This window comes from Celerinatantimonas sediminis, from assembly GCF_046054195.1.
Taxonomy (GTDB): Bacteria; Pseudomonadota; Gammaproteobacteria; order Enterobacterales; family Celerinatantimonadaceae; genus Celerinatantimonas.
Map to the genome: position 1 here is coordinate 57,672 of NZ_JBEQCS010000012.1, position 57,671 is coordinate 115,342.

Sequence of the window (57,671 nt, forward strand, 5' to 3'; positions counted from 1 at the left end):
CTATCTTGTAGTTATTCCATAGTTAAACACTAGATATAGTGTTTTTCTTCATCCAACATACGTATACTCCGATCCTGATAAGGTGGCTTATAACTATGAATACTAATCTTCTGGTGACCAAACGCAGTGGTAAAAAAGAACCGATTGATCTTGATAAAATTCACCGCGTCATAACTTGGGCAGCGGAAGGGCTTGAAAACGTTTCTGTTTCACAAGTCGAATTACGTTCTCACATTCAGTTTTATGATGGCATTCGCACCAACGACATCCATGAAACAATCATTAAAGCAGCTGCAGATTTAATCAGTGCTGATGCACCAGATTATCAATATTTAGCAGCGCGCTTGGCTATTTTCCATCTGCGTAAAAAAGCATATGGTCAATTTGAGCCACCGACGTTATATGACCAGGTCGTCAAACAGTGCGAACTCGGCCACTATGATCGCCACCTTTTAGAAGACTATACACCTGAAGAATTTGCCCAGATGGATGAGATGATCGATCACTGGCGTGATATGAACTTCTCATATGCGGCGGTCAAGCAACTTGAAGGCAAATATCTGGTACAAAACCGGGTAACAGGTGAAATTTTTGAAAGCGCTCAGTTTCTTTATATTCTGGTTGCCGCGTGTTTGTTTAGCCATTATGACAAAGCGCAGCGTATGGATTACATCAAGCGCTTTTATGATGCAATTTCTACCTTTAAAATTTCACTGCCAACGCCAATCATGTCTGGCGTACGTACCCCAACTCGTCAGTTCAGCTCATGTGTCTTGATTGAGTGTGATGATAGCCTTGCATCAATTAATGCAACCGCTTCAAGCATTGTAACTTACGTATCGCAGCGTGCCGGGATTGGTATTAACGCTGGGCGGATTCGTGCTCTGGGTAGCACCATTCGTGGTGGTGAAGCCTTCCACACTGGCTGTATCCCATTTTATAAATATTTCCAAACCGCAGTTAAATGCTGTTCTCAAGGTGGCGTGCGCGGTGGTGCTGCAACGATGTTCTACCCGTTCTGGCATCTTGAAGTTGAATCGCTATTGGTTTTGAAAAACAACCGTGGGGTTGAGGAAAACCGTGTCCGCCATATGGACTACGGCGTGCAGCTGAACAAAACCATGTACCAACGCTTGATTAAAGGTCAGAACATTACTTTATTCTCGCCAAGTGATGTCCCAGGCCTTTACGAATCATTCTTTGATGATCAAGACGAATTTGACCGCTTGTATCAACAATACGAGCAGGATTCGAGCATTCGCCAAAAATCAATCAAAGCATCGGAACTGTTCTCGCTATTAATGCAAGAGAGAGCATCAACTGGCCGAATTTATATTCAAAACGTTGATCACTGTAATACCCACAGCCCGTTTGATCCTAAAGTGGCTCCAGTTCGTCAATCGAACTTGTGCATGGAAATCGCGCTGCCAACTAAACCGCTAGAACATGTTTACGATGAAAACGGCGAAATTGCGCTTTGTACACTCTCAGCGTTTAACTTAGGTGCACTGGAAAGCCTTGATGAGCTTGAAGACTTAGCCGACTTAGCTGTTCGCGCATTAGATAGTCTGTTGGATTATCAGGATTACCCACTGCCAGCGGCGAAAAGAAGTAGTATGAATCGCCGTACACTGGGCATTGGCGTAATTAACTATGCTTATTACTTGGCGAAAAATGGCGTTCGTTATTCAGATGGCAGTGCCAATGGTCTGACGCATAAAACCTTTGAAGCGATTCAGTACTGGATGCTTAAAGCATCACTAAACCTTGCTAAAGAGCACGGGGCATGTCCGGCATTTAACGAAACTAAATATGCCGAAGGTATTTTACCGATTGATACCTATAAGAAAGATTTGGACGGGATCTGTCAGGAACCACTGCATTACGATTGGGAAACGCTGCGCGAAGAGATAAAAACGCATGGTCTGCGTAACTCAACGCTGTCAGCACTAATGCCTTCAGAAACCTCTAGTCAAATTTCAAATGCGACCAATGGTATTGAACCACCACGCGGTTATGTCAGTGTCAAAGCGAGCAAAAATGGGATCTTAAAACAGGTGGTTCCAGATCTGATTTCGCTAAAAGATAACTACGAACTGCTGTGGGACATGCCGTCTAACGATGGTTATCTGCAGCTAGTTGGGATTATGCAAAAATTCATCGATCAGTCGATTTCAGCTAATACCAACTATGACCCTGCGCGCTTTGATGGTGGCCGCGTGCCAATGAAAGTATTGCTAAAAGATTTATTAACAGCTTATAAACTCGGCGTTAAGACCCTTTATTATCATAACACCCGTGATGGGGCCGCTGATGAACAACAAGATATGGGTGCAGACGATTGTGCCGGTGGGGCATGTAAGATTTAAGCTAGGATAACTACAATGAGCTATTCTATTTTTCCGCAGCATCAGTTAGATGCGACGAAGCAAAATATGTTTTTTGGCGAGCCGGTTAACGTGGCTCGTTACGACCAACAGCGTCATCCTATTTTTGAACGCCTAATTGAAAAACAACTAAGTTTTTTCTGGCGTCCAGAAGAGGTAGACGTTACACAAGACCGAATTGATTTTCAGAAATTGCCGGCTCATGAGCAGCATATCTTTTTAAGTAATCTGAAATATCAGACATTGCTGGACAGTATTCAGGGGCGTTCACCCAACGTTGCCCTGTTGCCACTGGTGTCAATTCCAGAGCTTGAAACATGGATTGAGACGTGGTCATTTAGTGAAACGATTCACTCGCGCTCTTACACTCACATTATCCGTAATGTGGTCAAAGACCCTGGTGAAGTGTTTGATGAAATCATGGTAAACGAGCACATTCTGCATCGCGCCGAAGATATTGCTCTTTATTACGATGAATTAATCGAAAGCTCGCAGCGCTACAATTTATATGGTGAAGGTGTCCATAATATTCAGGGCAAAGAGATAACCATTAGTTTGCGCGAGCTGAAGAAAAAACTCTATCTGTGTCTCATGGCTGTTAACGCGCTCGAAGCGATTCGTTTTTACGTAAGCTTTGCCTGCTCTTTTGCCTTTGCAGAGCGAGAGCTAATGGAAGGCAATGCGAAGATCATTCGCCTCATTGCTCGAGATGAAGCGCTGCATTTAACAGGCACCCAGCACATGCTTAACCTGATGCGCGATGGTAAAGATGACCCTGAAATGGCAGAAATTGCCCAAGAGTGCCAACAAGAGTCATTTGATCTGTTTAAAAAAGCCGCTGAACAGGAAAAAGAGTGGGCAGCGTATCTGTTTAAAGATGGCTCAATGATTGGTCTGAATAAAGACATTCTGTGTCAATATGTTGAATACATCAGCAATGTGCGCATGCAAGCGTTAGGCTTACCGAATGTGTATGAAACGAAATCGAATCCGATTCCATGGATCAACACATGGCTGGTTTCAGATAACGTTCAGGTCGCACCTCAAGAGGCTGAAATTAGCTCGTACTTGGTCGGTCAGATTGATTCATCGTTAGACAGTGATGACTTAGGAGATTTCGAGCTGTAATGGCCATTTTAAAAATTGGTCAGCGTCAAATCCCTGTTCGCCGTGGACAGAGTCTTCTGGAAGCGGCAGAACAGGCTGAGATCCCCGTTGAATATCAGTGCCGTAATGGATTTTGCGGCGCTTGTCGGCAAAAACTCAAATCTGGATCAGTGAAATACCCGAACCCACCGCTGGCTTATTGCGAAGATGATGAAGTGCTGTTGTGTTGTGCCTATCTTGATGAAGATGGTAAAGCCACTGTCAGCCTTAGTGAATCAGAGTCAACAGCCAAACAGCCTGAATAGGCTGCCTGGCTGATAACCAATTAATTGCCAAAAGTTTTAGCAAGAGATGTCAGTTTATCCGCCCGAGTATCTAACTCAGAGCTAATATCTTCAACACTGCCAATCTGCTGCATATTAATCTCTGCTGCTTGATTGATATTCGTAATATTGCGATTAACCTCTTGAGCAACCGCATTTTGCTGTTCTGCAGCAGTTGATATTTGAGCCGCTAAACTTGCGATTTCACTGACCATTTCCAAAACCGTCCCAACTGCTTCCTCGGTTTCTTGAGTATGGCTAACGCATTCGGCGGCCGACTTGTTACTGTCTTGCATGGTCTGCGTCCATGAATTGACCATGGTTTTCATCTGTTGAATCGATGACTCAATCTGCTCAGTCGCTTTATGGGTACGCTGCGAGAGCGCTCGCACTTCATCGGCGACCACTGCAAAACCGCGCCCTTGTTCACCGGCCCGAGCCGCCTCAATGGCTGCATTTAGCGCCAATAAATTGGTTTGTTCAGCAATACCCTGGATCTCCTGCATGATATTACCAATGCTTTCAGTCTCGCGAGTAAGCTCAACGGCCGCTTCTGCCGAGTTAGCGACCTCTTTTGCCAACGATGAAATAAGCCCATTGGCTTTATTCATCCTAGAACTTGCCTGCTCACAAAATTGCCGAGCTTGATCGACTCGCTCAGTTGTATTGAGCGTATTGCCGGCAATATCATGAATGGTCTGAGCCATCTCATCCATCGCGGTGGAAACTTGATGGAGTTCTTTATTTTGTCCAGAAACCGCATCACGGGCCTGACGAACGGTCTGCAACAATCGCTGACTAGCTTGATGCAAAGGTCGCGTGCTGTCTAACACTCGCCCAATTGCTGTTCTTAACCGCCCTTTATAAATAAGGGTATGGAAATCACTGATAGACTCTTTCGCCTTACCGCAATAAACCCAACGTGAGGGGCTATCATAATGATCGCGTAGCGCTTTGAAGTAGCGGGATGATTTAATGAGCTCTGGATAGTAAATAATAAACGGCAGGATCACTTCACCCAACGCATACAGATGATGTTCAGCCGTTCCCAGCAGTAAACCGACGGAACAAACAACAAACAACAAGTGTCGCCACATTGGGTTTTCATACCATTTTTCAATCGATTTATCACGATTGAGCTGGCTATAAATATGTTCCGCGCGATTACGATAATCAGCTTTTAAGCGAGTTCTGACTGACTGATAGCCAATCAATTGGTCATTTTCATAAATGGGGGTTACAAATGCATCCACCCAATAATAGCGACCATCTTTACAGCGGTTTTTAACTGCACCTCGCCAGTGTTGACCTGACTTTAATTTTTCCCACATATCCTTAAATGCGGCTTTAGGCATATCAGGATGGCGCACAATATTGTGATTTTTGCCTACTAACTCCTCCATTGTGTATCCAGCCACTCGGCAAAAAGCTTCATTGGCATAGGTCACTACACCACGTAAGTCAGTCGTTGAAACAAGTTCTTCGTTCTCGCCAAACGTCACTTCTTCATCGATAATCGTTTGATTTCTGCGTCCCATTCCTTTGACCTTCTATTAGAGATCTTTATGATAGAAAGCGCTTAAAGAGCTGCTTTCATATGTCATTAGAGTTTAGACGCTAGCTCGCTGAACGCATATTTTTTATACTATTAAATGTATTTAACGTTTAAGGCTTCGCTAAAAGATAGAAAAAGAATGCTGTTGGATGTTTCTGCTTAGAGTAAATTACCCATAAGAATGAAGTTTGCTTATACTTAATGTACATTAAGTGTGCCAAGCGAATAACAGTAGTAGAGTGAGATTTAAATATGGTTACCAATGGTGAAGGCTATATCCAGCTGATTCAGTATCTTACTGAGAACCTTTCGGTATTTGAACATCCCGGGCCAGCCTGTATGAACGATACTATCGGTGAATATACTACTGATAAAGTTGCAGAGAGCGTGATGGCCGTTTGCCAGCAACACCCTCAATTAAGTAGTGAAGCTCGCTTTAAGGTCATTCGTGAAAGTGACTCAGTTGTAAACGATCTGCAAGAAGTACTCTCAAGCGTCTGGAACAGTGCTCCAACAAAGGAGCAATCTGAATTTTTGGATGAATTTATTAGCCTTATTAAAAATCTATTTGATTCGGCAATTTACGCAGTCGATCCGATTAAGTAATCTGAACTTGCCGGAATATCGGCATGTTCATCTGGCGGGCGAATCCCATTTAAATGTTCAAAGCAGCTCTGCCGAGCAATTTGAATAAAAGCCCGCAGATGGCTTGCTTGGCGGTCTTTGTCGCGCATAGCGATGTAAAGATTTTGCCATAGTTCACCATTTCCTAATGTCCTGGCAACTACAAAGCCTTTATCAACATATTCATTTAACGCCCAGTTGGGTAAAACAGCCACGCCTAAGTCACTGGCGACCAATTGCATCATCATCATCGTCATATCGACTTGGCGAATCGCTTTAGGTGTCACTCCCGCAGGTTGCAAAAACAGATTAAACAAATCGAGCCGAGAGCTCTCAACCGGATAGCTAATCAATGTCTGGTCACTAAAATCCGCTGGCTCTATCACCTCTTTATGCGCCAGAGGATGATCCACCGATACCGCCAACATCGGCTGATAGGCAAAGAGCGCTTTGTAATGGATCCCTGGCACATCTAATGGATCTGTGGTTAACACCAAATCGAGATCGCCATGCGCAAGATCTGGTAGTGGCTCAAAACTAAAACCCGATGAAAAATCAAGCTCCACATCGGGCCATAGGCCGCGATAGATATCAATAGCTGGCATCAGCCAGTTAAAGCAGCTATGACATTCAATCGCCAAATGCAATCGCCCCGATTGCCCTGCCACTAAACGAGTTAAATCGCGCTCAGCTTGTTCAAATTGCGGCAAAACAGAATCCGCTAATTCAATAAGGCGCAAACCGGCAATGGTAAAACGCAGCGGTTTGCTCTTACGAATAAATAGCTGAGCACCAATCTGCTTTTCTAATAATTTGAGCTGATGAGACAAAGCCGATTGCGTTAAACATAACCGGGCTGCCGCATCCACCAATGTCTGTGATTCACGTAACGCGAGCAGCGTTTTTAAGTGTTTAAGTTCTAACATCGAATAAATTAACCCCACCCCAACATTATAATATTCTGTAATTCTTTATTTTTTATTTAAAGATTCTGCAAGTGTAGAATTTAATACTAAAACTTAGTGGGATACTTGCAAGCACCACTAAATAGCGCCTTAATATGGCTTACATTTACAACTATATTAACATTTGATTCACTCATGCAGCTAATTGAAAAATCAACCAAACTCGATTCCGTCTGCTACGATATTCGCGGTCCAGTACTGGAACAAGCCAAACGATTAGAAGACGAAGGACAACGGATCCTTAAATTAAATATCGGCAACCCGGCTCCATTTGGATTTGAAGCCCCAGAAGAAATATTAGTCGATGTCATTCGTAACCTACCAACAGCGCAAGGTTACAGCGACTCAAAAGGGCTTTATTCAGCGCGTAAAGCGGTGATGCAACATTATCAAGCGATGGGATTACGCAGTGTAACGGTCGATGATATTTATCTGGGCAATGGCGTGAGCGAGATGATCGTGATGTCTGTTCAGGGGCTGCTTAATAATGGTGATGAAATGCTGGTTCCATCACCGGATTATCCGCTGTGGACAGCAGCTGTGACCTTAGCTGGCGGCAGAGCCGTGCATTATCTTTGTGATGAGCAATCCGATTGGTTCCCTGATATCGACGATATCAAATCAAAAATAACCTCGCGTACCAAAGGGATTGTCGTCATTAACCCGAACAACCCAACTGGCGCGGTGTATAGCCGTGAGCTACTGGAACAAATTGTACAGGTCGCAAGAGAAAATAACTTAGTTATTTTTGCCGATGAGATCTACTCGAAAATCATCTACGACCAAGCGCAGCATATTCCACTGTCAACCTTAAGCGATGACCTTTTGACGCTAACGTTTAATGGGTTGTCTAAAGCGTACCGCATTTGTGGTTTTCGCTCTGGCTGGATGATGGTTAGCGGCGCTAAAAATAAAGCCAAAGATTTTATCGCGGGCCTAGATATTCTCGCCTCAATGCGTTTGTGCGCAAACGTTCCAATGCAACATGCGATACAAACCGCATTAGGGGGTTATCAAACTATCAATGATTTGGTCGCACCGGGCGGTCGCTTGTACGAGCAGCGCAACCTCGCCTGGGAAATGCTCAATGCAATCGATGGCGTTAGCTGCGTTAAACCTCAAGGCGCAATGTATCTATTTCCAAAACTGGATGCGAAAAAATTCAATATCCACGATGACCAACAGTTCGCCTTGGATTTGTTGATGAAAGAGAAGATACTGATTGTTCAGGGAACTGGCTTTAATTGGCATCAACCTGATCACTTCCGGGTTGTATTCTTACCCAGACAAAGAGATCTAAAAGATGCAATTGGCCGGTTAGAACACTTTTTATCGAGCTATCGCCAAGCATAATTATTGATGATGAGTCCTAATGAATCTGTAACAAGCCACTTTCTGGCCCAACTGGCCAGAATGAGGCTCATCGAACGATGGCCATTAATGCGTAGTCAGTTTCGCGAAAATGTCGCAGAACATAGCTTAATGGTCGCTCTTGTCACCCATATCTTAGTCATAGTCGAGAATAAATTATTCTCTGGCGCATTGGACCCAGGTCAAGCGGCACTGATGGCGCTCTATCATGACAGCAGTGAAGTTTTTACCGGTGACCTACCGACACCGGTAAAATACGCCAGTGTGGCTCTTCGCGATGCGTACAAAGAGCTGGAGTCAAAAGCCGAGCAACGCCTTCTTGAAATGTTGCCTGATGAGCTTAAAGACGAATTTTCGCCCTTGCTACTAACGCCTGAGAAAAACGAAGAATATGAACGCATCGTCAAAGATGCAGATGTTGTTTGTGCGTATATAAAATGTTTAGAAGAACTGGCTGGTGGTAATCAGGAATTTGCCAGCGCCCGCAAAAAGCTCGAACAAACGCTAACAGAGCGCTCTCGGCCACCATTAGACTATTTTATTAAAACATTCATTCCAAGTATGCAATTGCCACTGGATGAACTGCGCTAATGACACTGTGCTAAAAATCGGGCTTTAAGCATTAGTTAGCATTGATAATGTTTAGAGCCTTTATGGCGTTAAATCATCTCCCAACGCAAGCACTCACCCGCTTTGACATCCTCGCGTAGAGCACGCCCTAATAGACTCTCAAAATGACGAGGCGCTATCTCACCACCTGGGCGCGCCGTACGGATATTTTCCCGCGATAAAACAGTGCCTGCGCACAGGTCGTATTTGGCATAAATGGCACGTTGCATCTGGCTTGTGGATGGATAATCAACCTGACCAATGGCGGCTGATGCCTGATGAACAGCTTGAACCATCTGTTTAAACTCGCTTGGGTCAAGAGAGAAAGCCTTGTCAGCGGTATCATGGGATTTATCCAGCATAAAATGCTTTTCAATCACACTAGCGCCAAGAGCCACTGATGTCACTGGCACACTAATGCCAAGTGTATGATCCGACAACCCCACCGGACAGCCGCTCCATTTAGCTAAATGAGGGATCGTTTTTAGATTCATCGAGTCATAGGGGGCAGGATAAGCACTCGTACACTTTAATAAACATAAATTAGGGTTGTTGTGCGCCTGCATGATATTCATCACTCGCTGAATATCGCCAACTGTTGCCCCACCTGTAGAGACGATAACAGGCTTGCCAGTGGCGGCAACTGCTTCAATAAGTGCCAGCTCAATAATTTCAGCCGAAGCAATTTTATAAGCAGGGAAATCAAGCTCTTCTAAAAGCTCAACAGCAGACACATCAAATGGTGATGAAAACAAAGTGATATTGGCTTTTTTAGCCTCTTCAGCAAGCACTTGATGCCAATCCCATGGCATGGCAACCTTTTCATAAAGCTCATAAAGCGACTGCCCTGCCCATAGACCCTCATTAAGCTGAAAATGTGGCAGAGAGCTATTGATTGTTAATGTGTCAGCCGTATAGGTCTGCAGCTTTATGGCATCCGCACCACATTCAGCAGCGGCATGAATAATCTCTTTTGCCCGATTTAAAGAACCACCATGATTGGTCGACATCTCGGCAATGATATACACCGGACTCTGCGCTCCAATCGTTTTGCCATCAAGAGTCATCTGCTGGTTCAGTAAATTCATGTTTTAACCCTGAGCTAAAATTAAATCATAACAAAAAGAGCGCCTTATCTGCGCTCTTTGTAAGTATCGGCTTAAATGCAATTTACATAAGCCATTTCCACCAAATAAATAGCAGTAAAAAAGCAAATAGATAAATTAGCCCAGCATAATTGATAAGCTGTCCGGCAAAACTAGGACGCAGTTGCTGCGGGACTTTATCACTATTTAACAAGCGGTGATTTAACCACGCAAACATAGGTGTTGTCATAAACGCTAACGTCATCGCAAATCCTAACATCACCAACAATGCCGAATGGAAAAACAAGACAATCGCATAACCACTTAAACCAATAAAAATAACCCAATAGCTGCTGTAGCGCTCGTAACGTTGGCTAGAGCGCTCATCATCGGTATCTTTATCCACAACCAGACGAATGGACTCATTTAACATTCGAGCATAACCATCCATCACCGTGATGACTGAGCCAAAAATACAGAAAAAAGCGATCATGGCAATTAAATAGCGCGACCATGAACCAATGGTTTGAGCGTAGATACTCACTAATTGGTGAGTAAAGCCAACCCCACCATTGGCAAAGTCAGTGCCACTACCGCGCAAAACAAGCGCCCCGAGCGATAAAAACACCAGAGCTAAAATAGCCGTGGAAACATACCCCAAATTAAAATCAAACAGAGCACTAGCGCGAGTGACAACCTGCGTCCGACGCTGTTTCACCAACCATAGTGAACTGATGCACGACATCTCAATGGGCATCGGCATCCACCCCATCGTTATCACCAAAAAGCCAATCGTTGCCAATTGCCAAGGCGATGGCGAGTGATAACCAGCAGGAGCCACAGGGCCATTGATAATAGCAATTATTAAAGCTCCAACGGTGGCAACACTTAATGCCAACATAATAAATTTAGAAACTTTATTAAGTAGCGAAAATTGCCCAGCAACAACAATTGCCAACGACATCACTAAAACAATTCCACTTAGCACAATCAGTGAAAGTTTTACTGGTAGAAAATAACCTAACAGACTGGCAGCAAACATAATTAATGCTGCAGTGTTAACCATGGAAGAGAAAAAATTAATGACCCAGCTTAAATATAAATAACCTTTTCCCATGCGCAGATAACCTTTTAAAAGGCTTTCATCCGTTGCCATTGTGTAAGCAATTCCAGCGCGGAAAAATGGATATTTAAAAGCATTTGCAGCGATGATTAAAATAGCCAGTTGCCAACCAAATCGTGCCCCGGCCTGAGTTGATGCGACCAGATGGCTTCCCCCAATTGCTGCGGTTGCCATTAAAATGCCAGGCCCTAGAGCCTTGAGTGCTGTGATAAAACGCGCAGTTGATGTTGCTCTTCCCTGCGCAATGGTGTTCTCCATGGTATACCCTACGTTAATAACAAACTAAATAGTTATTTCAAAATAAATAAATTATTTAAACAAGGTTGCTATGATATCAGTTAATTTAAAAAATATACTTTAAAAAAGTGATATTTTTCTACTTATTTAATTACCGAAACTAAGTTATTCATACTGATAAAAAAAGCCAGCAAAGCTGGCTTAAAGTACTTCTTGGACAATGAACTGGTTAATTATGCATATAACGACTGCTTTAGTTTAATTAAGCGGGCAATTTAATCCCTTCTTCACGCATTCGAGCTAATTTATAGCGTAAGGTCCTTGGGCTAATACCTAAACGCTCGGCAACTTCTTTTCGCTTACCGCGGCAACTTTTAAGCATTTCAATAATAATCTGGTTTTCTTGCTGTTTAAGCTCACTTCCTAACGCCGGAGCTTCTTGCTCTTCGTTAATCGGTGAATGAGTCTCCATTGCGACCATATTGATGACCGATGAGACACTGGGTAAATCCCCTTCGATCAGAAGATGGCTCTCATCAACCTGATCGGCTGCCAAAATAATGGCTCGCTGAATAACGTTATCTAACTCACGGACATTACCCGGCCAGCTATAACTTAATAATTTTTGCTGAGCAGCCAGAGTGAAATCGAGATCTGCCCGGCCCGCCTGCTGCGCATGTTTCATCAACAGATGCCGTGCGAGCGGTAAAATATCTCCGGGACGCTGTGCTAACGGTTTCCAAGTCAGTGGAAACACGTTGAGCCGATAATATAAATCTTCACGAAAATCACCTTTAGCAACATACTCTTTTAAATTACGGTTACTTGTGGCCAAAACTCGAACATTTAATGAAATCATCTTACGACTGCCGAGACGCTCAACTTCACGCTCTTGCAAGACTCGCAATAACTTAGCTTGTAGAGCTAAATCCATCTCACTGATTTCATCTAACAAAATAGTGCCATTCTGGGCTTGTTCAAATTTACCAGGACAGCCTTGGACAGCCCCGGTGAAAGCCCCTTTTTCATAGCCGAAGAGAGTTGCCTCTAGCATGTTTTCTGGTATCGCCGCACAGTTAATCGCCACAAAAGGCTGATCGCTACGCTGTGAATTATCGTGAATATAACGGGCTAACACCTCTTTACCTGCACCACTTGGGCCACAGATCATCACAGATGCATCGGTTTGAGCCACTTTATCAGCCAGTAACAAAAGCTGTTCGGTGCTTGGATCTCCATAAATGGGCTGGCACGTCTCAACTTTTTGCGCCGGAGCATAACGGCCAACCTGATTAAGCAGAACCTCTGGCGAAAAGGGTTTAGCGATATAATCAATCGCACCTTGGCGCATCGCTTGAACCGCTGAGTCAATACGAGCATACGCAGTCATCAGCAGTACTGGCAATTTGGGATATTTTGCCTTAATACTCTGCAATAGATCTAAGCCGCTGATGCCGTCCATCTGGACGTCACTCACCACTAGATCAATGTCCTTTTCACTCAACAAAATCAACGCTTGTTCGCCACTTTCAGCTTCTTCACACTGATAACCAGCAATTAAGAGCGTATCTATCAGGGCTTCTCGCAACCCTGAATCATCTTCAACGACTAAAATTCGTGACTGACTCATTCGCTTAAGCCTCCTACGACTTGAGATTGTTGACAGATTTGATGCACAGGTAATGTCGCGGTAAAACAACACCCTTCACCGGGGCGCGAATCCACTGCAATTTCACCGTTATGAGCTTTGATGACTGACTTAACAACGGCCAACCCTAAGCCCGTACCATTTTGTTTGGTCGTGACAAAAGGCTCGAACAGTTGCTCTTGTACATGAGCTGCAATACCAGGGCCACTATCAACGACGGAGATCTGTACCCGTTCACCATCAGTTCGAGCATAAAGCCCAATCGTATCGCCATGTTTACTTACATGAGCTGCATTATCGATTAGATTAGTCAACGCTGAAACCAAGCAGTTACTGTTGGCCATAATGATGACATCCGGCTCACAATAACCGATATCCAGATGCAATTGGCGCTGAACTAATTTAGCTTCAATCGCACTTTTCATTTGCATCAGTAGATGAACAACGGAAACTTGTTCAGCAATTGGCTGCTCGCCGTTACGAGCGAACAACAACATGTCATTGACCTGATTTTCCAAATCAGCTAACCGCGCCATCATCTTGGATTGAAATCGACTGCGGGCCGCTTCGGGTAAATTTTCATTGGATAAATTCGAGCCATAAAGCATCGCCGCCGACAGTGGCGTGCGAATTTGATGAGCCAGTGATGCGACCATTCGCCCTAGTGCTGAAAGTTTTTCCAAACGAGCCATTGAGGCCTGCAGCTGCCGAGTGGCGGTCACATCGGTTAACATAATGAGCTGACTATCAGAATCAAGCAACGTGGCCAACGTCAACTGAACCCGCTTGCCATCAGGTAACGAGAGTTCATGACCATCATCAGCCTGTGGAATGAAAAGCTCTAATGCAACTTTTGACCAACGCTCACCCTCAAGCTTAACGCCAAATAGAGTTTGCGCGGCCGGATTGGCTTTGGCAATGTAGCCTCGCTGATCGAGCAATAACAGCCCGGAAGGCAATACATCAAAAACCTGTGCCAGCTGATGTTCGGAAAAAGACTGACAAAGTGGTGATTTCACAACGCTCGTCCTGTGTCAAAAATCTGTACTTTGCATCAGGACTTTCAAATAGCGTGCCAAATTAAGGAAAGAAAAGATTAAATATTTAACTGATTGAAAAATTTAACATTTAATCTTTATTTAATTGGTATTTTTTCATTTTTTCGACCAATGTCGTGCGACGCATTTTTAACTGTTCAGCGGCTCGAGCCACAACACCATCTTGTTGATCTAGGGCTTGGCGAATTAAATCAACCTCGATTTCACTGAGAACATCCTTAAGATTTAACCCCTCGTCAGGCAATCGACAAGCAAGGCTACTCGCATCGATAGTTGGCTCGTTTTCATCACCAGCAAAAGAGCTCGCAAATGCCGAAGCCTCACCCGATTCAGCATCATCGCTAAACATTGCCATCAACGCATCACGCTCGGTGAGTAAATCTGCCACATTAGGTTCAAAATCATCGCCATCAATATGGCGATATTTCGGCGGCAAGTCACCCACATCGACAATCTGATTTGGGTGCAAAATCACTAAGCGCTCGACTAAGTTAGATAGTTCTCGAATATTGCCTGGCCAACCATGTAACATCAATGATTCAACACTTCGCTGAGTAAAGCGGATCATTGCTTCATGCTGCTGCGCATGTCGCGCCACCAGCTCCTGCAATAAAATCGGAATATCATCACTGCGCTCACGTAAAGAAGGAACTTCGATAGGAAATACATTGAGCCGATAAAATAGATCTTCTCGGAAATTGCCATCGGTTATCATCGATTCAAGATTGCGGTGAGTCGCGGCAATAATGCGAACATCGGCTTTGATAATTTTACTGCTACCAACCCGCTCAAAAACCCGCTCTTGCAAAACTCGCAGGAGTTTGACTTGCATTGGCATCGGCATGTCGCCAATTTCATCTAAGAATAATGTTCCACCTTCCGATAATTCAAAGCGCCCTTTTCGCGAGGAAAAAGCGCCAGTAAAAGCGCCTTTCTCATGGCCAAACAATTCACTCTCTAATAGTTCAGCCGGAATAGCACCACAGTTAATCGGCACAAATGGCCCATCAGCGCGTGATGATTGCTCGTGTACAGCTCTAGCCACGACTTCTTTACCCGTTCCCGATTCCCCAAGAATTAAAACATTGGCATTGGTATGGGCAACTTGATCAATGAGATGGCGGATCTCCTGCATCGCTATCCCTTTACCAACCAAGTCGCGAGATAATTTCACGGCCGATTTACTTGGATGCGGAAGCTGGGCTAAAAATGTTTGCGCCCGATGCAGCAAACGAGTCAGTTGGTCATAACCAAAGGGTTCACTGATAACACCCAAATAATTGCTACGTTGATGAAAACTCTCATCCACCTCAGCGCCAATAATCATCAATGGCACAAGCGGATTTTCATTTGCCAAGGAGCTTAGCTGGGAAAGCTTACCATCAGCAATCAGAATAGGATTAGCAGACTGAGCAATCACGGCTGATAGTTCATCTTGTTGGCAACAGCGACTTTGTTCACCAATAAACTGTAGTACTGTGAGCAGAGCATCACAGCGATGCTGGTTAGAATCACAGACTAAAATCGTCGTACCTAAATCCATTCATTGCCTCTAGTATTAACTAATTCATTATCGTTAGTCCTTGTCAGACCAACAAATTTTAATCACGCGTCAAAATATAGCAAGTATTTGCTACATACACCGACAAAATACTGACACCTATATTGATCTCAAAAACATTCCAAAAAACAGATTTGATTCATAAAGTTAAATATTTCATACAAATTTAGGCTATAAATAGCATGTCAGATATTTGCCATCGAGCTATTAGCAAATAGGCACAAAACCTGCTTGCAAAAGTAGCATTCGGCCCGAACCATTGCGCTATGTCATGCATAACCAACAAATAATGCTAAGATAGCGCTTAGGTTAAATCGAGCCACTATATAGAGTTTAGGACAGCTAGCATGTTTAATGACAAGCAGATATTAATTACCGGCGGAACCGGTTCATTTGGCCAAAAATTTGTAAAAAAATTGCTCAGTGATTATCACCCAAAGCGAGTTGTAATTTACTCACGTGATGAGCTTAAGCAGTTTGAGATGCAGCAGATTTTTCCGCAAAGCTGTATGCGTTACTTTATTGGCGATGTCCGTGACCGAGAACGTATCACAACTGCAATGCGTGGTATTGATTACGTGGTACATGCAGCCGCCCTTAAACAAGTTCCAGCAGCTGAATACAATCCAATGGAATGTATTAAGACCAATATTAATGGTGCTGAAAATGTCATCCACGCAGCGCTTGCCAATCAGGTAAAAAAAGTAATCGCACTATCGACCGATAAAGCAGCTAATCCAATTAATCTCTATGGTGCAACAAAACTGGCTAGCGATAAGCTGTTTGTTGCGGCCAATAACATGGTCGGGGCTATCCAAACTAGTTTTAGTGTCGTGCGTTATGGCAACGTTGTTGGCTCACGTGGCTCAGTTGTGCCATTTTTCAAAAAGCTCATCGCCAACGGGGAAACTTCACTGCCTATCACGCATGAAGATATGACCCGCTTTTGGATAACCCTTGAGCAAGGCGTGCAATTTGTTATCGACAACTTTCAGCGCATGCATGGCGGTGAAATTTTTGTCCCCAAAATTCCATCGGTACGAATTGTCGATTTAGCCAAAGCACTGGCCCCTGAGCTCACCACACATGTCATTGGAATTCGCCCCGGAGAAAAATTGCACGAGGTCATGGTTCCAGCGGATGACTCGTATCATACCTATGAATTTGATGATCATTTTCTAATTGCGCCATCAATATCGTTCAATAGTCGGCAAAATAATTTTCAGGTTAATGCCTGCCAGCAAAGTGGCAAACAGGTAGAAATTGGATTTTCCTATAATTCATTAGATAACCCTGACTTTTTATCTGTTAACCAAATTCGCGATTACTAACATGGCAAAAGCAATTTATTATGGAAAACAAACCATCGATCAGCAGGATATCGATGCTGTATGTGAAGTTCTGCATAGTAATTTACTCACGCAAGGGCCTTATGTCGGCCGGTTTGAGCAAGACTTAGCAAGTTATGTGAATGCGCCACATGCAATTGCCTGTTGCAATGGGACCGCGGGATTACATCTAGCATGCATGGCTCTTGGCATCACCCAAGGCGATGAGGTCTGGGTGTCTGCGGTGAGTTTTGTCGCCAGTGCTAACTGCGCTCGTTATTGCGGTGCCAACGTGCGCTTTGTTGATATTGACCCAACGAGCGGAAACCTAAGTATCGAGGCACTTGAAAAAATGCTTGCCAAAGCTGAGCATTTTCCAAAGGCATTGATAGTTGTCCATTTGGGCGGCAACAGTTGTGACATGGCATCGATTGCCAAGCTCTGTCAGGCTCATCGTATTGCCATCATTGAAGATGCTTGTCATGCTTTAGGGAGCACTTATCACAATGACCCAGTTGGAAGCTGTCGCTACAGCGATTGCTGCGTTTTTAGTTTTCACCCAGTAAAAACCATTACCACCGCTGAGGGTGGTATGATCACTTGTAAAAGTCAAAGCCTTGCTAAACGGCTGCGCCAGTTCGCAAGCCACGGCATTAGCAAAGATGCGGATGACTGGTCGTATCCAAATTCTGCCCCGTGGTATTACGAGCAACAAACACTGGGATACAATTACCGCTTAAGCGATCTACAGGCTGCTTTGGGGATTGCGCAACTACGCCGAATTGACGATTTTTTGCAAAAACGCCGTGCCATTATCGAGCGCTATGAACAGGCATTTGTTGGTAATTCACTGGTGAGCATGCAACAGATCACAGCTCACAGCCACTCAGCTTACCATCTTGCATTGATTCAATGTGCAGATTCCAAAATCCGTCAAAAAATTTATCAAGCGCTTGGTGACGAACAGATATTTTGCCAACTGCATTATATTCCTATTTACCGACAGCCCTATTATCGTCAGCTAAACTCGACTGAGTTTCATCAATATCCTGGCGCAGAGGCCCATTATCAACATGCCCTGTCACTTCCTGTGTACCCAACTTTGAGTATTGATGAGCAAAATCGTATTATTAAGTTAATCGAGCACACTCTTCACCCATATCTGCAACTGTCAAATTGAGGAAGCCATGGACTCAGTAAATATTAAAGAATTAATGCAAGCCTCAGCCCTTGATGCCGTTGCTTTTGCAAAAGAGCAGCAAATTGACCTTGATGGCAGCATTAAAAGTATTGAGATAGTCCAGCAACTACTCGAACAATTGCGTCATGAATCACTCAGCGAAAAACACCTATTTACGCTGTCCTATATTTTTGGTGCATACATCGGTGAGATTTTTATAAAAAATTATGGTGGCCATTGGTTTCATCAGGAAAAACAAGGTGATGAGCCTCCACAAACATTTATCATCAATGAGCCATACAGCTACGCATTTCCTGGGATTGTTTATCTCTATCTGATGGGGCAAGAGCAATATTCACTCGTACATTATTTTGACAAAGTTGCCAAGCAATACTCTTGCGATGAGTTATAAAAACTCCGATAGCAAACGAACAAGCCATGAATACTTTCATGGCTTTTTTGTAGCGATGCTGAGCTTAAAAATCTAGTCCCGGGGTATTATCAAACTCACCTAAACAATTTTGATAATGTTCATTGATAGCGCTCAGATAATCTCGCCAGATAGCTTTACCTTGTTCATAACGTTCGACACAACGCATTTCATCTTCACACGAAAAAGCCAGACGAGTCAGATACGTTAGGCAAAAATTAACCGACCCACGCATCAGTACAAAAAATAGTGAATGACTATTTCCAGCCGCTTGCCCAAGTACGGCCATCTGTTGCATCTGCTGGTCTAAAACATCCTGCCAACTGTGACATTCGTTATCTAATATCTGTTGCATTTGCTCAATATACGATGCAAACCCGTTATCATTAAACCAATCATCGAGTGATGTAGCCATGGCGGTTGTTTGCGTATCATAGGCATCATTAAGTAACTGCTGGCGAAAAGCCGGTTTATCAATAGGTGGATTTAAAATCAGCAATTGTTCTGGATGCAAAGCAATAGTGCCGTTGATATAGGCACCATCACTGGTGTTATAGCAATCCACATTGGCATAAAGCGCCAGCGTCTTTTCGATAATCTCAGCCGAGTAGCGAAATTCATATTTAGTAAAGACAAACTCATCAAAGTTACCTGGCACTCGAAGCCCAACACCGTGCTGCGCATAGTCATAAATTTCTGAGCCATCTTGCTCTTTAAAATACGCAGATTGCTGACTGTGATGGTAACGTGGGTCTTTAAAACCTAAGTCTACCCCAAATAGATATAACTGTTTAAATCCAAGAGCTAGAACATAAGCTATCGCACAATTAGAAACGGTGGGATAGGAATATAAAATATCCTGATAATTATCCGCGTCAGGGTTGGCAAGCAGATGCGCTAAAGTGGCCGCTTCTCCCCTTTTAAAACACAAGAACGTCTGGCGAAACAAAGATGAGACATCAGGGTGAACACCGTTAACGGTGAGCAAATCAATCTGAGCCAACCACTGGCTGTCTGGAACTTGGCGGATCCAGTGATAAGTTGAGCGAGTTTGTTCCACCTCAGCGTGAAAATCGGGGCGAATACCATATTTATACAGAGCCTTCAGACTCGTACCACACGAGATAATAATGGCTCGGTCTTGATATTCTCTAAGTGTATCAATGCAGCGGTCCAATGACGGCCCATTACCTACAATAAACACCGGCAACTCTTCCAACTGCTGATTGAGCGCTTTAGAACGCTGCTTCAACAGATAGGGCTCATTGTTCAGTAAAGATTGGCGCGTATGCGTCCAGTTATAAAAGGCATGATCATAATATTCACTGATATTGAGCAACACCTTGAAGTGCTCACGCGTATGACGAATATGCTGGTCAAACTGGCTCTGAAAATAACTAACGTAGAAAAAGGTATACGAAAGAATATGAATACCGCTGTAATTGAGCCGGTTGAGAATATCTTCAACCATGTTTTCGCCATTATCACCGACGTTAAGGTATAAATTAGCCCCCAAGTTATCTAAACGCGCAAGAATCGGCTGCCAATCAATCAGCAATAAACTGGCATAAAAATAGTCACTATTGGGTTCATAGACAATCAGATTATCCACTTCATGCTCAAGCGCTAATTTTTCAAAAGCAATCCCGACACCTAGGCCATACATAATAAATGACGGCAGTTTCTGCGGCAGCTTGTGAAATTGCTCCACAGGCAATGATTGCACGAGATCTTTGAGCTTATCGGAATATTTGTAGTGAAGATACGGACTTTTTTTACGAGTACCTTTACGCGCATCCAATACATCAAGCTTTGGTCGGCGCGCATAGTGTTCTAGATATGCCAAGCTTTCGCTTTTCGCATCATTAAGATAAAGCGTCACCCCCAGCTCAACATCCAACAAGTTCCACTGTTGATACTGATTTTGGAATAATCGCCAGCGTTTACTCTGGTAGTTGTTAAATGAGTGGCTAATATCCGGCAAATACTGCTCAAATACGCTTAAATTTTTTGCTAACAGAGTGTTATCAAGCGCATCGCTATGAGCAAAGTAATGGTTGATTGAAAAACCAAATTCACAAACGCGTTCTTGCTCAAATTGCAAACTAGCTAGAGCCGTCAAGTTATCCCATCGAACATTGCCAAGCGCCAGCTCTAGTTCCATTTTGGCAAACAGCGGATATTGATAATGGCGGAACAGATGAAAACTTTGCCCTGGAGAGCGCTCTAAGTAGCTCTCAATGGGAAGTAAGTTATCATTGCCATCTAGGCCCGTTTGAATGGTGATAGAAATATTGTTGACGTGGCAGTAGTCAAAAAATTCATCCCATGGCGCGCTGAGCAATGACACTTTGAGCAGGTCAAACACTGGCTCAACTATCAAAATGGACTGCCAAGGAGCACTCTTAGCCAACTCCAAAAGATGATAACCAAGGCCACAACCAAGAATAACGAGTTGTTCTGTGGCACTTTGTATCAGCGCTTGATAACGCAGCTCTATACCCGGGAAAATATCTAAAACGCCTGCGCCATTTTCTTGACTTAACGAGACGGAAGGATAATCCTCATTTTTATTAACCATCAGTGCCGCGCGGCAAAAATCTGCCACCTGAGTGGCACTCTCAACCATCGGTTCAAGTGGATACAATGAACGCCCAAGATGAATATCTAAAACACTTATCTGTTTTTGGCGGTTAATAAATGGGGAAAAGGTAACAAGCTGATGAGTGTTGAACTGCTCGGCAAGTGTTTTATCAAACAACATCCAAGCTTCAAGATTTCGTTTTTGGCGACTCAGTAACTCTGGCGCCAGCTGTGCTTCGTTTGCTTGCTGAGTCTGTTCGTCTAAACAAAGCTGACAATCAATCACATTGAGCATAGTGGTCGTATCGTTTTAACGTTGCGGATTATAGGTTTTAGCAAGGCGTTTCGCCTGACTGAGCGCAGACAATTGCTGCTTAATTTCATCTTTACTATCAGAGATTTGCGCGCTTAGCTGTTGCATGCAAGCGAGACGACGCTTAAGAATGGGCGAATTGGACCCACATTGAGCAGTCAGCTGCTCGAGTATATTTTGATGTTCACTGAGTAAAAAATGAACTTGCCCAATATCACTATCGGGCAATTTAAGTATATCAACTAACTGAGCTAGTAACGTATCAGAACGTGTTTCTAGCTGAGCTAATAATTCATCATCCATGAGCACTAAACAGCATTACGCTGACTATAAGCTTCTTGTTTTGCCGACTCGGGAATTCGATCCCACGCTGATTTGATTGGCAATAAAATTTCGATAACATCAGCGATTTGTTGTGGATCGTTACTCACTGAAGCTTCAGATAATTGCTCCAACATAAAGGTATACAGGTCGTCTAAATTGCGAGAGATTTCTCCGCCTGCTTTATGATCAAGCGTACTACGTAACGATGATATAATCGCCGTTGCCTTAGCAATAGGTTTTGCTTTATTCGCCAAATCCTTACGTTCAATACATCCCTTGGCTACTGCTAAGTTCTCCAATGCAGATTGCATTAGAAGTTGAGTTATTTTATGAGGATCAGCTGTCGCGATCTGATCACGAATACCCACCTGACGATATTGATGTATCCCTTTTTTATACATAACGACATCTCTCAACTTTTTATATTAAAGGTGACTCTGAACATAATTCATCTGTTCTTTGAGTCCGGCCATTGACTTATCAAATGCAGAATATTTATCGCGTAACGTTTTTTCATATTGCGTCATACGATCATTCAACGCCGTTTGATCTTCGCGGACGCCTTTTAACCGGGATTGAACAGACTGCTGCCGATGATCAAGGATCCCACCAGTTTCTTCATAACTTTTGACAAATCTGGCAAAACGCGTCCCGATACCATTATCCGATGCAAAAAATCGGCCAACTTGATTTAAGTCACCATTTAATTGCTCTTTTAATTTGGTATCGTCGACTGATAACTTCCCTTCACGGTCCATTTTAACTCCCATACCATAGAGAGTCTGAACACGCCCAGGTTGTTCTGGATCCCTTACGCCGCTGCTGACAATCTTACCCATTGCATAACGCATCGTACGCAACATAGCATCACCACTAAGTGGTTTGTGATGGGTATTATCAGCACCTTTATGAACTTGCTGAGGTTTGCTGTATTTATCAATCTGAGTCAGTACCTTGTTATAAGTATCGACAAAATCATGAACATTCTTAACTGCGGCCTCAACATCTGGCTCAATGGTCAACTGGCTCGATTTACTGGTTTTTTCATGGACTGTGAGATTCACACCTGAAATGACATTTTTAAACTGATTGGTATCACTGGTCGCTTCTAACCCATTGATCCGCACCTTGGCGCCTGATGCAGTTTTAGTGGTCTGAAAATTAGAAACAAAATCTGCCAGCTGAGAATTTGAAGTTGTAACCACTAAATCATTTGGATTGCCATTATCCGGATTATTATCGTTATCTAACCCAGACACTGAGCTATCGAGCACAAAATGGGTGCCATTTTCTGAGTTAATTAAGTTTGCGGTCACACCGAAGTTTTTAGCATTTTCGTTAATGGCTTTACGAAGCTGCTCAATGGTCATTCCCGATTTCACATCAACATTAAATGATTTTTCTTTGCTCCCCTGACCCACCTTAAACGTCAGCTGCGCAGATGCTGCTGATGTTCTATCAGCAGTGTTAGATTTATAGATTGCTTCTGTGCCGGACTTATAAACATTAGTAGAAGTTAATCGAGAACCTTGCGCAAGCTGCAAGACATCGACCTGATAAGTCCCGTTTACGGCCCTTCTTGAAAGTGAAACCTGATAAGGCTGCGCCAAGTCATCCGATGAGCTGGCAGCCTCAGAAGATTTTTTATCTTTATCTGATGATGTTGAATTGACCGAATTTGCGGTAGCTTCAGACACTTTTTGACCGTCAACTAATGCCTGACGGGGCAAAAATTGTTGAGGTTTCGTCGCTTTATCAACTGCTTTGCGAAAATTACTCAACGCTGACTTTACGCTTCCCACCGCGGAAAGCGTAACGTTCAGAGTGTCCTGGCGTTTTTTAATACGCTGTTCTTGAGGTTGGCGTTCAGCATTTATAGAAGCATTCATGAGCGACTCTAAATCGAGTCCGCTACCTACACCTGCAGCTGTCAGTCCTGCACCTACTCCTGCCATAATTGTCCGCCGCCCTCTTACACTATTTTATCGACAAGTAAACCAGCCTGCTCAGTAGCATTTTGATACTCTTTTAGTCTAGTGGATATTTCCCGAAGTTCCTGTGAAGGGATCTCCCGGATCAATTCATGGGTATCGGTATTGTAAATTGACGTTACCAATTCCCCGCCTTGTTTATCCACCTTAAACCGTACTGCCGTTGATTGCATCTTGAGGATCTGATTAACCGCATCAACTGCATTAACAATATCCTCTGATGACATGGTCGCAGGGTTCGGGCTTGAAGAGCCTTGCAAATTCCGCGCCGATTTAATCTGACGCGCCACCTGCGCAGGCTCTGAAGAGTGTTGATAAGCCACCGATGACCGATCACCTGTCACGACTGAACTAATATCATTTGACATATTTCAGCCTCCCGTCAAAAACTGCCTTTATCTAATCAGCAGATTAGATCAGAGCTAACGCAGCTTGTGGACGCTGATTTGCCTGTGCCAAAATCGAAGTACTGGTTTGCTGCAAAATTTTTGACTCAGTCAATTTTGCGGTTTCTTTTGCAAAGTCAGTATCACGAATTCGAGAACGAGCAGACGTTACGTTTTCAGACACGTTAGTCAAGTTACGGATAGTTGAGTCAAATCGGTTCTGAATCGCACCCAATTTAGCTCGTTGGCTATCCACAGCCTTAATCGCTGTATCTAGGCTACCGATGGCGGCGCTAGACTGACCGACAGACTGAACTGACAGATTAGACAGACCAAGACCTGTAGCACCCCAACCATTAGAGCGACTAATATTCACACTAATATTTTGGTTTGCACCGGCGTTTGCACCAACCAGGAATTTCGCTGAATAACTCCCGTCAAGCAGGTTTACACCACCGAACTGGGTCGTCTGAGATACACGACTCATTTCAGTTTTCAGTGAAGAAACTTCTGCCTGTAATGCATTACGGTCATCAGAGTTGTTCACACCATCTTGAGATTGTACGGCAAGAGTACGCATACGCTGCATCATGGTGGTTAACTCGTCCATTGCACCTTCTGCTGTTTGCGCAACAGAGATACCATCTTGGCCGTTCATAACTGAACGATTCAGACCCTGGATTTGAGATGTCATTCGGTTTGAAATCTGCAGACCTGCTGCATCATCTTTAGCCGAGTTGATTCGCTTCCCTGAGCTTAAGCGTTGATATGCCGTATCCAGTTGAGAACTAGAACGAGACAGGTAACGCTGTGCGTCTAAGGATGACACGTTAGTATTGACTACTAATGCCATAGTTTGAGCCTCCTAAGATTAACCTCTCTATCTGAACCGGATAGAGCGGCCTAAAATCAGGAAAGGTTGCTGAACCCTGACAGAAGTGAACCTCTTCATGTCAGACAACCTTCCCTATTACTGAAGAAACTTTTCTCTTCGCTTATCAGTAACGGCAATGCCACGGCAAACTTTAGATCTTTTTTAGCAAAAAGAGGAATTAATTTGCCGTCAAAAAACAAGCGTAGCAAAAGAGGCAGAAAAACGGATTAAAAACACGGGGGCTCATCACTGTTCTGAGGGAGTGTCAAAATAAAAACAAAAACTTGGCATAATTGATGCTTTTGAATTGATGCAGTCTGAACCGCTGCAAAAAAAGCCAGGTTTGGACAACCTGGCTAAATCGCTCATGTGATAGGAGATTGGAGCGAAACTATAAGCGCTAAATATAATTCTAGGAATTGAGCCTCCTAAGAGTGTTATTTATATGCGCGAACCTCCTAGGACGGTGGACTGAACCCCACCGTCCTTTTTTATTAGCCCAGCAGAGACAAAGCAGCCTGTGGACGTTGGTTGGCCTGAGCCAAAATGGTCGTAGCGGTTTTCTGAATAATCTGGTTTTTAGTCAGACTTGCAGTTTCTTTGGCATAGTCAGTGTCTTTAATTCGAGAACGCGCTTCTGTTACGTTATTCGAAATGTTCGTTAAGTTTCGAATCGTTGACTGGAACCGGTTCTGAACCGCACCAAGCTTAGCTCGCTGTGAATCCACTTTTTTAATCGCACCATCAACGGTTGCTACCGCCGCTGACGCTTGCGCGACACTCTGAACACTCAAGCCACCAAGACTCAGGCCGCTCGTGCCCCAACCACCCGTGTTTTGAATATTCACACTGATGTTTTGTTGTTCGCCAGCATTAGCCCCAACCAAGAACTTAGCAGAAAATGTTCCGTTAAGAATATTCACGCCACCGAACTGGGTCGTCTGTGCCACTCGGCTCATTTCTGTTTTAAGCTGAGAAACTTCCGACTGCAATGCGTTACGGTCATCTGAGTTATTCACACCATCTTGCGATTGAATCGCCAAAGTACGAATACGCTGCAGTGAACTAGTTAATTCGTCCATCGCCCCCTCAGCAGTCTGAGAGATTGAAATCCCATCTTGGGCGTTCAATGATGCACGATCCAAACCTTGGATTTGCGAAGTCATTCGGTTTGAAATCTGTAACCCTGCTGCATCATCTGCTGCAGAGTTAATACGTGAGCCAGAAGACAATCGCTGAAATGATGTATTTAATGCTTGACTTGATTGACTTAACTGACGCTGTGCGTTTAACGACGATACGTTAGTATTGACATAAAGTGCCATAGTTATATCTCCTATCTACAATCTGATCCGCTTTTATCGGCTTTTTTATGTTGTCGACTTATATCCTGCCGACTTACCTTATTTAACGGCTGAGATGTCGATTCCTTTAGGACTTTTTTGTCTGTTTAAGAAGCCGAGCAATCCAGCAACCCCCTTCTATCCCGGGGACATATATGCTATCGGCCTACAAACGAAAACATTAAGGAACTTTGTGGATTATTTAGAAAATTTTTTAATTAATTAAAAAATAGTAGAGATATAAATAAGATATAACTTCAAATTTAGATAAATAAACATCTAAAACAAATAAAGGACCATATAGGTCCTTTATTTAACTTAAATAGCGCGACTAAATATAATTAAACAGCGTCATTTTACTAATCTTACTATAGGCCGCATACGAGGTATTAAGTGCAAGTTCTGCTTTAGATAATGAGGTAACCGCTTTAGAAAAATCGACCTCACCTAAAGATGCTCGCGATTTTTTATTGATGATATTAATCGCTGATTGAGCATTTCCTAATGAGTCCAGGCCGTTTTCTCGTGCGCCAATAGAGCCCATGGTTAAGTTTAATTTTTCAGTCGAGTGATCAATTCCAACCAAAAAGTCTTCTTGGGCCTGATCATAGTCTTGCCCTTCAATATTAGGGTCTCTTAAAACATCGATAAAGCGCCCAAGAATATTTAAAATATTATCCTTTTCAGGCTTTTGTAAGGTGAAAGATTCAGTCGTTCCCGGATCAGAGCTAAGCTTGATTTTTAACCCTTTAAATAAAAACGGTTTACCTACTTCATAATTTCCTGAAGCGAGCTCTTTGCCATCACTGTTGGTAATCGTGTAACTGTTCGGACCACCATTACTACCGGATGAAGTTGAGACCGTATAGGTGTTTGCATCCGGGGTAACATCAGAATAGTTGTTCTTATAAAAGGTATCATAGGTTTTCTGCTCACTCACATAAGCATAAATCCCATCAGAATCACCTTTTACACGTCGACGCAAAGACACATTCTCAAACGCATCTTTACCGGTGGTATTGTTTTGCACATAAACTGACGCGCCAACTTTTAATCGGCTATTGCCATTATCGCCTACGTAGTGATAACGCTGACCATCAAATACATAGGGTTGAATTTGTGACTGAAAACCAGCAAAAACATAATCACCGTTGGCATCTCGGGTGTTGACCAAATCGGCCATTTGCCCTCGAATCTGTTCGAGCTCTTTGGCCATGGAACGGCGCTCATTCATCCCGTTAAGACCATCACCAGATTGAACGCCGAGAACTCGCGCTCGCAAGGCCGAATCATGCATGCTGTTGAGGATGTTCTCCTGAAAACTTAAGGTATTTTCTAGAGACACGCCATTATTCTGATATTGATCATTCTGATTAATATCAGTATCAATCGCCATTTTCTTCGACATATCCGCAGGTCCATCACCTGCTTGTAACAACCGTTTATTAGTCACTAGCTGAGTGTTGGCTTTTTCGACCTGCTGTTGAGACTGTAAGATCCCATTCATCGAAGTATTGTAAAGGCTCATTGTTGCAACACGCATGATGACTACCTCAAAGCATTAAGAATGGATTCAAATGTCTTTTGCGCCACGCTAATAACCTGTGCTGATGCGGCATAGGCTTGCTGAAAACGCACCATGTTGGAAGCTTCTTCATCCATGTTGACTCCAGAGATCGATTTTTCCCAATTTTCACTCTGCGTTTTAAGTGACTTAGCAGCAGCCGTATCTAAGCGGGCTTCAGAAGTATGGCCACCGATAAAGCTCACCATCGCAGTGTAGGCATCATTGAAGGTCATTCGGTCACTCGTTTGCTCATTAGCAAGCCCTTTACGCACCGATGCTTTTTGCTGCAGATCCGCCAGCTTCAAACCGTTAAAGTTATCTGCGTAACCTTCAGTGTTATAGCTTATGGTAAAGACATCGCCAGGTTTTGCTTGGCCGCTAATTGAAACGTCATAACCTGGATTTAGCTTTGCCTGAGCTAGAATATTACGCCCATCATCAGTTGCAGGAACCGTAGCCAATTTATGGCCATCCTCATCGTAGATGTCATAGCCATTGTCTTTGTTCACTTCAATACGCTGAGGCGAATGGATGTTGAGTTTACCAGGGGCCTCAAAACCAGAGCCATCGCCAGTATTAGTGACACTAGATAACGTAATTTTGGCATCACTAATGTTATGGATATCTTCATCAACTCGAACCGGCGCTGCCACTGCAAGTTTTTCTGGTTGAGTCATGGCTAACTGAACCTTTTTAGCTGCTTCATGAGCAGGACGCAGCAAAAATTTGTCACCACTGGCATAGCCGCCAGAGGAGATGTCCATACGTAGTCCATCGATTTCAAAATCACCAGATGTTGAGCCTTTAACGGGCTCACCAACGGTTTTGCTACCATCTAAACGCTGAACGGTAAAACTGCTACCACTATCAAATTTAATTAGATAATCATAACGAGTCAGTTCCTTATTCTTACCAGGAATCACTTGTGCACTGACTTTGCCATCGCCCTGATTTTTATTAAGCGCTAGCCCTTCAAATTTTGGCAACGAAAAGATATCGCCACCTAAATGCCCTTCTAAATCCATACCGAGGCGGTTTTGTTGGTTAAATGAATCCGTCAATGACAGTGCTATCTGCCCCAACCGATTACGACTTGGGTTCATCACGCTGTCTCGATAAACTAATAATCCATCAATCGCACCACCAAGCTGACCAGGATTCATCTTTGCTTCAGTCGTTTTCCAATCAAGGAACACTTCTTCTTGGGTTGGATCAGGATTACCGGGGCGCAAATCTAAGGATGCATGGTTTTTTTCTGTCACCAACGCATGGCCATTTTTCATAAAGACGAGTTTTGCGCCATTGGGCTGTTCAATCGTGTGGATTTTGATAATTTTTGATAGATCAAGAATCGCTTTATCGCGCTTATCTTTTAGTGTGGCCATTGAGCCTTGCTCTGGCGAATTATGATGGCTCATAATCTGCACATTCATCTCTTGCAAGCTACCAATAAGCTTATTCGCCGTATCAATTTTTTCTTTTAATTCACCGTTAAAATGGCGCTGTTGTGTGGCGAATTGATCGTCAAGCAGACGAAAACGCCGTAATAAACCGGTGAAGCCATTTAAAGTTAAGGCGCGGGTTGATGTGGATAGCGGGGTATCATTCATCGCGTGAATATTAGCGAAGGTTTTATCTAAATTGGGGTTAAGCGACAGTGAATCATCACTGACGACTTTATCTATTTCTGAGATGCGATCAAGATACGATTGTTTTTCATCATAATCAGAGGTGGTGCGCCAAACAGACTGCTGTGCAAACTGGTTAATGATTCGGTTGGTATGGCCGCGCCCGACACCACCAGTAATTTCTGGCTGATACTCAGTACGCTGCATTGAATATCCAGGAGTATTAACATTGGAGATGTTATTACCAGTTGTCACTAATAATCTTTGGTGGGCTAAAACCCCTGAACCACCAATATTTAATAAATCCGGCATGACTGGTATTCTCCATTATCAATTCTGATACTTTGATAACACCTCGCTATCAAGTATCTTCTGCATCTTGGCCGCATATTTAGGGTCTGTGGCATAACCCGAACGTTGCAATTGTTGTGCAAACTGAGCAGGATCTTGGCCATTTTCTAAAGCCTGCTGATAACGCGGTTTTTGCATCAACGCCACGTAATCTTTCACACTGTCAGCATATGATGAATAAGCTCGGAAATTTTCCTGCTTAGGTTTTGCAACCCCTTGTTCATATTCCAGTGTTTGCACTCTCAATTTCGGCCCTTGCCAACCCTTTGTGGCTTTAATCCCGAATAAGTTATGGCTACTATTGCCATCGCCATGGGCCATCACCCGTTTGCCCCAACCTGTTTCTAAGGCCGCTTGCGCGACAACTGCCAGCGGTGAAATTCCCGCGGGTGCGGCAAATTTTTGAGCAATGGGCAACAGCGTCTTAACAAAATCATCTTCAGAGGCAAATTGCTGCCGTTTGATTGCCGCTGTTTTTGGCGCTGGCACGGACGCAACCTGACTCTGCGTATAAACTCGTCGTGGCTGAAACTGCATTAATGGATCATGAGCAACTTTCTTGCCAGTTTGTGGTTTTGCTGCCATTTGATCTAAAGAATGACTATGCCCCATTGCAATCGATGACATGCGAGAACTTCCTGGGCGCAATTGGCTAGCCGGAATGACATTGGCGCTATCTGGATCAAGCTGCTGAACAATCAGATCTGCCAATCCAAGCGAGCCATTTTTAGAGAGATCTAAAGACAACTGTTTGTCATACATCTGCTGATAGTTCTTCACATAACGATTGTTATTGATCGAATCTTCACTTGAAAATTGGCTGTTGGACTTGCGCATCTCTTCGAGCAGTTTCTGCATAAACAATGCTTCGAACTGATGAGCGACAGCTTCTAAAGCTTTATGTGGATCTTTTTTTGCTTCACGGCGCAGCTCATCCAGCTGATTTAAGTTGGTATAGCTTTGCTGCTGCGCCATCGCATTTTGCATCAACATTGGGTTTTTCAAGTCCATACCAACAAATCCTTATATGACAATTAAATCGCCCTGAATGGCACCAGCCTGTTTGAGCGCTTCAAGAATTGAAACCAAATCACCAGGAGCCACCCCTACCCGGTTAACGGCCTGAACTAAATCATCCAATGACGCACCAGACTGAAACTTGAACATCCGTCCATCGCCTTTATCGACCTGAATATTCGAATTTTGGGTAGTAACTGTATTTCCACCAGCAAGCGCATTAGGCTGAGAAGTAGTTGGATTTTCAGATATTTTGACTGTGAGCCCACCCGAGGTAATCGCTGCTGGCAACAATTTGACATCTTTACCAATCACAATGGTGCCAGTTCTTGAGTTAACAATGATCTTGGCTGATTCTTGAGCTGGCTGAAACTCAATATTTTCCAATGTAGAGAGATAATTCACTCGTTGAGACGGATCGCGCGGTGCATAAACTTTAACTGATGTGGCATCAATTGGTTCGGCTGTGCGCGGCCCAACCATTTTATTAATCGCATCCGCTAATCGCTTAGCCGAGGTGAAATCAGGCTGCTTTAAATTAAAGGTGATAAAATCCCCCTGATCAAAAGGCGATTTAATGGACTGCTCAACAATGGCGCCATTAGGGATACGCCCCACGGTCGGAGTATTGGCGATAATTTTAGAACCATCAGCCCCTTCAGCGCCAAACCCACCCACAATCAGGCTTCCTTGAGCCAACGCGTACACCTGTCCGTTTGCCCCTTTAAGGAAGGTCTGTAATAAACTACCACCACGCAAGCTTTTAGCCTGACCAATGGCAGAAACAGTCACATCAATACTTTGCCCTGGCTTTGAAAAAGGTGGCAATGTCGCCTGCACAGCAACAGCTGCGGTATTTTTAATTTTCAAACTGGTATTGGGCGGAACTTTAATCCCAAAATTACGCAGCATCGTTTCAAATGATTGATCCGCAAAGGCATTGCCTGATTCGCCAGTCCCAGGCAAACCGACCACCAAACCATAACCCAACAATTGGTTATTACGAACACCAGCGACATCAGCAACATCTTTAATGCGCGTTGCTTGAGCCTCAATGGCTATCAAGCTGGTCACTAGAGCCAATAATGTGACAAACCATTTGCATCTGTTTTGCATGGCCACGATTCCTTTATCCATCAACGACTAAAGCTGCTGCGTTGCGTAGTTAAGCATCTGATCAACACTTGAAATGACTTTCGAGTTCATCTCATAAACACGCTGCGCTTCAATCAAATCAACCAGCTCAGCCGTTACATTCACGTTTGATGTCTCAAGGGCACCTTGTTGAATAGAGCCTAGGCCATTTTCAGTTGCAACGCCTTCTTGGGCATCACCACTAGAGGCTGTCGCTACGTACAAGTTTTGCCCTTTAGGTTCTAAACCTGAAGGGTTTACAAAATCGGCGACAGCAATCTGCCCCACAACCTGTGGTTGCTGCTGACCGGGAAGAACCACACTGACTTGGCCATCTTCCGAAACAGTCATGCTCTGAGCATTTGCTGGAATTTGAATTTCAGGCTGGATCGGATAACCAGAACCTGGAGTTACCAGCGTGCCGTCTTGGTTCAGTGAAAACTGACCATTTCGGGTATAGGCCATTGTTCCATCAGGCATCTGAACTTCAAAAAAGCCTTTACCGTTGATCATCATATCGAACGAGTTATTTGTGGTTTTCACGTTCCCTTGAGAAAAATCTTTTTGGGTCGCAACCACTTTGGAACCGGCACCAAGCATCAAACCAGTTGGTGTTAGGGTGTTTTGTGACGAACGTCCCCCTGGCTGATTGACGGTTTGATAGAGCAAATCCTCAAAGACACCTCGACCTTTTTTATAACCAACCGTACTGGCGTTGGCCAAGTTGTTCGAGATAACTGACACGTTAGTCTGCTGAGCATCGAGCCCTGTTTTACTAATCCATAATGCTGGGTTCATAGAAAATAACCTCCAGTATTAACCACGTAAATTAAGTAGGCGAGTCACAGAGCGATCATCATCTTCAGCTGTTCGCATCATCTTGACCTGCATATCATAGTTATGCTGTAAATTAATCAGCTGTGTCATTTCCGCGATAGGATTGACATTACTCGCCTCCAAAGCCCCTTTGATAACTTCAACATTGGCATCGGCTGTAATTGGCTGATTATTGGCCAGACGGAACAGACCATCAGTGCCTTTACGCAATTCTTTAATCGATGGATTGGCAAGTTTGATTCGGTTCACTTCTTCCATTCCATCAGGCGGAGCACCTTGAGGACGTACCTCAATCGTTCCATCTTTATTAATGTTAATTTTCTCAACGGGTAACGGAATAATAATGGGTTGATTATTATTACCTATCACCGGATGCCCTGTGGCAGTTTGCAACACGCCAGCAGCAGAAACCGTCAAATTTCCATCACGAGTCAATGCTTCCTGGCCATTGGCATCTCGAATTGAGATCCATCCCTGCCCGGCTACCGCAACATCAAGGTCTCGCCCGGTGGTTTTGAGTGCCCCCGGGGTAAAGTTCTGACCCGGATTTTCACGCATAGCAAATACTCGGCTAGGCAAACCTTCGCCATAAGCCTGCATCGCACGAGCCTGCTCAAAATCGCTTTTGAACCCCGTGGTGTTGGCATTAGCCAAGTTGTTACCGTGCACGGCCAAAGCATTCAGCCCTTGGGATGCGCCAGTCATTGATATATAGAGGTACTTATCCACTACTGTAATCCTGCGTCAAATGGATGACTAACGGATATACTGCAAAAGCGGTGCCAAACTTTGTAAAGAAAATGAAGGGATAAATCGGTGTGCAGATATAACAAAAAAGCCCGCCGAAGCGGGCATTACCACAAGTAAAATTAGCGGATTTGAATAATGGTTTGTTGCAGTGAACTATCGACTTCAAGCGCACGTGAGTTAGCTTGGAAGTTACGCTGTGCTGAAATCAGATTAACGAGCTGATTGGTCAGGTTGACGTTTGACTGTTCAAGTGCCGAGGAATTAATTTTGCCGAATGTTCCGCGATCCGGTTCCCCTGCGATAGCTTCCCCTGACGATTGAGTCTGCTGCCATGAAGTATCCCCTTTCTGGCTCAGCCCTTGTGAGTTATTAAACTTAGCCAAAGCAACTTTAGATACGAAACGAGTTACCCCGTTACTATAAGAGGCTTTAACCAAACCGTCAGCACCGATATCAATACCAGTTAATTTACCAACAGTAGAGCCATCCTGTTTTAAGTTATTCACTTCAAAGGCAGAAGAGAACTGAGTCGAACCACCGATTTTAAATTTCAATGTCTGGGTTGAGTCGACCGAACCATTCGTTGCATCCCAAACACCACCGAGAGCACTCAATGGTGGCGTATCAATCTCAGCTGGTGATGGTTCAACCAATGAACCGGTGTTATCAAAGCGCAACGTATGTGGCTGGCCGAGTTCTTTGCCATCAACAAAAATTCGTTGCTGCCAAGTATTTGATTGACCACCTACTTTGACAAAATAAGACTGAGCAACATGCGATCCGCCAAGGGAGTCATAAATTGTTGCTGAGGTCGATGAATTATAGGTTGAGCTATCATCAGGATTAAATAGTGTCGGATCTTTACTTGCGGCGCTGTTTGGCAAGTTAAACGACATATCAACTTCTGATGTCATCGTTGGCGAGCCAACTTCGCTATTGAGCTGAATTGGTTTAGTTGCAGCCATACTCACCGCTGATGGAGTACCATCTGAGTTAACTTTGTAACCTTGCAGATAGTTCCCTTCTGAGGTCACAATATAGTTATTCGGATCCAATTTAAACGCACCAGCTCGTGTATATTGGTGAGTTAGCCCGTCTTTTTTCTCAGAAGTCACGAAGAAACCTTCCCCGGTAATCGCCAAATCGAGCGAGTTTTGGGTAAATTTCAGCGAGCCCTGATGAAACTGCTGGGCAACCTGAGTCGTTTTTGCACCGTTCCCGTTTGCTGTTTTAGCATTTGAGAACAATGAATTGGCATACACATCCGCAAACTCTGCTCGAGACTCTTTAAAGCCCGTTGTATCAACGTTCGCAATGTTGTTGGATGTTGTATCCAAATCCTTTTGTGAAGCGTTAATGCCGCTTAAGGCGATACCAAATGCCATCTCTCAATCTCCTATATTACTTTCAACGTACTAGCTTTCACCAACTTCAAGCACGTCCTTCATATTAAATCCGCCTAAACCAGCCAGATTTAACTTGATACCTTCAGCCCCTTTATGGGAAAGACTGACACTGCTTACGTGACCAAACGTTGCCGCAGCTAACTGAACATTCTTCGCGCCTTGTTTACCAGTCACTTCGATTTCATATTTACCTTCTGGAGCGGCTTTACCTGTCTTATCTTTGCCATCCCAGCTAAATTTCATGTTGCCATGACCATCGCCTAGGTTGATCGTTTTAATGACTTCCCCCGCGGCATCTTTAATGGTGACACTCACATCCGTTGCACCTTTGCCTGCCACAGCAACGCCTGAAAACCCTTTGCCTTCATTCATGCCATGATCAAGTGGTACCAGTACTGAACGTCCCACCAAAGTTGATGCTTGCAGAGCTTTCGATGAGGTCATTAAGTTATTCAGACCTTTAAACTCTTCCGTCAGCTTAGCTATTCCATCTGATGTCTGAAACGATGACATCTGTGAAATCATATGGGCATTATCCACAGGCTTAGACGGATCCTGATAAGCCAACTGTTGAGTCAACAGCGAAAAGAAATCTTTCTGATCAAGCTTTTTATTGTCAGATGGCGCTGCAACGGGCCCATTCTCAGGTCTATTAACCTTGGCATCTTGCTTGAGCGGCTGTTGCTGCTTCGTCTTATCCGGCCAATAGATATTGCTATCTAATCCTTTAATCTGTGCCATTTACCCAATCTCCGACTAGCCTTTACCTAAATTTAACGTCGAATTCAGCATCTGTTTGGCGGCATCCGCAACCTGAACATTGGTCTGATAGGAGCGCGAGGCACTGATCATGTCAGCCATCTCTTCCATCACATTGACATTTGGCTTGTAAATATAGCCATCTTTATCTGCCAAAGGATGGTTCGGGTTGTATTCACGCCGCAGTGGCGCATCACTTTCAACAACCCCTTTCACTTCTACCTTAACCGCATCGGAAGGTCCCCCGCCCATTGCTTGATCTAGCGCTGCAGCGAAAACCGGTTTCCGAGCCCGATAAGTATCTTCAAAATTCGAAGAAACACTATCGGCGTTTGCCAGGTTACTTGCGGTCGTATTCAGACGGACTGACTGTGCTTTTAAACCGGAACCGGATACGTCAAATACATTAAATAAACCCATAATGATTATCCTGTAATTGCTTTTTTAAGGCCGGTGATTTTGCTGTTTAAGAAATTCAAACTGGCCTCGTAACGCATTCCGTTTTCCATATACAGTGTCTTTTCAGTCTGCATATCAACCGTATTGCCATCGCCAGTATCTGGCTGGTCTGGAACCCGGTATCCAATACTCGGGTCAAAGTCCGCCGAACCGGCAATATGCCTTTCGTTTGTTCTTAATAAGCGAAAATCGTGCCCACTTGTCGCATCGGCTAATGCTTTTTTAAAATCGATGTCCCGAGCCTTGTAATTCGGGGTGTCTGCGTTAGCAATATTACTGGCTAGTAACTCAGCTCGACGCTCGCGAACACCTAGTGTGTACTGGTGAATGCCAAAAGCTTTATCAAAAGTAATACTCATAAGTTTCCTCCAGAGATGACAGCAGGAAACTGCAACTAATATGCCATTACAAAATTTTGACGATGGGGAAAATAGCGAAAAAGGCGGCAAAAAAGAAAAAATAAAGCGGCAAAACTTACCGCTTTGCCGCTTTAGAATGGTTTATTTTTATACAAAAAAATCACTTCAATCGATAAATGATCCCCGGATTACAACGGATCATTTCAAATCGGTCCGTTAATCCTGTCAAAGATTCAGATGCGCCAAGAATCAGATAACCACCCGGATTAAGAGCACCAGCAAACTGGTTGAGAATTTTCGATTTAAGATCGGCAGAAAAGTAAATCAACACATTTCGACAGAAAATAATGTCAAATTTACCCAACAGAGAATAACTATCGAGCAAATTGAGCGGGCGAAAACTCACAAATTTTCGCACCGCTTCATTCACCCGGAAGTGACCATGGCCAACATCTTCAAAAAATTGCCGTTTGCGCTCAGGTGACAATCCGCGAGCTAAAGCAAGTGCATCATATTCACCTTTTTTACAATGCTCGAGCATTGATGGTGAAATATCAGTGCCAACAATTTGGATACTACTCATCGCACCAGGACGACGACGTAAAAATTCCTGGATGATCATGGCTATCGAATAAGGCTCCTGACCAGAAGAACAGGCCGCAGACCATATTTTTACCCCACGTTTGCTTTGAGCTAGCTCTGGCAGCAACCGATCACCGAGCAATTGAAACGGGTAACTATCACGAAACCACAACGTTTCATTGGTGGTCATCGCATCAACCACTTCAGCGCGAATATTACGCTCACGCAGACTCATCGCCTGAGTAATTAGCTCACCTAAACTCCCCGAGCCAAATTTTTGCACTAGAGGAGATAGGCGACTTTTCACTAAATACTGTTTGTTATTTCCAAGAACGATGCCACACTGCTGCTCCAAAAAGCTGCTGAATTGGGAATATAGCTCGTCTGAAAGCTCTTTCACGCTTTAAATACCTGCATTGTTAATTTTCGATTGAATCACGCACCGCAGAAGCCAACTCATCCGGATTGAATTTTGCAATAAACGCATTCGCGCCAACTTTATCCACCATTGCCTGGTTGAAAACACCACTTAAAGAGGTATGCAAAATTACTTTAAGCTCTCGCAATGCGGGATCAGAGCGAATTGCAGCCGTTAGCGTGTATCCGTCCATTTCAGGCATTTCGATATCTGAAATCACCAGTGAATAAAGATCTTTGATCGGACCTTCTTTTGCTTTTGCTTTTAATAGATCGAGCGCTTCTTTACCATCTTTACAAAGATCAACTTCGATCCCTAAAGAGGATACAGCACGCTTAACCTGATTTCGGGCAACAGATGAGTCATCAGCCACCAAAATTTTCTTGTCATGGATAGACTCAGAAGCTTGTTCAACAATTGTCGAACTAACATCTGTTGGAAACGGAGAAATTTCATCCAGAATCTTTTCTACATCGAGAATAGAAACCAGTTCATTTTCAACTTCAGTCACCGCGGTCAGGTAGTTAAATTTCCCAACACCTTTTGGCGGCGGCATGATATTTTCCCAGTTCATATTGATAATTCGTTCAACAGAACCAACTAAAAAGCCCTGCACTGAGCGGTTATACTCAGCGATGATGACAAACGCTTTGCTTAAGTCGGTAATGGCTGGCCCTTTGGTTGCACGACTCAAATCAATAATTGAAATGGTTTGGCCGCGAATGTGAGCGACCCCGCGAACCACTGAGTTAAGTTTAGGTAAAGCTGTTAATGGAGGACATTGCAGCACCTCTTTAACCTTGAATACGTTAATTCCGTATCGCTGTTTTCCCACTAGGCGAAACATTAACAACTCTAATCGGTTCTGACCAACTAATTGCGTACGTTGGTTTACTGAATCTAGAATTCCCGCCATGCTGAATATCTCTCCTTGAGCAAAAGGCACAACTTTTGCGTGTAGATTGTGACAAAGTCAAAGTTAACGCTAAATTGTCATAAAATTGACGGTTATGCCGCTGCTTAAAAGTTGATGTCTACTAAAGCATAGTAAAAAGCTTAAACATTCTCCGTTATATTTATATATCGACTGTAAATTAAAATGATTAAACAGATTTTATGCTCAATTGCGTTGTTATTTATCAGTTATAACACATTCGCAACACCAAACACCGCTAGTAAATTGCAGGCGCAGGCAGCTGCCTATGTCAAAAATAAAGTAGTGCTCAAAGCAGACCAGCGAGTCAAAGTGGAAGCGGCTAACATTGACCCGCGAACCAATTTTAAAAGCTGTAAGACGTTTCACTACTTTTTAACTGATCCACAGATAAGCAAGAACAACACGGTTCGCGTTACCTGTGATGAAGACCGTAATTTTCGACTTTATATCCCTGTCAAAGTCACGACATTAATTCCGATTGTTACAATGAAAACGACAGCAGATGCAGGCGATACAATTGAACAATCTGATTTAAAAATAAGCTATTTGAGCCAGAACCGCATCTTCGGTACACATTATAGCCAAATCAACGAGTTACTGGGAGCAAAATTAAAACGTCGAGTCAATCGCGATCAACCATTGACTCGGTATGATATTTGCATAGTATGTCGAGGCGATTCAGTAAAAATTGTCGCCCAAGGTCGCGGATTGTATATTAGTACATCAGGAACAGCATTGGCGGATGGATTGGTAGGTGATACGATTAGAGTACGTAATAACCAATCGCAAAGAATGATCAGTGCTATTATTAAGTCTGTTGGAAAAGTGACAGTTCGCATGTAAATCGTATTAAAGTTTTCTACCACTAGGCCGATAGAATCTATAACTTTAATGCATTAAGTTAAACGAACAATCATGGGATGCCTTATATGGCTATGAATATCAATAACATAAGCGGTAGTCGCAGCAATTCTGTTGAGAATAATCGTAATTCTGATAACCGTCAGGTGCAGAATAATGATAGCGATTCGCGTCAAACAAAAGCTACTGCCCCTCAGGATTCTGTCGTGTTGACCGATAAAGCTCGTCAATTAAACCAGATCGAAAACGGCCTAAGACAAAGTGATGCAGCCGGCGATGCAGCTCGCAGCAAAAAAATTGCAGCGCTCAAGCAAGCTATTGCCGATGGCAGCTATCAAGTTGATGCTCCACGAGTAGCGAGAAAAATGGGTTCAATGGAAGACCAAATGAACACACTTTATCGTTAATCGTTAGGCTATAGTAGCAATGTTAGAATCTCTTTTAACTCAGCAACAACAGCTTCTTGAGATGCTTTTCAAAACACTGCAGGAAGAGCAGCAGATTTTGGCTGAGCGCGATATTGATGGGATCAATGCTATCGCTCAGCAAAAAAATACGCTACTTGAACAACTTAATGAAAACGATCAACTCATTGAAGCTCATCCAAAACGGCAGCTTTTAACCAAAGAACCTCATTTTATTGCCAAGCATAAGCAGATCACAAAAATGTTGTCTATCTGCCAACAGGCAAATACCATCAACGGTCGAATTATAAAAGCCAGTAGTGAAGAAGTTGAACGGCTTGCCCATCAGATGAATCAACTGATGCAGCAAAGCTCGATGACTTACGATAAAGCGGGTCGCCAACACACAGCAAGCCGCCACGGCAAAAGCTTCAAAGCCTAATCCCTACTCTGCGATTATCAATTATCTTATCTATCTACTCATTATTGTTATCAGCGACGATAGCGCTATCTCAAGGCTAATTACATAACCTCTTTAGTTTTAGCTGCGTGACGGCGACTTAACTCTAAATATATAAATGTATTTTTGGCAACTGTAGCTTGGGCAGTTTAGCCCCTAAAGTCGCTGCTAATAGCTGCTATTAATTGGTACAGATTAAGTGATGCCTCAATGTGAGCGGTTTCGTTTATAGTTTTTATTAAGCATAACACCACAAAGCAGAGCTTTTTAATTTGCTAAATGAAACAGCCCCTAGAGAGATCCCTCACGCCCTTTTTCGTTCGCTATCCACGTAAATAACAAGAGGTTTAAACAAATCTTAAGGAGCACATCAGATAACAAAAGTGATGCGATAACTTTGTAGCAATGATTAAAACAAAGGCTGAATGTATCGACAATAAACGCTAGATAAGAAAAGAGCCGGAAAACCGGCCCTTTGAATCAACAAGGAAGTTTGAATTTATTTACCATTAGGCGATTGAATCAGAACCACCCCATCTTTCATGATGGGTTTATTGCGGCTCGGGTCAATATCCATGGCGCTATTATAAACGCTCAGTGGTATTAACTGCTGAGCTGATGCCACCACCACTTTCGAGCGAGCCCCTACTAAACGAGCATTCACAATATAGCCGCGCATCGTGCGGTTATAAGTGCCAATTAACAGATACTCAATTGGCTGAACTTTCGGCAGCTCAGTGGTATTGCGGCTATAGACAAAATCGCCATTGGGCGTGATACGAATAAACCCTGTCGCTTTATAGTCAATCAGCGCTAAACCATGCTGCTGCATTTCAAAAACAAAACTTTCTGACAATTGCATGCCGAATGGACTGGTTTTGCGCAAATCCTCTAATGAAACAAAAGAGGCGACACCAATCGGCGTATGAGGATTGACATATTTGGCACTGCGCATCATCTGGTTAGCCATATCGGCGACATAATCTTCAAGGGTCAGATTTCGCGGATTATCGTTAACCGGGGTTTCCACAACCGATTTTTTAGGCTTTGGCTTTTGAGCAGCTTTGTCCGAAGATGAAGAAAAAGAAAACAAGCGATCCCAAAAGCTTTTTTTCTCCTCTTTAGGAGGCTGTTGCTCATCTGTATAACTATATGCCGATGGCGGCGTAGTTGGCTCAGCACTAGGTTGTTCACTCTGGCCAAACCCCAACTGGGCACAACCGGTTAAAGTCATCGACATCAGAACACCGACTACAATCGCTTTCATTACAGGCTTCCTTATTCATCTGTGCCATCATTGTGGCCACTTCATCAAACCTCAGTGGTAATGGGTTTGATCTTATGCTTTTCTATAGTTAGCTTATCGGCAGCCAACCGATGAACTTTACTTTTGCTTTAGGGCTCAGCGGAGCCTAAATAACTGGTATCAGCATCGATAGTCGGCTGCATCGACATCGCAACGCGATAGACTTCACGAAAGTCGAGTTCAAGTTCGGTAACATACGTATTTTTGACCCGATAAGACTTGAGCACCCTTGCCCCTCGGATGACGCCATAAACTGATGCTTCTAACGACTGATTGCCTAAGATCATGTCTTTGACCGTGACATTACTGGCAACTTTTTGCCCATAGACGCGCTCAGACAGTTCTCGATACGCATCCAGTTTTGATGCTCGCATCGCCTGTAATTCTTTGACCTGTTCCGAAGGTCCCATTTGCTCTTGAATCGGCGCATAACCAACGGCACGGATCACAGCAAAAGACTGCGGAGGTTTTTTCGTAACTGTATCTTGACGATGTAAAGTCGGTAATTTTAGATCGCTCAGCGAACTACAGCCCGAGACCATAAAGACGACTAACAAATATAGATACCATTTATTGCTGGCGAATATCATCGCGAACCAATCCTCCATTGACTTCTCGAACTGCAGGCACGAGCGGTGCTATATCAGCCGGAAAAAATTCATATGCGGCACTCACCACAGCACGATCAGATAAGCGAATCACTCGAACATTCACATGTAACCCTGAACGGCTTGGCTGATAACTCCCCACCAGCATATAAGTAATATTCATTTTCTTAATCAAATCAGCTGCATCGCGACTAAGCGCAAATTCGCCCGAGGTGGGTACCATCGTTAAACGACCCGTTAAACGAGGTTCAACCAGGTGAACACCCCGTGAATCAAATGCTGAATACATTGATTCAGACAACTGCCGACCAAAACCATCGGTTTTATCCAGCTGATCTAAGTTCACAATGCTGCTAATGGCTAAAGTCTGGTTAGCCCGAATTTTCGGCATTTGATCCAATAGCCTGTCTGCTAAGCGTAAAATTACACTGTAAAGTTGATTATCTTTGCTAACTTTAGGTGGTACATATGGATACTCAATGCGATGAGTAGTGACCATGTCGCATCCTGATAGCAAAATGATAAATACAGTTATAAGCCAGTAACGCATCTTTGACTCCTTGCCATGATGAGCTTTTACAAGCAATTATTATTCCATTTTGTTTGACTCGGAGTTGATATGTGGTTTAAGCCGGTTAAACGGCCGCCTAAAGATTAGTTTAGGCGCAAAACTCGGCTTCAAGATGCCAAATTCAAGCGAAGAGAATCTGTAATTAGGATAGACTCAAAATATTTACTACTATCTGGAAATTAAGCAATTAGACAAGGCTGCTTTGTGATTATCCAGTTCAAAAAAATGTGTTAATATCGAATTTGATAATATGTCTGAAGTAATTTTATGAGTGCCGAATTTAGTTATAGCAATCGAAAAATCTTAATCGTTGATGATCAGCGAGCTTTTCAGATCATGCTTAAATCGATGCTACAAAATTTTGGCGCCAATCAGATTCATTTTGCCCATACGGCAGAACAAGCCTTAAGTGTCTGCAAAAAAACCGCTTATGATTTAATACTGGTCGATTACAACTTAGGCTCTGGGCAAAACGGAGCACAGCTATTAGAAGAGCTGCGAGCCACCAATTCTATTTTACCTGCCACATTGTGCTTCATTATTACTGGCGAAAATCACAAGGCATTGGTATTAAATGCGTTAGAAGTCGAACCCGATGATTTTATCACCAAACCTTTTTCACAAAACCAGCTCAATCAACGCATTAAACGAGCAGCTTTAAAACGTGACACGCTATTACCGATTCATATCGCTTTCGCAGAACAACAATACCAACGAGCGATCGATTGTTGTCAACAATTCATTACCCAAAATAGCCGTTATAAGGGGATCTGTCAGAGCCTTGCAATTGAAGCGATGATCCACCTTAAAAAATACCAGCAGGCTCGAAAACTATTACTCTCTCAATTATCCAAAGCGGCCCAAACCCGCGCCAAGGCCACATTAGCCCGGGTTGAATACTTGCTTGGCAATCATCAGCGAGCCATTGAGCTTTCAACCGAAGTCATCATCAATAATCCATTTACACTCAGTGCCTATGACAGCTTATCTTTAGCATTTTGGGATAATGGTGAGGTCAATAAAGCCTTAAAAACAATTCGCCGAGCTAATGAACTTTGCCCTCTTTCAATTAGCCGTCAGCAAATCATGGCTGAGCTTGCCTTAGAAAGTGGTAATTTTCGCTTAGCAAAAGAAGCGTTTGGTCAGATTCTTAAATTAGCACGTTGTTCGGTGCACCGCGGCCCTGAACATCTATGTAACTTTATTCGTAGCCTGATTGACGAAGCCCAACATGAAGACGATCTTTATCGAAAAAATCGACTACTTCAGGAAGTCGGTAACGTTTTGTTTAAAGCTCGCCACGAAGAAGGACAAGATAAAGCCTTTGATTTTAATGCGTTTGAAGGTTTAAGTCAGGCCCGAGTACTTGCGACAAAAGGCGAAATCCGTCAGGCCAAAAGGGTCTTGTTTTCCAGTAACCAAAATTACATTCAAAAACCTAAATTAGTTTCTAATGTTCTGTTAACCGATACCTTCTTAACGCTGCACAGCGTAGGTGAATATGAATACGCGATGCCAATGATTGAAGAGCTCAAATCGCGGCAAAACGATATTAACCACCTTGCCTATAAAGTCGCTAATAAAGTCTATCAGTCACAAGAATTTTCCAGCGAGATTGCCACCTTTAAAGAGCTCAACCAGCGCGGCATTGAGGCACACAACCATGGCGATTATCGCCAGGCTTATCAGCTATTTGCCAAAGCTCTGCGACTTGCACCAGGCAACACCGGGGTGATATTAAACCGCATTCAATCTATTTTAAAATATCTGGCCACGTCTGATCAAAGAAGCATTCAAGAGTTTGAAGAATGTAAAATTGGGCTCCAATCGCTAGAAGGCATTCAATTAAGCCCCAGCCATTCAGATAGATTAAAAGCACTCAAAGATGAATTTGAAATAATCGTGCGAAGTTAGCGCCAACGCTGGTAAAGCGATTCCGCCATTTTAGATATTTTGTTACTATCATGTAATCAATTTGCCAGCGAATCTAAATATGAAAATAGTTTCTTTTAATATCAATGGACTGCGAGCCCGTCTACACCAACTAAGCGCACTAATTGAAAAACATCAACCTGATGTTATCGCGCTGCAAGAGATTAAAGTTCACGATGATGCTTTTCCCATCGAAGCGGTTGAAGCTCTTGGATATCATGTTTATTTTCATGGTCAAAAAGCTCATCACGGCGTTGCGACAATGACGAAACAGCCAGCCTTAGCCGTTGAAAAAGGGCTGCCATGGGATGAAGAAGACGCGCAGCGGCGAATGATTATCACCACCGTGGCTGATGCCAAAGGGCAAAGCGTGAAAATTTTTAACGGTTATTTTCCGCAAGGCGAAAACCGTGAGCACGAAACTAAATTTCCGGCCAAACGCCGTTTTTATGCAGATTTAACCCGTTACCTTGATGAATCACACTCAGCGGACGATAACATTCTGATCGTTGGTGACATTAATATCTCGCCAATTGATCTTGATATAGGTATTGGTGAGAAAAATGCTCAGCGCTGGCTAAAAACAGGCAAATGTAGCTTCTTACCAGAAGAGCGCGAATGGCTCGCCAAATTACTCCAATTCGGGCTTGTTGATACTTATCGAGCCCTGCATCCAGACCAGAGCGAACGTTACAGCTGGTTTGATTATCGCTCTCGCGGATTCGATGATAACCGAGGCCTTAGAATCGATGCGATTCTAGCGACTTCGCCAATGGCAAAACGCGCGCTTGAAAGCGATATAGATTATCAACTTCGTGCAATAGAGAAACCCTCTGACCATGCGCCAATCTGGACGACCTTTGCCGATTAAGACCAATTAACCGTTCAGGCGGCAAATCGTTGCCGCCTGAACACTGCTCTAAAGCCTCCCTGCCTAAATTTTTTACCCACAAACACTATTAACTTTTAAATCAAAAGATTATCTTTTTAGTTAGTGTTCCGAGCAATAACAAAATGATAACAATTATTATTTACATTATGATTGATTTCTTATCGTATATCGCTAAGATTGAGAACTATTATCAAGTTCATATGTGTTTTGTAGGCACCTCACATCTACATAGCAGTAACCACAGGCTTAACTCATGAAGATAAATCACTCCCGAAATTTTTACGGTGTGACATTTGTGACCATTGCAACAGTGCTAAGTAGTCCAGTTTTTGCGGACTCTCTTACGACGGCGCAAGATAAGGTTGCTAAAACCCACCAGCAAGATGCAAGCTCGCAGGTAAAATTAAACGATCTGGATACAAAAACCCGCGAAGCGCTTAACCATTATCAGCAGAATCAACGTCAAGCAGATTTAGTTGAAGCCTATAATCGCCAACTGCAAAAAATGATTGATTCACAAGAGCAAGAAAAACAGCGCATTCACTCACAGCTTGCTTCGCTCAATGAGACAGAACAAAGCGCCCTGCCCATGCTGGTCTCGATGTATCAGCAATTATCGACATTCGTTAGCCACGACCAGCCATTTTTAGTTACAGAGCGTCAACAGCGATTAGCTCGATTGAAAAAAATCATCGATCGCGCCGATATTTCGTTGGCTGAGAAGTATCGTCAAGTTCTTGACGCTTATCAGGTCGAGATCGATTACGCTAAATCTATCGGCAGTTATCGGGGTGAGCTCAAACAAGGGGATAAAACAACTCAGGTTGATTTCTTCCGTTTAGGTCGCACAGCTTTGTATTATCAAACATTAAACGCGACGAAAGGCGCTCTTTGGCAACCTGCTAGCGGGCAATGGCAAACTTTGACTGATAGCCAAAATAAACAGTTATCAATCGCCATCGCAATGGCAAACAAACAACACATTCCACAGTTATTAAAACTGCCTATGCCTGGGGAGCCTAAACAATGAAATACATCGGAGCCCTACTGCTAACCCTGTGTGTGTGTTCAATAAGCTATGCAGCAACAATAGATAAAACTGCCGATTCAATTAGTGCTCATGATCAAAAGCTCAATCAAGAACGCCAGCACACGTTTATCACCCATCTCAAACAACAACAACAGTTGCTAGAGCAAAGCCGTAAACGTTTAGCGGATGCCAAAAAGCATCAGCAGCAGTTAAAAGCACAATTTAGTGATAACGAAAAACAGCTCACCTCACTCTCAGAACAACTTCGCCAACGCAGTGGCGAGCTTGGCAAAGTGTTTGATGTACTGCGAGGTGAAGGGGAAAAATTCAAACAAAGTTTCGCCCAGTCGATGACCAGTGTTGAACTAGGCAACCGAGCTAAAAGTTTCGCTTGGGTAGCTAAAGAACAGATCCCATCTAGCCAAGATTTAACCCATCTGGCAGATAATCTTCTCACTCAGCTTCAAGCATCTGGTGACATTAGCCAATTTAAACGCAATATCATCGATACCCAAGGCCAGAGTGTGACGGACAAAGTGACTCGCGTCGGTGAGTTTGATCTACTCGATAGCAAAGGCCAATATCTGCAGTGGGATCCTAAGTCCAGTACTGTAACGGTAATGACCAAGCAGCCACAATCGGCTCAAGATTTTGTCACCCATGGCAGTAGTGAACTGATTATCGACCCGACCCATGGTCAACTATTAGCACTGCAATCGCAATTGCCAACGCTGATGCAGCGTATCGCTCAAGGTGGCGCAATTGGTTATGTCATCATTGCACTAGGCCTGGTTAGCTTAATTTTGGCACTGTTTAGACTCACCACATTGTTTGGTACCGAAACCAAAGTAAATCGTCAGCTTAAGAATAAGCAAGAGCCTCGTGAAGACAATCCGTTGGGACGAATTTTATCGAGAATTCCCGCAGGCGAGCATCAGTTAGAAACATTAGAAATTTATATCGATGAGGCAGTTAGCCAAGAATTACCAAAACTTGAAAGAAGCCAAACGCTGGTGAAACTAGTTGCCGGAGTTGCACCATTACTTGGGTTATTAGGAACGGTCACCGGGATGATTGGTACCTTCCAAGCCATTACACTCTTTGGCACCGGCGATCCTAAAATGATGGCCAGCGGTATCTCTCAAGCATTGATGACCACTGTGTTGGGCCTGATTGCTGCGATTCCACTGTTATTTGCGCATAATCTGCTCAGCACTCGTGCTCAACGGATCCGCCAGATCTTACAACAACAGACCCTGGCGCTCCTTGCAGATAGAATCAAAGAGCCAAACGATGAAGCTGCCTGATCTGTCATTATTAATTAACTTCCTGCAGGCCGGAGGCTGGGTTCTGCAGGCTTTACTTGGGTTATGTTGTATCTTGTTGATTCTAATGCTGGAGCGCTATTGGTTCCGCTGGCGAGAATTTACCAAGCTCAAACAACAAACCCTGTTAAATATTGAGCATCATTCAAATAATCCAGCTTGGCTAAGTTATTACTGTCAGCTGGATCTGAAGCTGCAACTGCATCTGCCATTGATTCGCATTTTAATCGCGCTATGCCCTTTGATTGGTTTACTGGGAACAGTGACCGGCATGATTCAGGTATTTGACGGATTAGCATTAAATCAAGGCGCTAATCCGCAATTGATGGCATCAGGTATAGCTAAAGCGACTTTGCCAACCATGGCAGGAATGGCTATTGCCGTATTTGGTTTGATTTTTTATACCCATTTGCAACGCTGGAGCGCACGTGAGCGCGTGGCACTAAGCCAGCAAACTGGAGCGGATGAATATTTATGAGACGTAATCGTTTATTTTCACAAAATAGCACCGAAGAAGCCCAAATCGACTTAACTCCGATGCTCGATATTGTCTTCATCATGCTGATTTTCTTTATTGTCTCGACCTCATTCGTGCAGGAATCAGGCGTCAAAGTGGAACGCCCGGTCGCCTCAACCGGCAGTAAACAAAATCAAACCGCGCAATTGATTGGCATTAGCGAATCAGGCCAGATTTGGCTCAACCATCAGCGCATTGATATTCGGTTATTATCATCATCGCTAAATCAGCTTAAAGCAGCCCAACCTCGTTTAGCGGTGATTATTGAAGCTGATAAACGCTCAACTACCGGCGATCTGATTAAAGTTATCGATGCGCTGCGCCAAGCGAATATACAGTACCGGGTCGCAACACAAAAAGGCTCGGTTAATTAATATGCGCAAGTTCTTTATCATTACACCGGTGGGGTTAATCTGTGGCGCTATCTTTTTTGTGTTGCTAGGCAAACTCATTGGTGTAAGTCAACATCCCCACTATGAGCACAGTGAACAAGTTCATCTAACTCTCACGCAAATGAACGAAGAATCACTGCAAACTCGGCAACGACGCGAGCCACCGCCACCACCGCCGAAAATGGCCAAAATGCCGACGGTTCCTACACCAACAGCAGGTAAGCCGGATGCAACGCCAACGTCTCAAGCATTAGCCGTTAATGTCCCGATTCCAAGTGCTGACATGAACGCGAATATCAAACTCAATGCGCAAATTGGAAGCCTAAATGGCGTGCAAGTGCAAATGGGGATTGATTCAAATCCAGTGGTTTTAGCTCGCGTGCCACCGCAATATCCACAGCGAGCGCTGCGTCGAAATATCGAAGGCAGCGTAACAGTGCAATTTGTCGTACAGCGCGATGGTCATGTTAAACCCGGTAGCATTCAAATCGTAAAAGCCAACCCAAAACACGTGTTTGACAATGCCGTTAAAGAAGCCATCTACGGTTGGAAATTACAACCGAAAAAACGTGATGGCCAAGCGATAACATTTCGAGCTGAACAAACCATTCGGTTTTCACTGGGGAATTGATGACGATGAAACGATCACAACGCCTAAGTCTTCTATTACTGATTTTTTTATGGCCTCTAGTGGCTCAGTGTGGCGAAATATCGCAATACGACTACAACAAAATTAATGCCGCCCAAACATTACTGAGCAATAACCATCCTAAACAAGCTCAAGCTCAGATGGTTAAATTTTTAGCTGATTTAGGTAATAGTTCCCGCCACGAATACAGCAAAGCGTTGGCTCAATTGGTCTTAGGTCGCAGTGCTTTAGCGCTTAACCAAAACCAACAAGCGCTACAAGCATTCAATGACGCTTATGAAAGTAAACAGCTTGAAGAAAAACAGAGCCAATCACTATTACTAACCATTGCCCAACTGCAACTTAATCTTAAAAAGTGGCAACAAGGAGTGAACTCACTCACTCAATGGTTAAAAATAACGCCAACAAAAGAGCATAAAGCGAATCACTACTACCTGTTAAGTTACGGTTATTACGAGCTTAAAGAATGGACTAATGGGCTAACTGCTATCAAAACAGCACTGCATATGAAACCATCGGCTTCTACCAACTGGTACCAGTTAGGTATCGCCATTGCCATTAGACAAAAAAATTGGACGATAGCGCAAGATTGGCAGCGTGTAGTGGTTATCCGCTCGCCTAACCAAATCAATCAATGGCAGCAACTGACCAGTTTAGAGCTTAGAGCAAAACACCCGAAAAAAGCGCTAGCCAGTATGCGCATGGCTTGGCAACGAGACCTATTTAATAGCTCAGAGCACTACCAGTTGCTGATGCAGTTAGCCGCATCACAGCATATTCCATATCTGGCAGCACAAGTCATGCAAGATGGTTTTGCCAAGAAGAAACTCAAACGAACCAAAGATAATCTTCAACAATGGGCGAGTTTGTTAAATCAATCACGCCAATATAAACAAGCACTCACACCGCTTAAAGAGCTAGCAGAGCGCTACCCATCCAAAGAGCATTATCAAAACTATCTATCCACACTGTTAGTCACGCATCAATGGCAACAGGTGATTGAACTTCAGCAAAAAGCGCAGCACCATCATGCAGATTCACCGCAATTACAATTAGATGCAGCCATCGCTGCCTGCCAGTTAAAAAAATTCAATCAAGCCAAAAGCTTGTTTGAGCCTTTAGTTCACCACCAGCAACTAGCTGATCAGGCAAAGGCTTGGCTGAGTTATATTGCGCAAGTAAATGCTTAAATAATCCCCAGAGCAGCGTTGGCTGCTCTGGCTGTTGTTGACAATCAGACTCGAAGCGTTATCCTGCGCGGCAAACTGGGTTCCCTCACCCCAGGCTGTACAAAAAGGACGCTTATGACTCGCTCTATCGAAAAACAGTTACGTTTTTACCTCACTCTGACCCATATATTTCTAATCACGCTAAGTAATTTTCTGGTTCAACATCCAATGACCTTATTACACTGGCAAAGCACATGGTCTGCGTTTTGTTTTCCATTTATCTTTATCGTCAGTGACTTAACAGTTCGCTTCTATGGCTACAAGCTGGCTCGAACCATCGTGGCACAAGCCATGTTTCCAGCGTTAATCATCTCCTATCTTATAACCTCTGGCTTTGATAATGGGCACTGGCAAGGCTTGATAAGTTTTTCTCATTTTAATCAGATCGCTGGGCGAATCGCCTTAGCTAGTTTTTCTGCTTACCTTGCAGGACAACTTCTTGATATCATGGTCTTCAGACAATTACGAAAACTCAGTCAGTGGTGGGCCGCACCGGCAGGCTCAGCAATTGTTGGTAACCTTGCTGATACATTTATCTTTTTTAGTGTCGCTTTTTATGCCAGCCATAATACGTTTATGGCAACCCATTGGGTTAGTATTGCTGAGGTGGATTATGTCATTAAGCTAGTCATTAACATTATCCTGTTTTTGCCATTATACGGTGTATTGTTAGCAATGATTTCTCGAATTGGACAACGCTTTGGTATTGCTTCAATTGCACATTGATTACGCTAATATTGGTCTACCGTTAGAGATAGAACCGCTTATTAAGTTGGCTTAAGCCAACAGAGGAATAGTTATGTCGTCACCTACGCAGCTTTTTCGTGACCATTTAAATTTTTCAGCACTAGACAATGACTTTTATAAAATGAACATGTGGCAGTGCTTTATGCACCAGTATCCATATGTTGAAGATGCCGAATACAAACTGGTTGTTCGCAGTGATGTTGACCTTCGTCCTTATCGTGAAGAAATCGAACAAGAGCTTGAAAATTTAAATGGCTTAAAATTTACTGATGACGAAATTCAATGGCTTAGCGAAATACCTTGGTATACCAAAGATTTCATCGAATGGGTCAGAATGTGGTCATATCAGACGCGCTTTTTAACCATTGGCGAAGAAGACGGTCAGTTATCGATTCGTGCTCGCGGGCCATTAATGCATATTAACCATTTTGAAATGCCCGTCTTATCCACCATTTCAGAAGTCTATCATCGCAATACTCATCCAGAAAAAACCATGCTTGACGTCAATAAGCGTCTGCTAGCCAAAACGGATTGGCTTAAATCCCAAATTGATCAACATAAGATGAAACACCTCACCTTTGCTGATTTTGGGACTCGCCGCCGGTTTAGTGCAACGACTCAAGAACATATGATTCGCCAATTTAAATCGCTACTGCCAGGCATTTTTACCGGCACATCAAACATGTATTATGCCAAAGAGTTAGGACTGACGCCTATTGGCACAATGGCCCATGAAATTTTCATGCTGTCACAGCAAATTGGGGTGCAACTGGGCAACTCGCAAAAACACACGCTGGAATGCTGGGTTAAAGAGTTCCGCGGTCGCTTGGGCTGCGCCTTGACCGATGTCATCGGGATGGATGCATTTGTCCGTGATTTTGACTTGTACTTTGCCAAATTATTTGATGGACTGCGCCATGACTCTGGCGACCCACGAGTGTTTGGCGACAAAGCAATCAAAATGTATGAAGCGCTCAATATCGACCCAATGACTAAAACCTTAGTCTTTAGCGATGGACTGAATTTCCAGCAGATGGTCGATATCTACCGCTATTTTGATGGCAGAATCAAAGTCTCATTTGGCATAGGGACTTTTCTATCTTGCGATTTAGAAGATGTTAACCCGCTCAATATAGTGATGAAACTGGTTCACGTAAATGGACGCCCGGTTGCCAAGATCTCTGATGCTCCAGGGAAAAACCTCTGTGAAGATGAGCAATTCGTCGATTATTTGAAAAAAGTTTATCGGGTCACATGGGCCTGATTAGGGAGCTGTATATGGCAGATTACCTAACGATAACCACCGCTTCACTGCGCCAGTTGCCATTTGATTTCAGTGGCAACGTAAAACGCGTTACCCAAGCGATAGAACAAGCCTTTAAAAACGGCGCCAATATTTTGTTAATGCCTGAGCTGGCATTAACTGGCTATGGTTGTGAAGACAATTTCACCTTCCAGGAATTTCACGAAGCAACAAGCGATGCGCTGGATAAAGTGATTCAAGCCACCAAAGAGCTCGGCAAGGATTATCCAGCGATGTTGGTTTCGGTTGGATTACCGCTGCTCTACCCTGGCGGCCAAGTTTACAACGCCTCTGCAATTATTAGCGCAAAAGGTCTACATGGTTTTGTCTGTAAGCAATTTTTAGCCCGCAATGGCCTTCACTATGAACCGCGTTGGTTTGAAGCATGGCCAAGAAGCCGCGTCATCGAGCATCCTCATTATCGCGTGCCAATGGGCGACTTGGTAGTTGATTGTAAAGGCGTACGCATTGGTTTTGAAACCTGCGAAGACTCATGGATTAGCAACCGGCCGGGGCGCGACCTTTATCAGCGCAACGTCGATATTATCCTCAATCCGAGTGCATCACATTTTGCTTCTGGTAAATTTGATATTCGCGAGCAGTTTATCCTGGAAGGTTCTCGAGCATTCGGGGTTGCCTATGCTTATGCCAATCTCAATGGGACCGAAAATGGCACCAGCATCTTTGATGCTGGCTGTATGATTGCCTCTGAAGGTCGAATGGTTTCCTATGGCGATCGTTTTAACTGTCGAGACGTTCTGCTAAACCATGCCATCGTCAATATTAGCGCTAACCGAGTCACACGAATCACCTCTAGCGAAGCGATTGGCGCTTTTAAAGAAGAGCTGGAAATCAATCTTCCTTACACGTTAACAACCCAAACACCGCCTTGGAAGCAAGCTCTGCAACCAGCGATTGCTAACGACTTGCTCAACGAATTTTGGGAAGAGCTTAGCGATGATGACCGAATTCATGCAGAAATTTGCTATGCGATTGCCAATGGTCTGTGGGACTGGATGCAGCGTACCCATACTCATGGCTATATTGTCAGTATGTCAGGTGGTGCTGACTCGGGCCTCGCTGCAACGCTCGTCTATCTATCTCATTATCTAGCGCTGCACCAGTTAGGCGCTCAAGAATATCGTAAGAAATTGCCAAAACCTTGGCTTGAATCGATTCCAGAATATAGCGAAGAGAGCGGTGACTACGGCTACTGGCTCAAACAATATGTGATGCCGAAGGTATTAATGTGCCTATATCAAGGAACCGATAACAGCTCAGAAATCACCTTTAATGCGGCCAAAGGCGTCTCTGAAAATATTGGTGCAACCTTTGAGCATTGGAACGTGCAAAAAATCGTTGATGATTACATCGGCTTGGTCAATCAGATTTATCCAAAACAGCCGCTTAACTGGAACGATGATGATATTGCATTGCAAAATATTCAGGCCCGTAGTCGTAGTCCTGGTGTCTGGATGCTGGCTAACCGCGAAAATAAATTGCTGATTGCGACCTCAAACTTATCTGAATCAGCATTAGGTTATGCCACCATGGATGGCGATACATCCGGTGTATTATCAGTCGTTTCCGGTTTATCGAAAACACGGATCCGCAAAATTAATAACTGGCTGGAAAAACAAGGGCTCCCGGTCGAAGGCCACCATGGTTTCCACCGGCTCACAATACCGGCAATGGGACTGATTAACGCCCAACAGCCAACAGCTGAACTGCGCCCAGTTGAGCAAACAGATGAAGAAGACCTGATGCCTTACATTATCTGTGACAGCATCATGCAAAGCTACCTTGTTCGCCAGATGTGGCCTAAAAGCATATTGATTGATTTACTCATGCAAGGCCATGGCGAAATCTATAGCTTAGAACAACTAGGACACTTTATTGAACGTTGGTTCCGACTATTTTGTCGTAATCCATGGAAACGTTATGGCACTCGCGCAGGGTTCCATGTCGAACAAATTTCGCTAGATCCGAAAACGTTCCACCGTTTCCCATTGCTCAATGCAAGCTTTGCTGAACCATTGGCACAAATGTGGGATTACATTAAAGAACAACAAACGCAAACTGAGCACGACTCATGTCAGAAACAGACAACGAGCGCCATAAAAAGCGCCAGCAAAAGCTAAAAGAGCAAGTTGATGAACGAATCCGTCAGGCGCAGCAAGAACGCGGATTAGTCGTTGTTTTAACAGGAAATGGCAAGGGTAAATCGACCTCGGGCTTTGGCACCATCGCCCGAGCAGTCGGTCATGGTCAAAATGCAGCGGTGGTACAGTTCATCAAGGGAAACTGGGAATGCGGTGAGCGCGAGCTGTTAAGTGCTCATGGCGTTGAGTTTGTGGTGATGGCCACTGGCTTTACTTGGGAAACTCAAAACAAAGAAGCAGATAAAGCCAGCGCACAACAAGTTTGGCAGCAAGCGAAGGTGATGTTAACTAACCCAAACCTTGATGTGGTGTTGCTTGATGAGCTGACCTACATGATTAGTTATCACTACTTAGAGCTTGAAGAAGTCGTTGCGGCCATTTTGCAGCGCCCACAACAGATGTCTGTCATTATTACGGGCCGCGGTGCTCATCGACGTTTAATCGAAATAGCTGATACGGTCAGTGAAATTCAGTCGCGCAAACATGCATTTGATAGCGGCTTAAAAGCTCGCAAAGGAATCGACTGGTAACATGTCCCAACAACAGCGCCTTTTAGCCGAATATGTCAGTGACATATTAAACGATAATCACAATATCAAAAGCTCTAAAAAGCTTTCACACCAACGAAGCCAAAGTGATGAGATAACCACTGAACACATGATTTATCGTTATCAGTTTGAAGATGGCGCACTCATTAGGATGGAAGTCGAGTTTGATAATGACGCTGATAACGATGCGCTTTGTGCTGATGAATGGATTGACTATCAAGTCGAGCAACAACCTTATGATTACGAAATATCGCCGCGACAAAAACATTTTGTAAATCGTTGTAGCCAGTCATTTTGGTTAAAGATGCAACTGGCCAATCTATAATCTTTGTAAAAAAGTGGCCCCCTAAGACAACAAAACCCGCAATACACGGGTTTTTTCAATATAAAAATTAATTTGGATTAACCAACAATTTCTTCATCACTAAAGAAAAATGCGATTTCTCGCGCAGCTGATTCAGGAGCATCAGAGCCATGCACCGCATTGCGTGGGTTTTTCGAACCAAACTGTCCACGTAATGACGACTTCGCCGCTGTTAATGGGTCTGTATCTCCCATCAAAGCACGGTAAGTCTCAATGGCATTTTCACCTTCGAGTACTTGAACCATAATTGGCCCTTGGGTCATAAACTCAATCAGGGCGTTATAAAAAGGTTTGCCTTCATGTTCGCCATAAAAACCTTCGGCTTGCTCTTGAGACAAATGCAACATTTTTGCGGCAACAATTCTTAAGCCCGCGGACTCAATTTGATGATAAATAGCACCAATGTGGGCTTGTTTAACTGCATCTGGCTTGATGATTGAAAAAGTACGTTCTCGAACCATAATCATTTCCTTCAGACCAATGTAGAGTGAATCGTGAATGATGAATAAGTGGCTCAGTGAGCCACTTGGATAAATCGATAATTATGCCTGCTCTGCTAATAAACGGCTAATAGTACGAATACCATGACCTTTAGCACCGGTTGACCAAAGCTCACTTGCTGATTTCTGGTAAGAGCCAGATAAATCAAAATGGACCCAGCCTTTCTCTGGATTCTCAACAAAATTCGATAAAAAGGCAGCTGCCGTGCTCGCACCAGGATTGCCTTCGCCAGAGTGAACATTGGCCATATCCGCAAATCCAGACGTCAGACGTTCTTTATGCCAAGGTTCAAGTGGCAATGCCCAGGCAAGCTCATGTTCAGCTTTGGCGGCATTAAGAGCGCTATAAACGAGCTCCTGATCAAGACCAAGAACAGCATTAAAATCGCGGCCCACCGCAACTTTAGCGGCTCCAGTTAATGTCGCTGCATCAATGATTAAGGGGGCTTTTGTTTCACTTGCACACATTAAGCCATCAGCTAACACTAAACGCCCTTCAGCATCGGTATTTAAAATTTCAACGCTTTTACCATTACGATACGTTAGCACATCGCCTAATTTAAAAGCGTTACCCGATACGAGGTTTTCAGCGCAACATAAAAATAATTTGACGCGTTTTTTCAATCCACGACTAATCGCAAGCGCTAATGCAGCGGTTAATGTTGCCGCGCCTCCCATATCACTTTTCATGGTATCCATGCCTGAGCTTGGTTTTAGGCTATAGCCACCAGAATCAAAAGTAATTCCTTTACCGACCAAGGCCGCGGCTACGGGCTCATTGGCATTGCTCGTCGGGTTATAATCAAGTTGCAACATGGCCGGAGCTTTATCACTACCGCGGCCCACCGCATAAATCCCTACATAATTATTTTTTAACAGCTCATCACCTGAGATAATCTGATAAGTAACATGTTCTGGCGCAATCGATTTGAGTAGTTCGCAGGCTTGTTCACATAAGCGCTGCGGATAAAGATCAGCAGGACCTTGGTTAATAATCTGCCGAGCCCAATTAATCGCATTTCGCCGCGCGAGAAACTCATTTTGTTCATTTTCAATAAGCGCCGGATAATCAACATTTCCCAATTTTTTAGCGGTGTAATAGCCTTGCTCAAACGCCCAGCATAACTCTAAATTCCAAGAGCCACCGGCCAGTTGAATATCACTAATCCCTTGACCACTTAATTTACGCGCCATTTTTTGCACAGTGCGAAGCTGTTCATCTTGACTCTGATTCACCAGATGAATGATTGCGCCATCACTTG

Annotated in this window: 56 protein-coding genes (1 of these 56 only partly in view); 25 read left to right on the forward strand and 31 right to left on the reverse strand. The window is 43.7% G+C overall.

The window, feature by feature from the left end:
• Positions 1 to 95: 95 nt before the first annotated feature.
• Genes nrdA through yfaE form a run of 3 tightly spaced genes read left to right on the forward strand, consistent with a single transcriptional unit; the run spans position 96 to position 3,799 of the window.
• Positions 96 to 2,369 carry a class 1a ribonucleoside-diphosphate reductase subunit alpha gene (gene nrdA / locus ABTQ23_RS13955; protein WP_408616348.1) on the forward strand — a complete coding sequence of 758 codons (2,274 nt, stop codon included), beginning with the start codon at positions 96 to 98 and terminating at the stop codon, positions 2,367 to 2,369.
• Positions 2,370 to 2,384: 15 nt separating this feature from the next.
• Positions 2,385 to 3,515 (forward strand): class Ia ribonucleoside-diphosphate reductase subunit beta, encoded by a 1,131-nt coding sequence (gene nrdB, locus ABTQ23_RS13960; RefSeq protein ID WP_408616349.1) that lies wholly within the window; start codon positions 2,385 to 2,387, stop codon positions 3,513 to 3,515.
• A complete protein-coding gene (gene yfaE / locus ABTQ23_RS13965; protein ID WP_408616350.1) occupies positions 3,515 to 3,799 on the forward strand; it encodes a class I ribonucleotide reductase maintenance protein YfaE in 285 nt (94 codons plus the stop codon). The genes nrdB and yfaE overlap by 1 nt, the downstream gene beginning before the upstream one ends.
• A 20-nt stretch (positions 3,800 to 3,819) precedes the next feature.
• Here the strand turns inward: yfaE and ABTQ23_RS13970 are convergent, their stop codons facing one another.
• Positions 3,820 to 5,355 carry a methyl-accepting chemotaxis protein gene (locus ABTQ23_RS13970; RefSeq protein ID WP_408616351.1) on the reverse strand — a complete coding sequence of 512 codons (1,536 nt, stop codon included), beginning with the start codon at positions 5,353 to 5,355 and terminating at the stop codon, positions 3,820 to 3,822.
• Between the two features lie 269 nt (positions 5,356 to 5,624).
• Here ABTQ23_RS13970 and ABTQ23_RS13975 point away from each other — a divergent pair, with 269 nt between their 5' ends.
• Complete coding sequence (locus ABTQ23_RS13975; RefSeq protein WP_408616352.1) at positions 5,625 to 5,978, forward strand: DUF3802 family protein; 354 nt, start codon at positions 5,625 to 5,627, stop codon at positions 5,976 to 5,978.
• Here the strand turns inward: ABTQ23_RS13975 and ABTQ23_RS13980 are convergent.
• Positions 5,954 to 6,922 (reverse strand): LysR substrate-binding domain-containing protein, encoded by a 969-nt coding sequence (locus tag ABTQ23_RS13980; RefSeq protein ID WP_408616353.1) that lies wholly within the window; start codon positions 6,920 to 6,922, stop codon positions 5,954 to 5,956. The genes ABTQ23_RS13975 and ABTQ23_RS13980 overlap by 25 nt on opposite strands.
• A 174-nt stretch (positions 6,923 to 7,096) precedes the next feature.
• Here ABTQ23_RS13980 and ABTQ23_RS13985 point away from each other — a divergent pair, with 174 nt between their 5' ends.
• Entirely contained in the window at positions 7,097 to 8,314 is a 1,218-nt protein-coding gene (locus tag ABTQ23_RS13985; RefSeq protein WP_408616354.1) for a pyridoxal phosphate-dependent aminotransferase, read from the forward strand.
• A 9-nt stretch (positions 8,315 to 8,323) separates the two neighbouring features.
• A complete protein-coding gene (yfbR, locus tag ABTQ23_RS13990; RefSeq protein WP_408616419.1) occupies positions 8,324 to 8,923 on the forward strand; it encodes a 5'-deoxynucleotidase in 600 nt (199 codons plus the stop codon).
• A 68-nt stretch (positions 8,924 to 8,991) separates the two neighbouring features.
• Here yfbR and pseI read toward each other — a convergent pair whose 3' ends face one another.
• From pseI to ABTQ23_RS14015, 5 genes are all read right to left on the reverse strand, one after another.
• Positions 8,992 to 10,029, reverse strand: a complete 1,038-nt coding sequence (gene pseI, locus ABTQ23_RS13995; RefSeq protein ID WP_408616355.1) for a pseudaminic acid synthase — start codon at positions 10,027 to 10,029, stop codon at positions 8,992 to 8,994.
• A gap of 82 nt (positions 10,030 to 10,111) precedes the next feature.
• Complete coding sequence (locus ABTQ23_RS14000; RefSeq protein WP_408616356.1) at positions 10,112 to 11,407, reverse strand: NRAMP family divalent metal transporter; 1,296 nt, start codon at positions 11,405 to 11,407, stop codon at positions 10,112 to 10,114.
• 241 nt (positions 11,408 to 11,648) lie between these two features.
• Positions 11,649 to 13,016 (reverse strand): sigma-54-dependent transcriptional regulator, encoded by a 1,368-nt coding sequence (locus tag ABTQ23_RS14005; RefSeq protein WP_408616357.1) that lies wholly within the window; start codon positions 13,014 to 13,016, stop codon positions 11,649 to 11,651.
• The gene (locus ABTQ23_RS14010; RefSeq protein WP_408616358.1) at positions 13,013 to 14,053 is read right to left on the reverse strand and encodes a sensor histidine kinase; all 1,041 of its coding nucleotides are present in this window, start codon (positions 14,051 to 14,053) and stop codon (positions 13,013 to 13,015) included. Before ABTQ23_RS14010 ends, ABTQ23_RS14005 begins: the two co-directional genes overlap by 4 nt.
• Positions 14,054 to 14,162: 109 nt before the next feature.
• On the reverse strand, positions 14,163 to 15,635 hold the full coding sequence (locus ABTQ23_RS14015; RefSeq protein ID WP_408616359.1) for a sigma-54 dependent transcriptional regulator: 1,473 nt from the start codon (positions 15,633 to 15,635) through the stop codon (positions 14,163 to 14,165).
• A 365-nt stretch (positions 15,636 to 16,000) separates the two neighbouring features.
• Here ABTQ23_RS14015 and pseB point away from each other — a divergent pair, with 365 nt between their 5' ends.
• From pseB to ABTQ23_RS14030, 3 genes are read left to right on the forward strand one after another with little or no spacing between them, the layout of a single operon-like run.
• Complete coding sequence (gene pseB, locus ABTQ23_RS14020; RefSeq protein WP_408616360.1) at positions 16,001 to 16,984, forward strand: UDP-N-acetylglucosamine 4,6-dehydratase (inverting); 984 nt, start codon at positions 16,001 to 16,003, stop codon at positions 16,982 to 16,984.
• Position 16,985: 1 nt separating this feature from the next.
• Entirely contained in the window at positions 16,986 to 18,161 is a 1,176-nt protein-coding gene (gene pseC, locus ABTQ23_RS14025; RefSeq protein WP_408616361.1) for a UDP-4-amino-4,6-dideoxy-N-acetyl-beta-L-altrosamine transaminase, read from the forward strand.
• Positions 18,162 to 18,168: 7 nt separating this feature from the next.
• Positions 18,169 to 18,573, forward strand: coding sequence for a hypothetical protein (locus ABTQ23_RS14030; RefSeq protein ID WP_408616362.1), 405 nt, complete (start codon positions 18,169 to 18,171; stop codon positions 18,571 to 18,573).
• A 64-nt stretch (positions 18,574 to 18,637) separates the two neighbouring features.
• On the opposite strand, the gene ABTQ23_RS14035 is transcribed toward ABTQ23_RS14030, so the two are convergent.
• From ABTQ23_RS14035 to ABTQ23_RS14125, 19 genes are all read right to left on the reverse strand, one after another.
• Positions 18,638 to 21,469 (reverse strand): motility associated factor glycosyltransferase family protein, encoded by a 2,832-nt coding sequence (locus ABTQ23_RS14035; protein ID WP_408616363.1) that lies wholly within the window; start codon positions 21,467 to 21,469, stop codon positions 18,638 to 18,640.
• A 15-nt stretch (positions 21,470 to 21,484) separates the two neighbouring features.
• Positions 21,485 to 21,790 (reverse strand): hypothetical protein, encoded by a 306-nt coding sequence (locus tag ABTQ23_RS14040; protein ID WP_408616364.1) that lies wholly within the window; start codon positions 21,788 to 21,790, stop codon positions 21,485 to 21,487.
• A 5-nt stretch (positions 21,791 to 21,795) separates the two neighbouring features.
• Entirely contained in the window at positions 21,796 to 22,212 is a 417-nt protein-coding gene (fliS, locus tag ABTQ23_RS14045) for a flagellar export chaperone FliS (protein WP_408616365.1), read from the reverse strand.
• A gap of 24 nt (positions 22,213 to 22,236) precedes the next feature.
• A complete protein-coding gene (gene fliD, locus ABTQ23_RS14050; RefSeq protein WP_408616366.1) occupies positions 22,237 to 23,766 on the reverse strand; it encodes a flagellar filament capping protein FliD in 1,530 nt (509 codons plus the stop codon).
• A 17-nt stretch (positions 23,767 to 23,783) separates the two neighbouring features.
• On the reverse strand, positions 23,784 to 24,170 hold the full coding sequence (locus ABTQ23_RS14055; RefSeq protein WP_408616367.1) for a flagellar protein FlaG: 387 nt from the start codon (positions 24,168 to 24,170) through the stop codon (positions 23,784 to 23,786).
• 43 nt (positions 24,171 to 24,213) lie between these two features.
• Complete coding sequence (locus tag ABTQ23_RS14060) at positions 24,214 to 25,041, reverse strand: flagellin N-terminal helical domain-containing protein (RefSeq protein WP_408616368.1); 828 nt, start codon at positions 25,039 to 25,041, stop codon at positions 24,214 to 24,216.
• Between the two features lie 515 nt (positions 25,042 to 25,556).
• Entirely contained in the window at positions 25,557 to 26,387 is an 831-nt protein-coding gene (locus tag ABTQ23_RS14065; protein WP_408616369.1) for a flagellin N-terminal helical domain-containing protein, read from the reverse strand.
• A 349-nt stretch (positions 26,388 to 26,736) separates the two neighbouring features.
• Complete coding sequence (gene flgL / locus ABTQ23_RS14070) at positions 26,737 to 27,948, reverse strand: flagellar hook-associated protein FlgL (RefSeq protein ID WP_408616370.1); 1,212 nt, start codon at positions 27,946 to 27,948, stop codon at positions 26,737 to 26,739.
• A 5-nt stretch (positions 27,949 to 27,953) separates the two neighbouring features.
• Complete coding sequence (locus ABTQ23_RS14075) at positions 27,954 to 29,912, reverse strand: FlgK family flagellar hook-associated protein (protein ID WP_408616371.1); 1,959 nt, start codon at positions 29,910 to 29,912, stop codon at positions 27,954 to 27,956.
• 18 nt (positions 29,913 to 29,930) lie between these two features.
• The gene (gene flgJ / locus ABTQ23_RS14080; protein WP_408616372.1) at positions 29,931 to 30,962 is read right to left on the reverse strand and encodes a flagellar assembly peptidoglycan hydrolase FlgJ; all 1,032 of its coding nucleotides are present in this window, start codon (positions 30,960 to 30,962) and stop codon (positions 29,931 to 29,933) included.
• Between the two features lie 12 nt (positions 30,963 to 30,974).
• A complete protein-coding gene (locus ABTQ23_RS14085) occupies positions 30,975 to 32,084 on the reverse strand; it encodes a flagellar basal body P-ring protein FlgI (protein WP_408616373.1) in 1,110 nt (369 codons plus the stop codon).
• A gap of 27 nt (positions 32,085 to 32,111) precedes the next feature.
• Positions 32,112 to 32,900 (reverse strand): flagellar basal-body rod protein FlgG, encoded by a 789-nt coding sequence (flgG, locus tag ABTQ23_RS14090; protein ID WP_408616374.1) that lies wholly within the window; start codon positions 32,898 to 32,900, stop codon positions 32,112 to 32,114.
• Positions 32,901 to 32,918: 18 nt separating this feature from the next.
• Positions 32,919 to 33,668 (reverse strand): flagellar basal-body rod protein FlgF, encoded by a 750-nt coding sequence (gene flgF, locus ABTQ23_RS14095; RefSeq protein ID WP_408616375.1) that lies wholly within the window; start codon positions 33,666 to 33,668, stop codon positions 32,919 to 32,921.
• 140 nt (positions 33,669 to 33,808) lie between these two features.
• Positions 33,809 to 35,074, reverse strand: coding sequence for a flagellar hook protein FlgE (flgE, locus tag ABTQ23_RS14100; RefSeq protein WP_408616376.1), 1,266 nt, complete (start codon positions 35,072 to 35,074; stop codon positions 33,809 to 33,811).
• 30 nt (positions 35,075 to 35,104) lie between these two features.
• Positions 35,105 to 35,836 carry a flagellar hook assembly protein FlgD gene (locus ABTQ23_RS14105; RefSeq protein WP_408616377.1) on the reverse strand — a complete coding sequence of 244 codons (732 nt, stop codon included), beginning with the start codon at positions 35,834 to 35,836 and terminating at the stop codon, positions 35,105 to 35,107.
• 15 nt (positions 35,837 to 35,851) lie between these two features.
• Positions 35,852 to 36,274, reverse strand: a complete 423-nt coding sequence (flgC, locus tag ABTQ23_RS14110) for a flagellar basal body rod protein FlgC (RefSeq protein WP_408616378.1) — start codon at positions 36,272 to 36,274, stop codon at positions 35,852 to 35,854.
• Between the two features lie 5 nt (positions 36,275 to 36,279).
• Positions 36,280 to 36,672, reverse strand: coding sequence for a flagellar basal body rod protein FlgB (gene flgB / locus ABTQ23_RS14115; protein ID WP_408616379.1), 393 nt, complete (start codon positions 36,670 to 36,672; stop codon positions 36,280 to 36,282).
• A gap of 160 nt (positions 36,673 to 36,832) precedes the next feature.
• On the reverse strand, positions 36,833 to 37,654 hold the full coding sequence (locus tag ABTQ23_RS14120; RefSeq protein WP_408616380.1) for a CheR family methyltransferase: 822 nt from the start codon (positions 37,652 to 37,654) through the stop codon (positions 36,833 to 36,835).
• Between the two features lie 19 nt (positions 37,655 to 37,673).
• Positions 37,674 to 38,588, reverse strand: a complete 915-nt coding sequence (locus ABTQ23_RS14125) for a chemotaxis protein (RefSeq protein WP_408616381.1) — start codon at positions 38,586 to 38,588, stop codon at positions 37,674 to 37,676.
• 183 nt (positions 38,589 to 38,771) lie between these two features.
• On the opposite strand from ABTQ23_RS14125, the gene flgA reads away from it, so the two are divergent.
• From flgA to ABTQ23_RS14140, 3 genes are all read left to right on the forward strand, one after another.
• Complete coding sequence (gene flgA, locus ABTQ23_RS14130; protein ID WP_408616382.1) at positions 38,772 to 39,452, forward strand: flagellar basal body P-ring formation chaperone FlgA; 681 nt, start codon at positions 38,772 to 38,774, stop codon at positions 39,450 to 39,452.
• Between the two features lie 86 nt (positions 39,453 to 39,538).
• The gene (gene flgM, locus ABTQ23_RS14135; protein WP_408616383.1) at positions 39,539 to 39,877 is read left to right on the forward strand and encodes a flagellar biosynthesis anti-sigma factor FlgM; all 339 of its coding nucleotides are present in this window, start codon (positions 39,539 to 39,541) and stop codon (positions 39,875 to 39,877) included.
• 19 nt (positions 39,878 to 39,896) lie between these two features.
• A complete protein-coding gene (locus ABTQ23_RS14140; RefSeq protein ID WP_408616384.1) occupies positions 39,897 to 40,316 on the forward strand; it encodes a flagella synthesis protein FlgN in 420 nt (139 codons plus the stop codon).
• Between the two features lie 517 nt (positions 40,317 to 40,833).
• Here the strand turns inward: ABTQ23_RS14140 and ABTQ23_RS14145 are convergent.
• The 3 genes from ABTQ23_RS14145 to ABTQ23_RS14155 form a co-directional block, all read right to left on the reverse strand.
• Entirely contained in the window at positions 40,834 to 41,601 is a 768-nt protein-coding gene (locus ABTQ23_RS14145; protein WP_408616385.1) for a FlgO family outer membrane protein, read from the reverse strand.
• 128 nt (positions 41,602 to 41,729) lie between these two features.
• Complete coding sequence (locus ABTQ23_RS14150) at positions 41,730 to 42,230, reverse strand: LPP20 family lipoprotein (RefSeq protein ID WP_408616386.1); 501 nt, start codon at positions 42,228 to 42,230, stop codon at positions 41,730 to 41,732.
• On the reverse strand, positions 42,211 to 42,798 hold the full coding sequence (locus tag ABTQ23_RS14155; protein ID WP_408616387.1) for a FlgO family outer membrane protein: 588 nt from the start codon (positions 42,796 to 42,798) through the stop codon (positions 42,211 to 42,213). The genes ABTQ23_RS14150 and ABTQ23_RS14155 overlap by 20 nt, the downstream gene beginning before the upstream one ends.
• Before the next feature lie 288 nt (positions 42,799 to 43,086).
• Here ABTQ23_RS14155 and ABTQ23_RS14160 point away from each other — a divergent pair, with 288 nt between their 5' ends.
• The 13 genes from ABTQ23_RS14160 (at position 43,087) to ABTQ23_RS14220 (ending at position 55,870) form a co-directional block, all read left to right on the forward strand.
• Positions 43,087 to 44,733 (forward strand): response regulator, encoded by a 1,647-nt coding sequence (locus ABTQ23_RS14160; RefSeq protein ID WP_408616388.1) that lies wholly within the window; start codon positions 43,087 to 43,089, stop codon positions 44,731 to 44,733.
• A 79-nt stretch (positions 44,734 to 44,812) separates the two neighbouring features.
• Positions 44,813 to 45,622 carry an exodeoxyribonuclease III gene (xthA, locus tag ABTQ23_RS14165; RefSeq protein WP_408616389.1) on the forward strand — a complete coding sequence of 270 codons (810 nt, stop codon included), beginning with the start codon at positions 44,813 to 44,815 and terminating at the stop codon, positions 45,620 to 45,622.
• A 274-nt stretch (positions 45,623 to 45,896) separates the two neighbouring features.
• Complete coding sequence (locus ABTQ23_RS14170; RefSeq protein ID WP_408616390.1) at positions 45,897 to 46,673, forward strand: DUF3450 domain-containing protein; 777 nt, start codon at positions 45,897 to 45,899, stop codon at positions 46,671 to 46,673.
• Entirely contained in the window at positions 46,670 to 47,980 is a 1,311-nt protein-coding gene (locus tag ABTQ23_RS14175) for a MotA/TolQ/ExbB proton channel family protein (protein ID WP_408616391.1), read from the forward strand. The genes ABTQ23_RS14170 and ABTQ23_RS14175 overlap by 4 nt, the downstream gene beginning before the upstream one ends.
• Positions 47,967 to 48,476 (forward strand): MotA/TolQ/ExbB proton channel family protein, encoded by a 510-nt coding sequence (locus tag ABTQ23_RS14180; RefSeq protein ID WP_408616392.1) that lies wholly within the window; start codon positions 47,967 to 47,969, stop codon positions 48,474 to 48,476. The genes ABTQ23_RS14175 and ABTQ23_RS14180 overlap by 14 nt, the downstream gene beginning before the upstream one ends.
• Complete coding sequence (locus ABTQ23_RS14185) at positions 48,473 to 48,889, forward strand: ExbD/TolR family protein (protein WP_408616393.1); 417 nt, start codon at positions 48,473 to 48,475, stop codon at positions 48,887 to 48,889. The genes ABTQ23_RS14180 and ABTQ23_RS14185 overlap by 4 nt, the downstream gene beginning before the upstream one ends.
• Position 48,890: 1 nt before the next feature.
• Positions 48,891 to 49,538: an energy transducer TonB gene (locus tag ABTQ23_RS14190; RefSeq protein WP_408616394.1), complete on the forward strand. Its 648-nt coding sequence runs from the start codon at positions 48,891 to 48,893 to the stop codon at positions 49,536 to 49,538.
• A gap of 5 nt (positions 49,539 to 49,543) precedes the next feature.
• Positions 49,544 to 50,746 carry a tetratricopeptide repeat protein gene (locus ABTQ23_RS14195; protein ID WP_408616395.1) on the forward strand — a complete coding sequence of 401 codons (1,203 nt, stop codon included), beginning with the start codon at positions 49,544 to 49,546 and terminating at the stop codon, positions 50,744 to 50,746.
• Between the two features lie 114 nt (positions 50,747 to 50,860).
• On the forward strand, positions 50,861 to 51,511 hold the full coding sequence (locus ABTQ23_RS14200; protein WP_408616396.1) for a 7-cyano-7-deazaguanine/7-aminomethyl-7-deazaguanine transporter: 651 nt from the start codon (positions 50,861 to 50,863) through the stop codon (positions 51,509 to 51,511).
• Positions 51,512 to 51,584: 73 nt separating this feature from the next.
• Positions 51,585 to 52,796: a nicotinate phosphoribosyltransferase gene (gene pncB, locus ABTQ23_RS14205; protein WP_408616397.1), complete on the forward strand. Its 1,212-nt coding sequence runs from the start codon at positions 51,585 to 51,587 to the stop codon at positions 52,794 to 52,796.
• A 14-nt stretch (positions 52,797 to 52,810) separates the two neighbouring features.
• Positions 52,811 to 54,976 carry a nitrilase-related carbon-nitrogen hydrolase gene (locus ABTQ23_RS14210; protein ID WP_408616398.1) on the forward strand — a complete coding sequence of 722 codons (2,166 nt, stop codon included), beginning with the start codon at positions 52,811 to 52,813 and terminating at the stop codon, positions 54,974 to 54,976.
• Entirely contained in the window at positions 54,928 to 55,527 is a 600-nt protein-coding gene (cobO, locus tag ABTQ23_RS14215) for a cob(I)yrinic acid a,c-diamide adenosyltransferase (protein ID WP_408616399.1), read from the forward strand. Before ABTQ23_RS14210 ends, cobO begins: the two co-directional genes overlap by 49 nt.
• Before the next feature lies 1 nt (position 55,528).
• The gene (locus tag ABTQ23_RS14220; RefSeq protein WP_408616400.1) at positions 55,529 to 55,870 is read left to right on the forward strand and encodes a hypothetical protein; all 342 of its coding nucleotides are present in this window, start codon (positions 55,529 to 55,531) and stop codon (positions 55,868 to 55,870) included.
• A gap of 77 nt (positions 55,871 to 55,947) precedes the next feature.
• Here the strand turns inward: ABTQ23_RS14220 and ndk are convergent, their stop codons facing one another.
• Both ndk and pepB read right to left on the reverse strand, forming a co-directional pair.
• Positions 55,948 to 56,370, reverse strand: a complete 423-nt coding sequence (gene ndk, locus ABTQ23_RS14225) for a nucleoside-diphosphate kinase (RefSeq protein ID WP_408616401.1) — start codon at positions 56,368 to 56,370, stop codon at positions 55,948 to 55,950.
• Between the two features lie 81 nt (positions 56,371 to 56,451).
• On the reverse strand, positions 56,452 to 57,671 hold the 3' portion of the coding sequence (gene pepB / locus ABTQ23_RS14230) for an aminopeptidase PepB (RefSeq protein ID WP_408616402.1). 76 nt of this gene lie beyond the right edge of the window; only the last 1,220 of its 1,296 coding nucleotides appear in the window; its start codon lies beyond the right edge, outside the window; it ends in the stop codon at positions 56,452 to 56,454.

What these genes read in the sequence shown, in the direction of transcription:
- nrdA (WP_408616348.1), top strand. Translation starts at nt 96, where the DNA reads ATGAATACTAATCTTCTGGTGACCAAACGCAGTGGTAAAAAAGAACCG.
- nrdB (WP_408616349.1), top strand. Translation starts at nt 2,385, where the DNA reads ATGAGCTATTCTATTTTTCCGCAGCATCAGTTAGATGCGACGAAGCAA.
- yfaE (WP_408616350.1), top strand. Translation starts at nt 3,515, where the DNA reads ATGGCCATTTTAAAAATTGGTCAGCGTCAAATCCCTGTTCGCCGTGGA.
- ABTQ23_RS13970 (WP_408616351.1), bottom strand. Translation starts at nt 5,355, where the DNA reads ATGGGACGCAGAAATCAAACGATTATCGATGAAGAAGTGACGTTTGGC.
- ABTQ23_RS13975 (WP_408616352.1), top strand. Translation starts at nt 5,625, where the DNA reads ATGGTTACCAATGGTGAAGGCTATATCCAGCTGATTCAGTATCTTACT.
- ABTQ23_RS13980 (WP_408616353.1), bottom strand. Translation starts at nt 6,922, where the DNA reads ATGTTAGAACTTAAACACTTAAAAACGCTGCTCGCGTTACGTGAATCA.
- ABTQ23_RS13985 (WP_408616354.1), top strand. Translation starts at nt 7,097, where the DNA reads ATGCAGCTAATTGAAAAATCAACCAAACTCGATTCCGTCTGCTACGAT.
- yfbR (WP_408616419.1), top strand. Translation starts at nt 8,324, where the DNA reads ATGAGTCCTAATGAATCTGTAACAAGCCACTTTCTGGCCCAACTGGCC.
- pseI (WP_408616355.1), bottom strand. Translation starts at nt 10,029, where the DNA reads ATGAATTTACTGAACCAGCAGATGACTCTTGATGGCAAAACGATTGGA.
- ABTQ23_RS14000 (WP_408616356.1), bottom strand. Translation starts at nt 11,407, where the DNA reads ATGGAGAACACCATTGCGCAGGGAAGAGCAACATCAACTGCGCGTTTT.
- ABTQ23_RS14005 (WP_408616357.1), bottom strand. Translation starts at nt 13,016, where the DNA reads ATGAGTCAGTCACGAATTTTAGTCGTTGAAGATGATTCAGGGTTGCGA.
- ABTQ23_RS14015 (WP_408616359.1), bottom strand. Translation starts at nt 15,635, where the DNA reads ATGGATTTAGGTACGACGATTTTAGTCTGTGATTCTAACCAGCATCGC.
- pseB (WP_408616360.1), top strand. Translation starts at nt 16,001, where the DNA reads ATGTTTAATGACAAGCAGATATTAATTACCGGCGGAACCGGTTCATTT.
- pseC (WP_408616361.1), top strand. Translation starts at nt 16,986, where the DNA reads ATGGCAAAAGCAATTTATTATGGAAAACAAACCATCGATCAGCAGGAT.
- ABTQ23_RS14030 (WP_408616362.1), top strand. Translation starts at nt 18,169, where the DNA reads ATGGACTCAGTAAATATTAAAGAATTAATGCAAGCCTCAGCCCTTGAT.
- ABTQ23_RS14035 (WP_408616363.1), bottom strand. Translation starts at nt 21,469, where the DNA reads ATGCTCAATGTGATTGATTGTCAGCTTTGTTTAGACGAACAGACTCAG.
- ABTQ23_RS14040 (WP_408616364.1), bottom strand. Translation starts at nt 21,790, where the DNA reads ATGGATGATGAATTATTAGCTCAGCTAGAAACACGTTCTGATACGTTA.
- fliS (WP_408616365.1), bottom strand. Translation starts at nt 22,212, where the DNA reads ATGTATAAAAAAGGGATACATCAATATCGTCAGGTGGGTATTCGTGAT.
- fliD (WP_408616366.1), bottom strand. Translation starts at nt 23,766, where the DNA reads ATGGCAGGAGTAGGTGCAGGACTGACAGCTGCAGGTGTAGGTAGCGGA.
- ABTQ23_RS14055 (WP_408616367.1), bottom strand. Translation starts at nt 24,170, where the DNA reads ATGTCAAATGATATTAGTTCAGTCGTGACAGGTGATCGGTCATCGGTG.
- ABTQ23_RS14060 (WP_408616368.1), bottom strand. Translation starts at nt 25,041, where the DNA reads ATGGCATTAGTAGTCAATACTAACGTGTCATCCTTAGACGCACAGCGT.
- ABTQ23_RS14065 (WP_408616369.1), bottom strand. Translation starts at nt 26,387, where the DNA reads ATGGCACTTTATGTCAATACTAACGTATCGTCGTTAAACGCACAGCGT.
- flgL (WP_408616370.1), bottom strand. Translation starts at nt 27,948, where the DNA reads ATGCGTGTTGCAACAATGAGCCTTTACAATACTTCGATGAATGGGATC.
- ABTQ23_RS14075 (WP_408616371.1), bottom strand. Translation starts at nt 29,912, where the DNA reads ATGCCGGATTTATTAAATATTGGTGGTTCAGGGGTTTTAGCCCACCAA.
- flgJ (WP_408616372.1), bottom strand. Translation starts at nt 30,962, where the DNA reads ATGGACTTGAAAAACCCAATGTTGATGCAAAATGCGATGGCGCAGCAG.
- ABTQ23_RS14085 (WP_408616373.1), bottom strand. Translation starts at nt 32,084, where the DNA reads ATGCAAAACAGATGCAAATGGTTTGTCACATTATTGGCTCTAGTGACC.
- flgG (WP_408616374.1), bottom strand. Translation starts at nt 32,900, where the DNA reads ATGAACCCAGCATTATGGATTAGTAAAACAGGGCTCGATGCTCAGCAG.
- flgE (WP_408616376.1), bottom strand. Translation starts at nt 35,074, where the DNA reads ATGGCATTTGGTATCGCCTTAAGCGGCATTAACGCTTCACAAAAGGAT.
- ABTQ23_RS14105 (WP_408616377.1), bottom strand. Translation starts at nt 35,836, where the DNA reads ATGGCACAGATTAAAGGATTAGATAGCAATATCTATTGGCCGGATAAG.
- flgC (WP_408616378.1), bottom strand. Translation starts at nt 36,274, where the DNA reads ATGGGTTTATTTAATGTATTTGACGTATCCGGTTCCGGTTTAAAAGCA.
- flgB (WP_408616379.1), bottom strand. Translation starts at nt 36,672, where the DNA reads ATGAGTATTACTTTTGATAAAGCTTTTGGCATTCACCAGTACACACTA.
- ABTQ23_RS14125 (WP_408616381.1), bottom strand. Translation starts at nt 38,588, where the DNA reads ATGGCGGGAATTCTAGATTCAGTAAACCAACGTACGCAATTAGTTGGT.
- flgA (WP_408616382.1), top strand. Translation starts at nt 38,772, where the DNA reads ATGATTAAACAGATTTTATGCTCAATTGCGTTGTTATTTATCAGTTAT.
- flgM (WP_408616383.1), top strand. Translation starts at nt 39,539, where the DNA reads ATGGCTATGAATATCAATAACATAAGCGGTAGTCGCAGCAATTCTGTT.
- ABTQ23_RS14140 (WP_408616384.1), top strand. Translation starts at nt 39,897, where the DNA reads ATGTTAGAATCTCTTTTAACTCAGCAACAACAGCTTCTTGAGATGCTT.
- ABTQ23_RS14145 (WP_408616385.1), bottom strand. Translation starts at nt 41,601, where the DNA reads ATGAAAGCGATTGTAGTCGGTGTTCTGATGTCGATGACTTTAACCGGT.
- ABTQ23_RS14150 (WP_408616386.1), bottom strand. Translation starts at nt 42,230, where the DNA reads ATGATATTCGCCAGCAATAAATGGTATCTATATTTGTTAGTCGTCTTT.
- ABTQ23_RS14155 (WP_408616387.1), bottom strand. Translation starts at nt 42,798, where the DNA reads ATGCGTTACTGGCTTATAACTGTATTTATCATTTTGCTATCAGGATGC.
- ABTQ23_RS14160 (WP_408616388.1), top strand. Translation starts at nt 43,087, where the DNA reads ATGAGTGCCGAATTTAGTTATAGCAATCGAAAAATCTTAATCGTTGAT.
- xthA (WP_408616389.1), top strand. Translation starts at nt 44,813, where the DNA reads ATGAAAATAGTTTCTTTTAATATCAATGGACTGCGAGCCCGTCTACAC.
- ABTQ23_RS14170 (WP_408616390.1), top strand. Translation starts at nt 45,897, where the DNA reads ATGAAGATAAATCACTCCCGAAATTTTTACGGTGTGACATTTGTGACC.
- ABTQ23_RS14175 (WP_408616391.1), top strand. Translation starts at nt 46,670, where the DNA reads ATGAAATACATCGGAGCCCTACTGCTAACCCTGTGTGTGTGTTCAATA.
- ABTQ23_RS14180 (WP_408616392.1), top strand. Translation starts at nt 47,967, where the DNA reads ATGAAGCTGCCTGATCTGTCATTATTAATTAACTTCCTGCAGGCCGGA.
- ABTQ23_RS14185 (WP_408616393.1), top strand. Translation starts at nt 48,473, where the DNA reads ATGAGACGTAATCGTTTATTTTCACAAAATAGCACCGAAGAAGCCCAA.
- ABTQ23_RS14190 (WP_408616394.1), top strand. Translation starts at nt 48,891, where the DNA reads ATGCGCAAGTTCTTTATCATTACACCGGTGGGGTTAATCTGTGGCGCT.
- ABTQ23_RS14195 (WP_408616395.1), top strand. Translation starts at nt 49,544, where the DNA reads ATGAAACGATCACAACGCCTAAGTCTTCTATTACTGATTTTTTTATGG.
- ABTQ23_RS14200 (WP_408616396.1), top strand. Translation starts at nt 50,861, where the DNA reads ATGACTCGCTCTATCGAAAAACAGTTACGTTTTTACCTCACTCTGACC.
- pncB (WP_408616397.1), top strand. Translation starts at nt 51,585, where the DNA reads ATGTCGTCACCTACGCAGCTTTTTCGTGACCATTTAAATTTTTCAGCA.
- ABTQ23_RS14210 (WP_408616398.1), top strand. Translation starts at nt 52,811, where the DNA reads ATGGCAGATTACCTAACGATAACCACCGCTTCACTGCGCCAGTTGCCA.
- cobO (WP_408616399.1), top strand. Translation starts at nt 54,928, where the DNA reads ATGTCAGAAACAGACAACGAGCGCCATAAAAAGCGCCAGCAAAAGCTA.
- ABTQ23_RS14220 (WP_408616400.1), top strand. Translation starts at nt 55,529, where the DNA reads ATGTCCCAACAACAGCGCCTTTTAGCCGAATATGTCAGTGACATATTA.
- ndk (WP_408616401.1), bottom strand. Translation starts at nt 56,370, where the DNA reads ATGGTTCGAGAACGTACTTTTTCAATCATCAAGCCAGATGCAGTTAAA.